General features: G+C 69.0%; 50 protein-coding genes and 2 pseudogenes. 31 read left to right on the forward strand and 21 right to left on the reverse strand.

Features of this window, described 5'->3' with window-relative positions:
- Positions 1-79: 79 nt before the first annotated feature.
- Positions 80-1,090 (reverse strand): HNH endonuclease, encoded by a 1,011-nt coding sequence (locus ACFYNS_RS07500; RefSeq protein WP_388601460.1) that lies wholly within the window; start codon positions 1,088-1,090, stop codon positions 80-82.
- 447 nt (positions 1,091-1,537) lie between these two features.
- On the opposite strand from ACFYNS_RS07500, the gene ACFYNS_RS07505 reads away from it, so the two are divergent.
- The 8 genes from ACFYNS_RS07505 (at position 1,538) to ACFYNS_RS07540 (ending at position 16,074) form a co-directional block, all read left to right on the forward strand.
- A complete protein-coding gene (locus tag ACFYNS_RS07505; protein WP_388601462.1) occupies positions 1,538-4,987 on the forward strand; it encodes a helicase-related protein in 3,450 nt (1,149 codons plus the stop codon).
- A complete protein-coding gene (locus tag ACFYNS_RS07510; protein WP_388601465.1) occupies positions 4,987-6,885 on the forward strand; it encodes a hypothetical protein in 1,899 nt (632 codons plus the stop codon). Before ACFYNS_RS07505 ends, ACFYNS_RS07510 begins: the two co-directional genes overlap by 1 nt.
- A 425-nt stretch (positions 6,886-7,310) precedes the next feature.
- On the forward strand, positions 7,311-8,789 hold the full coding sequence (locus ACFYNS_RS07515) for an ATP-binding protein (protein ID WP_388601466.1): 1,479 nt from the start codon (positions 7,311-7,313) through the stop codon (positions 8,787-8,789).
- Between the two features lie 62 nt (positions 8,790-8,851).
- Complete coding sequence (locus ACFYNS_RS07520) at positions 8,852-11,629, forward strand: Z1 domain-containing protein (protein ID WP_388601468.1); 2,778 nt, start codon at positions 8,852-8,854, stop codon at positions 11,627-11,629.
- Positions 11,626-12,645 carry a PD-(D/E)XK motif protein gene (locus ACFYNS_RS07525; RefSeq protein ID WP_388601469.1) on the forward strand — a complete coding sequence of 340 codons (1,020 nt, stop codon included), beginning with the start codon at positions 11,626-11,628 and terminating at the stop codon, positions 12,643-12,645. Before ACFYNS_RS07520 ends, ACFYNS_RS07525 begins: the two co-directional genes overlap by 4 nt.
- Entirely contained in the window at positions 12,638-14,647 is a 2,010-nt protein-coding gene (locus ACFYNS_RS07530) for an AIPR family protein (protein ID WP_388601472.1), read from the forward strand. Before ACFYNS_RS07525 ends, ACFYNS_RS07530 begins: the two co-directional genes overlap by 8 nt.
- Before the next feature lie 406 nt (positions 14,648-15,053).
- Positions 15,054-15,344 carry a hypothetical protein gene (locus ACFYNS_RS07535; protein WP_388601475.1) on the forward strand — a complete coding sequence of 97 codons (291 nt, stop codon included), beginning with the start codon at positions 15,054-15,056 and terminating at the stop codon, positions 15,342-15,344.
- Between the two features lie 100 nt (positions 15,345-15,444).
- The gene (locus ACFYNS_RS07540; protein ID WP_388601477.1) at positions 15,445-16,074 is read left to right on the forward strand and encodes a hypothetical protein; all 630 of its coding nucleotides are present in this window, start codon (positions 15,445-15,447) and stop codon (positions 16,072-16,074) included.
- Positions 16,075-16,079: 5 nt separating this feature from the next.
- Here the strand turns inward: ACFYNS_RS07540 and ACFYNS_RS07545 are convergent, their stop codons facing one another.
- The 3 genes from ACFYNS_RS07545 to ACFYNS_RS07555 all read right to left on the reverse strand — a co-directional run bounded on the left by ACFYNS_RS07545 (position 16,080) and on the right by ACFYNS_RS07555 (position 20,212).
- Complete coding sequence (locus tag ACFYNS_RS07545; protein ID WP_388601479.1) at positions 16,080-18,014, reverse strand: DNA cytosine methyltransferase; 1,935 nt, start codon at positions 18,012-18,014, stop codon at positions 16,080-16,082.
- 475 nt (positions 18,015-18,489) lie between these two features.
- A complete protein-coding gene (locus ACFYNS_RS07550) occupies positions 18,490-18,951 on the reverse strand; it encodes an NUDIX domain-containing protein (protein WP_388601836.1) in 462 nt (153 codons plus the stop codon).
- Between the two features lie 40 nt (positions 18,952-18,991).
- Positions 18,992-20,212, reverse strand: a complete 1,221-nt coding sequence (locus tag ACFYNS_RS07555; RefSeq protein WP_388601482.1) for a helix-turn-helix domain-containing protein — start codon at positions 20,210-20,212, stop codon at positions 18,992-18,994.
- Between the two features lie 286 nt (positions 20,213-20,498).
- Here ACFYNS_RS07555 and ACFYNS_RS07560 point away from each other — a divergent pair, with 286 nt between their 5' ends.
- The 6 genes from ACFYNS_RS07560 to ACFYNS_RS07585 all read left to right on the forward strand — a co-directional run bounded on the left by ACFYNS_RS07560 (position 20,499) and on the right by ACFYNS_RS07585 (position 23,904).
- Positions 20,499-20,942: an ATP-binding protein gene (locus ACFYNS_RS07560; protein ID WP_388601485.1), complete on the forward strand. Its 444-nt coding sequence runs from the start codon at positions 20,499-20,501 to the stop codon at positions 20,940-20,942.
- A gap of 45 nt (positions 20,943-20,987) precedes the next feature.
- Positions 20,988-21,224 (forward strand): hypothetical protein, encoded by a 237-nt coding sequence (locus tag ACFYNS_RS07565; RefSeq protein WP_388601488.1) that lies wholly within the window; start codon positions 20,988-20,990, stop codon positions 21,222-21,224.
- Between the two features lie 74 nt (positions 21,225-21,298).
- Positions 21,299-22,405: a radical SAM protein gene (locus ACFYNS_RS07570; RefSeq protein WP_388601490.1), complete on the forward strand. Its 1,107-nt coding sequence runs from the start codon at positions 21,299-21,301 to the stop codon at positions 22,403-22,405.
- A 15-nt stretch (positions 22,406-22,420) separates the two neighbouring features.
- Positions 22,421-22,549 carry a hypothetical protein gene (locus tag ACFYNS_RS07575; protein WP_388601492.1) on the forward strand — a complete coding sequence of 43 codons (129 nt, stop codon included), beginning with the start codon at positions 22,421-22,423 and terminating at the stop codon, positions 22,547-22,549.
- 98 nt (positions 22,550-22,647) lie between these two features.
- Positions 22,648-23,448: an aminoglycoside phosphotransferase gene (locus ACFYNS_RS07580; RefSeq protein ID WP_388601838.1), complete on the forward strand. Its 801-nt coding sequence runs from the start codon at positions 22,648-22,650 to the stop codon at positions 23,446-23,448.
- Between the two features lie 12 nt (positions 23,449-23,460).
- The gene (locus tag ACFYNS_RS07585) at positions 23,461-23,904 is read left to right on the forward strand and encodes a hypothetical protein (RefSeq protein ID WP_388601494.1); all 444 of its coding nucleotides are present in this window, start codon (positions 23,461-23,463) and stop codon (positions 23,902-23,904) included.
- A gap of 15 nt (positions 23,905-23,919) precedes the next feature.
- On the opposite strand, the gene ACFYNS_RS07590 is transcribed toward ACFYNS_RS07585, so the two are convergent.
- The 5 genes and pseudogenes from ACFYNS_RS07590 to ACFYNS_RS07610 form a co-directional block, all read right to left on the reverse strand.
- Positions 23,920-25,656: a mobilization protein gene (locus ACFYNS_RS07590; protein WP_388601495.1), complete on the reverse strand. Its 1,737-nt coding sequence runs from the start codon at positions 25,654-25,656 to the stop codon at positions 23,920-23,922.
- Positions 25,657-25,661: 5 nt separating this feature from the next.
- Positions 25,662-26,060, reverse strand: coding sequence for a MobC family plasmid mobilization relaxosome protein (locus ACFYNS_RS07595; RefSeq protein WP_388601498.1), 399 nt, complete (start codon positions 26,058-26,060; stop codon positions 25,662-25,664).
- A 496-nt stretch (positions 26,061-26,556) separates the two neighbouring features.
- Entirely contained in the window at positions 26,557-27,342 is a 786-nt protein-coding gene (locus tag ACFYNS_RS07600; RefSeq protein ID WP_388601500.1) for a DUF2637 domain-containing protein, read from the reverse strand.
- A 410-nt stretch (positions 27,343-27,752) separates the two neighbouring features.
- Positions 27,753-29,052: pseudogene (locus ACFYNS_RS07605) on the reverse strand (DUF3631 domain-containing protein).
- Positions 29,053-29,291: 239 nt separating this feature from the next.
- Complete coding sequence (locus ACFYNS_RS07610; RefSeq protein ID WP_388601503.1) at positions 29,292-29,522, reverse strand: hypothetical protein; 231 nt, start codon at positions 29,520-29,522, stop codon at positions 29,292-29,294.
- 94 nt (positions 29,523-29,616) lie between these two features.
- Between ACFYNS_RS07610 and ACFYNS_RS07615 the strand changes: the two genes are divergently transcribed.
- From ACFYNS_RS07615 to ACFYNS_RS07625, 3 genes are all read left to right on the forward strand, one after another.
- Positions 29,617-30,294 (forward strand): helix-turn-helix domain-containing protein, encoded by a 678-nt coding sequence (locus ACFYNS_RS07615; RefSeq protein ID WP_388601504.1) that lies wholly within the window; start codon positions 29,617-29,619, stop codon positions 30,292-30,294.
- Positions 30,291-31,904: a tyrosine-type recombinase/integrase gene (locus ACFYNS_RS07620; protein WP_388601506.1), complete on the forward strand. Its 1,614-nt coding sequence runs from the start codon at positions 30,291-30,293 to the stop codon at positions 31,902-31,904. Before ACFYNS_RS07615 ends, ACFYNS_RS07620 begins: the two co-directional genes overlap by 4 nt.
- A gap of 489 nt (positions 31,905-32,393) precedes the next feature.
- The gene (locus ACFYNS_RS07625) at positions 32,394-32,546 is read left to right on the forward strand and encodes a hypothetical protein (RefSeq protein WP_388547286.1); all 153 of its coding nucleotides are present in this window, start codon (positions 32,394-32,396) and stop codon (positions 32,544-32,546) included.
- 174 nt (positions 32,547-32,720) lie between these two features.
- Here ACFYNS_RS07625 and ACFYNS_RS07630 read toward each other — a convergent pair whose 3' ends face one another.
- The 5 genes from ACFYNS_RS07630 to ACFYNS_RS07650 all read right to left on the reverse strand — a co-directional run bounded on the left by ACFYNS_RS07630 (position 32,721) and on the right by ACFYNS_RS07650 (position 36,934).
- Positions 32,721-33,044, reverse strand: a complete 324-nt coding sequence (locus ACFYNS_RS07630; protein WP_239105456.1) for an anti-sigma factor — start codon at positions 33,042-33,044, stop codon at positions 32,721-32,723.
- Positions 33,041-33,598 (reverse strand): RNA polymerase sigma factor, encoded by a 558-nt coding sequence (locus ACFYNS_RS07635; RefSeq protein WP_164184062.1) that lies wholly within the window; start codon positions 33,596-33,598, stop codon positions 33,041-33,043. Before ACFYNS_RS07635 ends, ACFYNS_RS07630 begins: the two co-directional genes overlap by 4 nt.
- A gap of 510 nt (positions 33,599-34,108) precedes the next feature.
- Positions 34,109-35,182: a methyltransferase domain-containing protein gene (locus ACFYNS_RS07640; RefSeq protein WP_239105454.1), complete on the reverse strand. Its 1,074-nt coding sequence runs from the start codon at positions 35,180-35,182 to the stop codon at positions 34,109-34,111.
- A 199-nt stretch (positions 35,183-35,381) separates the two neighbouring features.
- Complete coding sequence (locus ACFYNS_RS07645; protein ID WP_164181925.1) at positions 35,382-36,131, reverse strand: TVP38/TMEM64 family protein; 750 nt, start codon at positions 36,129-36,131, stop codon at positions 35,382-35,384.
- A complete protein-coding gene (locus tag ACFYNS_RS07650) occupies positions 36,128-36,934 on the reverse strand; it encodes a class I SAM-dependent methyltransferase (RefSeq protein ID WP_203586176.1) in 807 nt (268 codons plus the stop codon). The genes ACFYNS_RS07645 and ACFYNS_RS07650 overlap by 4 nt, the downstream gene beginning before the upstream one ends.
- A 225-nt stretch (positions 36,935-37,159) precedes the next feature.
- On the opposite strand from ACFYNS_RS07650, the gene ACFYNS_RS07655 reads away from it, so the two are divergent.
- The 8 genes from ACFYNS_RS07655 to ACFYNS_RS07690 are packed head-to-tail and all read left to right on the forward strand — an operon-like array spanning position 37,160 to position 45,614.
- Positions 37,160-38,569 (forward strand): NAD(P)/FAD-dependent oxidoreductase, encoded by a 1,410-nt coding sequence (locus ACFYNS_RS07655; protein WP_164181921.1) that lies wholly within the window; start codon positions 37,160-37,162, stop codon positions 38,567-38,569.
- Entirely contained in the window at positions 38,566-39,024 is a 459-nt protein-coding gene (locus ACFYNS_RS07660) for a MauE/DoxX family redox-associated membrane protein (protein WP_164181911.1), read from the forward strand. Before ACFYNS_RS07655 ends, ACFYNS_RS07660 begins: the two co-directional genes overlap by 4 nt.
- Positions 39,024-40,451: a radical SAM domain-containing protein gene (locus ACFYNS_RS07665; protein ID WP_164181909.1), complete on the forward strand. Its 1,428-nt coding sequence runs from the start codon at positions 39,024-39,026 to the stop codon at positions 40,449-40,451. Before ACFYNS_RS07660 ends, ACFYNS_RS07665 begins: the two co-directional genes overlap by 1 nt.
- A 26-nt stretch (positions 40,452-40,477) precedes the next feature.
- Positions 40,478-41,266, forward strand: coding sequence for an MTAP family purine nucleoside phosphorylase (locus ACFYNS_RS07670; RefSeq protein ID WP_164181907.1), 789 nt, complete (start codon positions 40,478-40,480; stop codon positions 41,264-41,266).
- Complete coding sequence (locus ACFYNS_RS07675) at positions 41,263-41,937, forward strand: TIGR04282 family arsenosugar biosynthesis glycosyltransferase (RefSeq protein ID WP_164181905.1); 675 nt, start codon at positions 41,263-41,265, stop codon at positions 41,935-41,937. Before ACFYNS_RS07670 ends, ACFYNS_RS07675 begins: the two co-directional genes overlap by 4 nt.
- Positions 41,934-42,662 (forward strand): TIGR04283 family arsenosugar biosynthesis glycosyltransferase, encoded by a 729-nt coding sequence (locus ACFYNS_RS07680; RefSeq protein ID WP_164181903.1) that lies wholly within the window; start codon positions 41,934-41,936, stop codon positions 42,660-42,662. Before ACFYNS_RS07675 ends, ACFYNS_RS07680 begins: the two co-directional genes overlap by 4 nt.
- A 47-nt stretch (positions 42,663-42,709) precedes the next feature.
- Positions 42,710-44,386, forward strand: coding sequence for a radical SAM protein (locus ACFYNS_RS07685; RefSeq protein ID WP_164181901.1), 1,677 nt, complete (start codon positions 42,710-42,712; stop codon positions 44,384-44,386).
- 22 nt (positions 44,387-44,408) lie between these two features.
- On the forward strand, positions 44,409-45,614 hold the full coding sequence (locus ACFYNS_RS07690) for an NAD(P)-binding domain-containing protein (RefSeq protein WP_164181896.1): 1,206 nt from the start codon (positions 44,409-44,411) through the stop codon (positions 45,612-45,614).
- Positions 45,615-46,330: 716 nt separating this feature from the next.
- Here ACFYNS_RS07690 and trxB read toward each other — a convergent pair.
- Genes trxB through ACFYNS_RS07705 form a run of 3 tightly spaced genes read right to left on the reverse strand, consistent with a single transcriptional unit; the run spans position 46,331 to position 48,414 of the window.
- Positions 46,331-47,311 (reverse strand): thioredoxin-disulfide reductase, encoded by a 981-nt coding sequence (gene trxB, locus ACFYNS_RS07695; protein WP_164181895.1) that lies wholly within the window; start codon positions 47,309-47,311, stop codon positions 46,331-46,333.
- A complete protein-coding gene (locus tag ACFYNS_RS07700; protein WP_164181894.1) occupies positions 47,308-47,721 on the reverse strand; it encodes an arsenate reductase ArsC in 414 nt (137 codons plus the stop codon). The genes trxB and ACFYNS_RS07700 overlap by 4 nt, the downstream gene beginning before the upstream one ends.
- A 57-nt stretch (positions 47,722-47,778) precedes the next feature.
- The gene (locus tag ACFYNS_RS07705; protein ID WP_360379896.1) at positions 47,779-48,414 is read right to left on the reverse strand and encodes a three-helix bundle dimerization domain-containing protein; all 636 of its coding nucleotides are present in this window, start codon (positions 48,412-48,414) and stop codon (positions 47,779-47,781) included.
- 75 nt (positions 48,415-48,489) lie between these two features.
- On the opposite strand from ACFYNS_RS07705, the gene ACFYNS_RS07710 reads away from it, so the two are divergent.
- The 3 genes and pseudogenes from ACFYNS_RS07710 to ACFYNS_RS07720 all read left to right on the forward strand — a co-directional run bounded on the left by ACFYNS_RS07710 (position 48,490) and on the right by ACFYNS_RS07720 (position 50,967).
- Entirely contained in the window at positions 48,490-48,798 is a 309-nt protein-coding gene (locus ACFYNS_RS07710) for a helix-turn-helix transcriptional regulator (RefSeq protein ID WP_164181890.1), read from the forward strand.
- The gene (gene arsB / locus ACFYNS_RS07715; protein ID WP_164181888.1) at positions 48,795-49,913 is read left to right on the forward strand and encodes an ACR3 family arsenite efflux transporter; all 1,119 of its coding nucleotides are present in this window, start codon (positions 48,795-48,797) and stop codon (positions 49,911-49,913) included. The genes ACFYNS_RS07710 and arsB overlap by 4 nt, the downstream gene beginning before the upstream one ends.
- Positions 49,910-50,967 (forward strand): annotated as a pseudogene (locus ACFYNS_RS07720) (ArsO family NAD(P)H-dependent flavin-containing monooxygenase). The gene arsB and the pseudogene ACFYNS_RS07720 overlap by 4 nt, the downstream one beginning before the upstream one ends.
- A 3-nt stretch (positions 50,968-50,970) precedes the next feature.
- Here ACFYNS_RS07720 and ACFYNS_RS07725 read toward each other — a convergent pair.
- The 3 genes from ACFYNS_RS07725 to ACFYNS_RS07735 are packed head-to-tail and all read right to left on the reverse strand — an operon-like array spanning position 50,971 to position 52,982.
- Positions 50,971-51,450 carry a GNAT family N-acetyltransferase gene (locus ACFYNS_RS07725; RefSeq protein WP_164181884.1) on the reverse strand — a complete coding sequence of 160 codons (480 nt, stop codon included), beginning with the start codon at positions 51,448-51,450 and terminating at the stop codon, positions 50,971-50,973.
- A 53-nt stretch (positions 51,451-51,503) separates the two neighbouring features.
- A complete protein-coding gene (locus ACFYNS_RS07730; protein WP_164181882.1) occupies positions 51,504-51,878 on the reverse strand; it encodes a helix-turn-helix transcriptional regulator in 375 nt (124 codons plus the stop codon).
- A 42-nt stretch (positions 51,879-51,920) separates the two neighbouring features.
- Positions 51,921-52,982, reverse strand: coding sequence for an NAD(P)/FAD-dependent oxidoreductase (locus ACFYNS_RS07735; protein WP_164184060.1), 1,062 nt, complete (start codon positions 52,980-52,982; stop codon positions 51,921-51,923).
- Positions 52,983-53,091: 109 nt separating this feature from the next.
- Here ACFYNS_RS07735 and ACFYNS_RS07740 point away from each other — a divergent pair, with 109 nt between their 5' ends.
- The 3 genes from ACFYNS_RS07740 to ACFYNS_RS07750 are packed head-to-tail and all read left to right on the forward strand — an operon-like array spanning position 53,092 to position 56,761.
- Complete coding sequence (locus ACFYNS_RS07740; protein ID WP_164181880.1) at positions 53,092-54,495, forward strand: NAD(P)-binding domain-containing protein; 1,404 nt, start codon at positions 53,092-53,094, stop codon at positions 54,493-54,495.
- A complete protein-coding gene (locus ACFYNS_RS07745; RefSeq protein WP_164181878.1) occupies positions 54,492-55,772 on the forward strand; it encodes an MFS transporter in 1,281 nt (426 codons plus the stop codon). Before ACFYNS_RS07740 ends, ACFYNS_RS07745 begins: the two co-directional genes overlap by 4 nt.
- Positions 55,773-55,825: 53 nt before the next feature.
- A complete protein-coding gene (locus ACFYNS_RS07750) occupies positions 55,826-56,761 on the forward strand; it encodes a DUF5655 domain-containing protein (RefSeq protein ID WP_360379906.1) in 936 nt (311 codons plus the stop codon).
- A 99-nt stretch (positions 56,762-56,860) separates the two neighbouring features.
- On the opposite strand, the gene ACFYNS_RS07755 is transcribed toward ACFYNS_RS07750, so the two are convergent.
- On the reverse strand, positions 56,861-57,607 hold the full coding sequence (locus ACFYNS_RS07755) for a site-specific DNA-methyltransferase (protein WP_047471334.1): 747 nt from the start codon (positions 57,605-57,607) through the stop codon (positions 56,861-56,863).
- Positions 57,608-57,671 lie beyond the last annotated feature (64 nt).

Raw genomic sequence — 57,671 nt, forward strand, 5'->3', positions numbered from 1 at the left:
GACGCGAGAGCCGGGCCTCCGACCTGCCCACCATCAGCACCGAACGCAAGAACGGTCTGCCGACTCCGTCGGCAGACCGTCACGAAAGTTCGAGGCTAAGCCAATGGATATCGAGCCAGACCTCGTGTTCCGGTCGTAGTCGTACCGCCAGAGGCCGACCATGAAGCTGCGCGTAGTACGGAAAGTGGTCAAGGCTCGAGGTGACATCTAGCCTTCCGGAGGCCGTGTCCACTGCTATGTGGCCAAGGTCGAAGAGCCTGTGGACGTCACGGCGCAGCAGCAGTCCACCGTAGTCATGGTGCTCGCCGCTTTCGGCATAGCTGTAGAGGTGAGCCGCTTCCAGGACAGCAGCCGGCGTGGGGCCCGTGAAAGCGCATACTTCGCCCTGCTCTCGCAGCAGCCGTTCACGGAATGCCTCTTGGCCAACGCGTATTCGAAGAATCGACTCCCTATGGCCGCCTGCCATGGCCAAGCGAGCAGCTGCGGCTATGTCCTTGACGGTGCTGGCCTGATCAGTGGCATCAAGAAGCGCCAGCCGCATCCGCTCCCATCTGACAGAGCGCATGCTCAGCTGCGACTTCGGAGCATCACAGAGAGCCCGAAGCTCGGAGCCCGAGAGCAGACCGCGACCGTTCATCCATCGCTTGCCATGCGCAGACCGGTAGGTGGTCACTGGCCTGGTCTTCTGACGCGGAACTGAAAAGATGTGCTCGCATTTACCACAGCGGTAAGAGGGCTTCTCCCGCTGACGCCGCTTGATGTCAGCCCTCCCGCACCGAGGACAGGAATACAGCGTCTTCTCGGCGAGCGTGGTGTCGATCACCTCGATCACCGAGACGCCGATGAGCTCCTTTCTATCCCAGAGGGCTATCACATCCCCCACCGCCACGCGGGCGTGATTCTGAACTGTGCTGTCCCAGCTGTAGTGCTGAGACGCGCTGTCGTCATAGCCGTCGTTCCCGGCATGCTCCCGCCTATTGCCTAGCGCCAGCATCAACCACGCAGTGGACACCTTCCTGTTGATCAGATCGCTCCGAAGCTGGGCCAGTTGGTCGTGGCGGCTGATCTCTGGTTCGCTTTCGGGAATCACGGACCAATCATGTCGGAGAGGCCAGCGACGCAGGGCCCCTCCGTCGTCTCGGCGGTAGCGCCCGCCTCTGTCGCACCCCAACCTCGCGCTACCCCGTTCAGCAGAGCAGCGCCTGATAAACGTCAGATCCAGACATGGACAGACTGAATCCAGACAGATTCCATCAGTCCGATGTATCCGCTTGCGGCTTCACAGCGATGCGTTCGATGCTGCTGAGGCTCGAAGCAGCAGAAGATGTCCGGCTATGGCGCCGTGCTATGGCGGCTTCTGACTCGCGAGCCTAGGAGACCCCGTGGACACCCATGTCCCGCGGGCCAGTTCGGCATGTCCGCCCGAACTGGTGCGCCTTTCTGAGCCCTCTCGGCTCTCACCCCACCCCGCATGTGCGGGCACGCGCCCCCTTCCCCTGGTCTTGACGCAGTCTGCGGGACCCGACGGGGAGGCGCGGTGACCAACCCCTTCGAGCCGAGCGTCGCGCAGCAGACCGCGCTCGTCGATCACCTCGTCAAAGCGGTGGTCAGTGACGCTACCGGCGAGGCCCAGGGTGACTTCTGCCTCGGTGAGCCCCCGAGCGCCCGCTACTTCATGGAGACCCTTGGTCCGCACGCCGTGGAGCCTGGCGGTGCCGCGCCGCGAAACGGCCGCACCACTCCGGACAGCCTCGGATTCGAGCTTGAGGCCGAGAACTCCAGTTCCATCACCGTGAAGGCTCGGGCGTCGTTCTACTACGCGGCCCTACCTACCCGCACGCAACAGCTCGAGTGGGCCGGTATACGCGAGGAGCCCTACCGGCTCGCGCCGTTGTTCCGGCGCCTTGACGTGTCGGTCGGGCCGGTTGAAGTCGTGTTGGGGAACGCAGCCGGTCTACAGAAGGCCCTGCAACGTGAGTTCCAGCACGAGTTCGACAAGGCCATCAGAGCGGCAGTCCGTGATTCCCGGATCGACCGCCGTGTCGGGAGCGACCGCAGGGAACGTCTGGTTCCCCCTGCAGCCATGGCGGACAACGACGCCTTCGAGGGCTGGCTGGCCCAGGAGGTCGGCGGGACCCCCGTCGCGCCAGCCCCGGCCGCCCACGTTGTCGTCACGTCCAGGCCCGTGGCGCCCGATCGGCTACGCGTGACTGTGACACTGCAGAACCTCGCGAGCGATCCCGTCGTGACCGTCCAAGGGCGCGGCCCCAACGCCGGCCGCACTCGTCGGGACGAGGCCAGGGACCACACGCTGTTCCGGGCGGGCTTGGAGGTCGGGGGTGACCGTCTCCTGCCAATCACGATGGACCTCGGGGCCGACGCCTACCGGTACCAGGGTGAGCTGGGGGCGTACGCGAACAACTGCGGTGTCAAGGTCGACACACACCAGGGACAGCTCGTGACGGTGTACAGCGTGGCGGCTCCGGAGCACGACACCCACCGCTCCGTGGCCCGGGCCGACGAGCGCTGGGGCTACGCGGTACTCGCCTCCGATCCTCTGCCGGTCCTGGACGATCTCGCCAACGAGATGGAGGCATACTTGGAGAACCCCGTCTGGGGTACGGCGAATCTCCAAGACCAACCCGAGCTGGCCCGCCGCAAGGAAGCTGACCGCAAGGCCGCCGCGCTGGAGGTCGCCCGCTTCCGCGACGGCATCGCGTGGCTGCGCCGGGACAGGCGTCTGCTGACGGCCTTCCAGCTCGCGAACGAGTCCATGGTCGAGCTCAACCGGCCACGGACGCGGCCGAGCAAGGGCTGGCGCCTGTTCCAGCTCGTGGCCATCGTGAGCCAGCTGGGTGCCCTGGCGTGGCGGGAACACCCGCCAGAACTCTTCGCCCCCGGGCTCTGGGGCGACGACGAGAGCGTGGACCCGACCGAGGCGGCAACCGTCGTCTGGTACCCGACCGGGGGCGGGAAGACCGAGGCGTATCTCGGCCTGGTGTTGGTGTGCATGTTCTACGACCGGGCGCGGGGAAAAAAGATCGGGGTCTCCGCTTGGTGCCGCTTCCCGCTGAGGCTGCTGACTCTCCAGCAGACGCAGCGCCAGCTCAACGTCGTCGCCGCTGCAGAGACGGTTCGTGATCGGAACGCCGACCGGCTCCGGGAGGTCGGTGGTGATCCTGGCTGGCCCTTCTTCATCGGCTTCTACGCCGGTGGCGGCAACACGCCCAACTCACTCACGGCCGACCTGCTCGACCGTCTTCGGTCGAGCGAGGAGGAGCGGAACGCGTACCGGCTCGTCCACGACTGTCCGTACTGCGGCGAGCGGTCGGTAGGCATCCCGGCGCCCGACCCGCAGCAGCTCAGGCTGAAACACGTGTGCGGTAACGAGCAGTGCGGGAAGGTCCTGCCGATCGTCGTCGTGGATACGGAGATCTACCGATACCTGCCGACGGTCGTGGTCGGGACCCTGGACAAGCTCGCCAACATCGGTCTGTCGGACAAGTTCGGCGCGCTATTCGGTGATGTCGACTGCCGGTGCCCGCACCACGGCTTCGGCCGAGGCAGGAAGTGCCACGAACGTCACGCACCGGGCCACCCGAAGACACCTCCCCAGCCCCTGGGCACGCCTCTCTACGACCCCTCTCCCTCTCTGGAGATCATCGACGAGCTCCACATGGTCAACGAGGAGCTCGGGGCCTTCTCGGGCCACTACGAGGGCCTCTTGGCCGAGGTGCAGCGCACCCTGTCTTCCAGGCAGCGGGCGGACGGACGGGGAGTCCGCATGAAGGTGGTCGCCACCACCGCAACCATCCGCGGCGAGGACCGCCAGAGCGAGCATCTCTTCGGACTGAGGTCGGTGGTGGTGCCGCTGCCCGGACCCAGCCTCGAGGAGAGTTTCTACTGGCGCCTCGATCGAGACCTTCCTATGCGGCGCTTCGTCGGGGTCATGCCGACACGCGGAACGGCGGAGATGACACTGGTCAGGATCCTGACGTCCGCGCACCGCGCCCTGTGGAAGCTCGACTGGCGACAGGACCTGCCCCCCGCCCTCGCGGCCTGGCCGGAGGAGGAGCTCAGCGCTCTTGTCAACCTGTACCGCACGAGCCTCACGTACACCGGCTCACTCGTCGACTTCGGCCGCATCCGCCGCTCGCTGGACACCCAGGTCAACGAGACTCTCCGGAGGGAGGGTTTCCCCGACCTCGGAGTTGCCGAGCTCAAGGGCTCGACGCGGCTGGACGAGGTACGCGGTGTCCTAGACGACCTGGACAACGCCCACGGCGACACCGGCATGGTCGTCGCAACGAGCATGGTCAGCCACGGGGTCGACGTGGACCGGCTGAACCTCATGCTGTTCTACGGGATGCCCCGGTCCATGGCCGAGTACATCCAGGCGTCGTCGCGGGTCGGCCGTACGTATCACGGCCTCGTTTTCATGCTCTTCAACCCCGTCAGGGAACGGGACCGGTCGCACTACCGGTACCACGGAAAGTTCCACGAGTACCTGGACCGCATGGTCGAACCGGTGGCCATCAACCGGTGGAGCCGCTTCGCCGTACGCAGGACCCTCCCCGGGATACTGATGGGCCACCTCCTCCAGATCACCAACCACGACTGGTGGCGGGCAGGTAATGCCCCGGGCCATCTACACGACCTCTCGAAGATGCAGACGGCCATGCGTAACCCCTCGGGCGGAGGGCTCGAAGGAGTCCAGCTCACCCGCCTTCTCGAGGCCCTCCACACCGTCTTCCAGTCGCAGCGGTCCGAGGGGGAGGAACTGCGCAGCGACCTCGAGAACATGGTGGAACACGCCCTCGCCAGCCTCCGTTCCGCCGGCGCCTCCGCTGGCCTGGCCAGCGGGAACAGCCGGGGATACCGCGCCACCGGGGACTACCTGGGGCTTGAGTACCGTCCCATGACGAGCCTCCGTGACGTCTCCGAAGGCATCCCGTTCCACATCGTCGCGGACGGCAGGAGGTCGTGATGGCGTTCAACCCCAGGGACGACAGCATGAACCGGGCCCGGGGCCAGGTTCTCTACCGGTACCGCCCGGGACAGACCTTCGACCACGACGGCGGGTACACGGTCCAGGTCCTCCAGTTCGGACGTGACGACGAGTTCGACGGCCCCACCCTCGACCGCTCACATCTGGTCCAGGAGGCCACGCGGTTCGTACGCAGGTGGCGAGCCACCGGACGCGCGTACTCCGCCGGGGCCGACCGGGCACCGGAGTTCCCCGCAGACGAGGACCGGCTTGCCGACCGCCACTACGAGGTCGTGGTCCCCGGCAAGGTCTTCTGCCGAGTCTGGCCCCGGGTCGTACGGTGCGCCAGCGGCAGGTGTGGCCATGTCTGGACAGCGAGTGACCCACGGCCCGGAACCGACGACTGGCCGCCGAGGTGTCCCACCTGCGGTAACGGCGTCGGGAACCGGCAGCTCCAGTTCGTCTTCGCGCACAGGTGTGGGGAGATCTCGCCCATGTACCCGCCGAGCAAGTGCCCCAGGGGGCACACCCGGTTCCGGCTCGACGACCGCGCCAGCCGGTTCCGTGACTTCCGCTGGGAGTGCACGACCTGTGGCTTCCCTCTGCCCGTGCAGTGGAGCTGCGGCAGTTCCACCTGCGGCTACCCGGACAAGCTCATGAGCCCTCTGCTCCACTCCGCGGGCACCACGTACGTGGGTCAGGGCCTGACACTCGTGAACGTGACCACCACCGAGGAGGCCGCCAGGCAGAGCAATCCCCTCTACACCGCCGCAGTGCTCGGTCGGTGGCTCGGCGAGATCACCGAGGACGAGTTCCGGCGGATCACCGACGGGAACACTGTCAACGTCCCCGACGAGGTCGTGGACAGCATCCGCGTCATGGAGGAGGCCGGCCTTCACGACCAGGCACGGGCACTCCGGTCACGGTTCCTACCGGTCGAGGCGGACCACCTGCGCGACCGAGTGGGCAAGGCCCTCAGCCTCGATGTCGAGAGCGACGACGCTCGGGGGCTCGCGGCCGAGCTCCACACCTACCGCCGGGTCCTCAACCTGGACCGCCTCGGCATCCCCCGTCTCCAACGTGAGGCCCGCAACCCCGAGCGGCGAGCCCTGTACGAGCGGTATCCGAGCGTCCTCGCGTCCGCCGGGCTTGCTCAGGAGACCTGCCTGGTGAGTGATCTCCCGATCACCTACCTCGCGATCGGCTACAGCCGGGCTGGGTTCAGCCCAGAGGAAGCGGACCTGGTGCCCTACCGGGGACGTGCCGCACGCGGGGCCCCCGAGAAGACCCTCCTCTACGCACACCCCACCGAAGCGGAGGCCCTTCTCTTCCCGGTTGACCAAGAGCGGATCAGCCGGTGGCTGGTCCGTAACGAGCTCGTCAGCCGGAGCACCCTTAAGGAGGTCGGCGGCGTCGCGCGGTGGCTGGTGCACCAGGTGGGTGCGAGTGACAGCAAGGCCCTCTCGCACGAGTCCCGGCCGGAGCCCGGAGATCCCGATCTCCCCGTCCACGAGCTGTTCGGCTTGCTCCACTCCCTGTCCCACCAGATGCTCCGGGCGCTGGCGGTCGACAGCGGCTACAGCGAGACGAGCCTGTCCGAGTACCTCTTCCCGTACGACCTGGCGTTCGCCGTCTACCCCAACGCGGGCAGCGACTTCAGCCTCGGAGCCCTGCGGACGGTGCTCGAACAGAACTTGGACGCAGTCGTCACCCGCGCCGTCGACAACGACGCCTGCCTGTACGACCCGAACTGCATGATCACCAACGAGGGCGCGGACCACGGCTGTCTCCAGCTTCCCGAGACCGCCTGTCAGACCTGGAACAGGAACCTTTCCCGTTGGCACCTCTTCGGATCTCCCGACGGTTCCAGGGTGGGGTACTGGGATCCGACCTTGTGAACCACCGGTGGCGGGGGCGGGAGCTGAACCAAGGACCCGCCCCCACCACGCTCCGAGTGTGCGCGAAATCCCCACCCAATCTTCGACCAGTGATGATCCCAATTTTCCGCGGAGCCCGAGCTGAACCTCTTGGACACAGTCTCCGATGCGCGTACCCGCATACGTGCGTGCTCAGCTTGGCAACCCGGGCCGGAGAGCCGACACGATCTCGGCCCCACCGCGGCTGTCGAAACCACGGCCCGGTCGAACTCCGGCCAGCATGCAGTGCTGCTCCCGTAGCATCGATTGGTGGTGGGGTGCGTCGCCCTGAGCGAACGAACGCAGTGGCCCCTCATGGTCGAGGGTCGCCCCGCCCGGTTTCACCGAGTCTCCGGGATGGTCACCCTCCGGAGAACAACGTCACGGGGAAGCAGAGCCGGGCACATATGAAGTACGACATCGCCGCCCCCGAGCCGGCGGGCATGGTGGCTTCGCTCAGCTCGCTGGGTTACTCGCTGCCAGCTGCCGTCGCCGATCTCGTGGACAACAGCATCTCCGTCGAGGCCCGGACCATCAATGTGGAGTTCACCTGGGCCGGCGCCGACTCCTGGATCGCGGTTGTCGACGACGGCTGGGGCATGACCGCCGAGGAACTCGTCACGGCCATGACGGTGGCCGCCCGCGGTCCCGCGACGCCACGTTCGGCCACCGATCTCGGCCGGTTCGGCGTCGGCCTCAAGTCCGCCTCGTTCTCCCAGGCCGGGCAGCTCACCGTGAGCGCGGCCAAGGCCAGGGGGCAGTGGCACACCCGGACCTGGGACCTTGACGTCGTCGAACAGTCCGGCCAGTGGCGGCTGCTCCACGACGCAGACACCGACACCATGGCCGTACTGCACAGGCTCCGGGGAGATTCCGACCACGGCACCATCGTTCTCTGGCGGCGGCTGAACGGATACCACGCCGATGAAGTGAGCACCGGTGACGAGGGCACCCAGAAGCAGTTCTACGCCGAGGCGACGCGAACCGAGTCACACCTCGGCATGGTCTTCGCTCGGTTCCTCACCGGTACTCGGCGCCGTGACCTGCGGGTACGCGGAACCACGGTGGAAGCCTGGGATCCCTTCCTGCGCAACCATCCCTCGGTACAGCCCCTGCAGCCGGAGGAGCTGCCACTGGGTGACAGCTCGGTTCGAGTCGAGGCGTTCATCCTGCCCGGCTCCCACCGGCTCAGCTCAGAGGAGTACGCCCAGGCAGCCGGCCCTGAAGGCTGGCTCGACCAGCAGGGCTTCTACGTGTACCGCCGGGACCGGCTGATCCTTGCCGGTGACTGGCTGGGGCAACGGGGGATGCGCCGTGAGGAGAAGTACAACCTGGCGCGCATCGCCGTGGACATCCCCGCCGAGACGGATGCCGAGTGGAGCGTCGACGTGAGGAAGTCGAGCGTCGTCCCGCCCGTCGCCCTCCGGCCGCATCTCAACCGCATCGCGCGCAAGGCCCGGTCGACCGCAGCGGACGTACTCCGGTACCGGGGGCAGGTCGCCGCCCGCACTCACGGCGACCCGCTTTCGTACGCGTGGCTCGTACGCCGCCCCGAAGGCCGAGTCACCTGCAAGATCAACCGCAGCCACCCGCTGGTCCAGTCCGCTCTGCGTCCGGGCGGCAACGCCAGCGCCGACGTACGCGCGTTGATCCGTCTCCTTGAGGAGACGATCCCCGTCGCGGCGCTGCGCGTGATGCACGAGACCGACAGCAGTGACGACCCAGAACCGTTCGGCGGTCCAGGCCCGGCTGACGACGCGGCCGTCGAGGTCGCACTGCGCATCTACGAGTCCCTGGTCTCGGGTGGCCGTTCTCCGTCCGCTGCTAAAGATCGGCTGCGGACCATGCCGCCCTTCGACCAGCTGCAGGGTTTCTGGAGCAGATGACGCATTGTCAGTGGCCGCCCCTACGCTCCCAGACATCGACTTCGTCCGACCGGAGGTTCCACGTGAGCGGCGTTCCCGACGACCCCATGGCCAAGGCCCGGCGCTTGGTGCTCAGTTTCCTGCCTCAGGACCGGCAGCCGAAGTCCGACGAGGTGTACAACGCGGTCAACGTCATCTTCGGCATGATGGCCGCGCAGGGTGCGGCAGTCGACCGGGACGTGCTGATCAAGGAGATTGAGGCCCTGACCGCCGTCTTCCAGGAGCGATCCCTCGCCCTCACCGAGGGCGAGGGCCACGAACCATGGCTGCCCGAGGCTAAGAACGACCGCGACTGGGACTTCTGGGAGCGCTACCGCAGGTACCTCGAGGATGTCGTCAACCTCCCCCCATGGGTCGTGCGCCGACTGGACCAGAGCTCGGACGACGTACTGAGCCAGCTGGAAGACCCCCGCCGTCCGGGTCTGTGGCGCCGCAGGGGCCTGGTGATCGGCCAGGTGCAATCGGGGAAGACCGGCCAGTACATCGGCCTCACGACGAAGGCCGTAGACGCCGGCTACCGCTTCATCGTGGTGCTCGCAGGCATCCACAACGACCTTCGCAGTCAGACCCAACTCCGGATCGATGAGGGGCTCCTGGGCTTCGACACCCAGAACCAGAGCCGCTCGGACGAGAACGGGCGTTCCCGCGCCATAGGTGTGGGCAAGATGCCGCTGGTGAAGAAGCTCAAGATCGCCTCACCGACCAACAGCGGCGAGAAGGGGGACTTCGGTCTCGCGACGGCGAAGGCGATCAACTTCCCTCTGGGTGACTTCCCCGTCGTCCTCGTCGTCAAGAAGCACTACAAGATCCTCGAGTACGTACGTAAGTGGGTACTGGACGTACACGGCGTCGAGGACGAGAACGGTGACAAGGTCATCAGGGATCTCCCTCTGTTCGTCATCGACGACGAGGCCGACAACGCCTCCATCAACACGGTGCGGGACCCGGAAGCGGATCCGACCAAGACCAACGCGGCCATTCGTAAGCTCATGAAGAGCTTCGACAAGTCCGCGTACGTGGGCTACACGGCCACGCCGTTCGCCAACATCTACATCGACCCGGAGGCGGACAACTCCGATGCTGGCGAGGACCTGTTCCCTGCCAGCTTCATCCGCAGCCTGCCGTCCCCGTCGAACTACCTCGGTCCCGAAAGGGTCTTCGGCCTCCAAGTGGAGGACGAGGATGAGGACGACGTGCAGGCCCTGCCGCTCGTCCGGCACGTGGACGACAGCGACGCCTGGCTCCCCTCCGGCCACAAGTCGGGGGACGTCCCCTCCGGGGACCTCCCGAAGTCCCTGCGTGAGGCGGTCCTCTCGTTCGTGCTCTCCTGCGCCGCTCGTCGGGCCCGCGGACAGGCGAAGGTCCACAACTCGATGCTGGTGCACGTCACCCGTTTCACCGCTGTGCAGACCCTGGTGCACGAGCAGGTCCAGGACCACCTGCACCTCGTCGTGGACATGATGCGGGACCGCTACGGAAAGGGCCCCGAGATCCGTGCCGAGTTCCGTGCCCTGTGGGAGAGGGACTTCGCCCCGACCACCGAGTGCTTCGAGGCCGAGCAAGCCGAACGCCTGACTTGGGATCAGGTCTCCGACCAGCTCCTTCCGGCCCTCCGGAAGATTCAGGTCAAGACTGTGAACGGCTCCTCCAAGGATGCCCTCGACTACTACGACAACCGCAGGAACGGCCTCTCGGTGATCGCCATCGGAGGGCAGAAGCTCTCCCGCGGCCTCACCCTCGAGGGCCTGACGGTCAGCTACTACCTTCGGCCGTCGAAGACATACGACACGCTGCTGCAGATGGGCCGGTGGTTCGGGTACCGCCCCGGATACGAAGACCTGTGCCGCCTCTACACCATGCCGGCCCTCGAGGACGCCTATGTGGAGGTCACTGCCGCCACCGACGAACTGCGCAGAGAGGTCGAGGAGATGGCGACCCTCGGCCTCACCCCGAAGCAGTTCGGTCTCAAGGTGCGGGCATCCTCGCTGGGCCTCACCGTGACGGCAGCCAACAAGATGAGGCAGAGCACGAAGATCATGCTCAGCTACTCCGGCGAGGGGCCGGAGACCGTGATCTTCAATCTCTCGAAGGGCGCCGTCGAACGCAACTACCAGGCCCTGGAAACGCTCGTCCGTCGAATGGACGCGATCACCAAGCCGGCCCCTGCCAAAGCGCCGAACGGCAAGGTCCGGTGGAACAACGTGCCCGCGGAGATCGTCTCCGAGTTCCTGACCGCCTACGAGACCGACCGCATGGCACAGCGTGTCCGCCCGAGGCTCATCGCGAAGTACGTGGATCAGTGCACGAGGGTGGGTGAGCTCGGCAGCTGGACGGTCTGTCTGGTCGGGAGCACGACGTCGGGCACGCCCAAGGAGATCGCCGGGCACAAGGTCGGCCTCGTGACCCGTAAGGCGCTTAACCCCAGGTTCGGAGACGAGGGTCGATACACGATTCGCAGGGTGCTCAGCCCGCCGGACGAGATGATCGACCTCGACGACGACCAGAAGAAGGCGGCGCGAGAAGCCGCCGAGAAGGCCGCGAAGCTGCAGGACAAGGCGTCAGCCCCCAAGACTCCGGCTGGCCCGCACATCCGGCGACAGCGGAGGACCGATCAGGGGCTGCTGCTCGTCTACCCCCTCACGGTGTCGGACGCATCCGAAGCCGGTCAGACGACCCCCGTCGTGGGGTTCCAAGCGAGCTTCCCGCACTCCGAGTACCAGACCAAGACCGAATACGAGGCCAACGCCATCTGGCTGCAGGAGGACATCTACACCAAGGACGAGGAGGATGACGAGGCGTGACGGTCACCGACGTCACCGAGGACGAGTGGCAGGCGCTGGAGAGTCCGCAGGACACCCCGGGGCGCTCCAGTATCCGCATTTACCCGGAATCCCCGCTCGACATCTTCCTCTCCGTCTCCCACCCCGATCGGCAGCGCATGCTGGTCTTCCGTACGGACGCCCGCTCCGCTGACCCGGTCGTACGGTCGGTCGGCCGTCTGCCGAGGGCCGCCGGAATCGAGATGAACCTGAGCGCGGTGTCCCGCCTTGAGTACGAGCTGCAGGTGATCCTGACCGAGAACGCACTCCGGGAGGTGTTCAACCCGCTCGTTGCGGACGTGGCCGCCACCGCGCAGGCGGCTTCGGGAGCCGCCGACGCCATGGCCGCCGCTGTGGTGCGGTTCGGTCGGTGGCAGGACCTGCTACGTGCCGTCAGCACGGACGGACTCAGCACCGAGGCGCGGCGTGGGTTGTACGGCGAGCTCCTGTTGCTGGGAGACACCCTGATCGCAGAGCTCTCCCAGTCCGAGGCAGTCGACGCCTGGACCGGCCCCACTGGGACCAACCAGGACTTCCAGCTGCCAGACGTGGCCATCGAAACCAAGGTCAGCACCGCCAAGCGGCCCCGGAACATCCGGATCGCGAGCGAGAGGCAGCTGGACAGCACCGGCACCCCCGCCCTCCTCCTCGCCTTCGCGCAGCTGGACGAGCGTCGCGGAGGCTCTGGCGAGAGCCTGAACAGGCGAGTCGACCGCATTCGGCAGCAGCTCACCAACCCCGCCGCCCGAGCCCGATTCGACGGCCTGCTCATTCAGGCGGGCTACCTGCCAGCGCACCGAGACTGCTACGACGAGCCTCGGTACACCGTGCGGGACCTGCGCTGCTGGCACGTGCGAGACGACTTTCCGAGGCTGACCGAGTCCGACCTTCCCGAAGGGGTCGGAGACTGCTCGTACCAGGTGAGCACCTCGGGTCTGGACGCCTTCCGCGCACAGATCGACGAGGTGCGGGAGATGATCGGGGGACCCAATGGCTGAGTCGGACCTGGACGAGTTCTCCCGTGGCTTGGTCGCCGATGTCCAGGCGACGGCCGACGCCGAGGGGACGACCACCCCGGAAGCGTTCACCAGGCGGGTCTTCGAAGACCTCGAACAGGCCGGCATCGTCTCCAACACCTTCACCGCCTATCACAAGGCGCACGGGCACGAGGTCCACGGCTACGGGATCGGGGAGTCGGGCGAGTCCCTGGACCTGTTCGTCACGGACTTCCATCTGGCGCCGCTGGGGACCAAGCTCAGCAAGGCACAGACCGAGACGTTCTTCAGACGGCTCCTGACCTTCGCTGCCCGTTGCCGTGACGGGCTGCAGCAGCACATCGACGAGTCCTTCGACGTGTACGACATGTGCGCGGCAGTCGAGAAGGCCCTCACTGAGGTGCAGCGGATCAGGCTTTTCCTACTCAGCAACCGCGTCGGCACCTTCACCGAGGTACCGGCGTCCGGCCTCGACGGCCTGCCGGTGACCCACGAGGTATGGGACCTGGCCCGTCTGCACCGTCACGCGACATCGGGTTCGCTCGGCGAGCCCATCGTGGTGCCCTTCTCCCCGCCGCTCCCCTGCGTCGCCGCGCCTTCCTCGGAGGAGGACCACTCCGTCGCCTTGGCGGTGATACCCGGGCAGATGCTCGCGGAGCTGTACGCCGAGTACGGCACGCGACTCCTGGAACTGAACGTCCGTTCCTTCCTCCAGACTCGCGGCTCGGTCAACCGTGGAATTCGGGAGACCCTGCTGCACGCGCCGGGCCGTTTCCTGGCCTACAACAACGGGATCACCGCGACGGCGTCGCAGGTCGACTTCGTGAAGGGCCCGGACGGCGAGCCCACCCACATCTCCGGGATCCACGGCCTGCAGATCGTGAACGGGGGGCAGACGACCGCCTCGCTCCACTACGCGCTCACCCGTGACAAGGCAGACCTGTCCGACGCGCGGGTGCAAATGAAGCTGACGGAGGTGGCGCCCGACCGGCTCGCCGAGATCGTTCCGAAGATCTCGGAGTACTCCAACACGCAAAACCGGGTGACCCAGGTTGACTTCAGTTCCAATCACGACTACCACGTGGAGATCCAGCGGATCACCCGCTCTCTGTGGGCCCCCGCTGAGGAGGGCAGCAGCCAGGAGACGCACTGGTTCTATGAACGCGCTCGCGGCCAATACACGGACGAGCTGGCCAAAGCCCGGACGCCCGCAAGGCAGCGGCAGTTCAAGAAGCTCAATCCGACGAAGAAGAAATTCACGAAGGCGGACCTAGCCAAGTTCGTCCAATCCTGGCACCGGCTCCCTTACCTGGTCAGCCGAGGCGCCCAGAAGAACTTCGTCGAGTTCATGCTGCGCATCGAGGAGGCTCCGCCTCGGGTGGACCTCCAGTACTGCCAGCGGGTGATCGCCATGGCGATCCTGTTCAAGACCGTTGACCGCATTGCCGCCATCCACGGCGCAGGCAGCCACAAGAGCATGATCACCACCTACACCGTGGCGCGTCTCTCCCTGGCCACGGACCGTCGGATCGATCTCGACCGGATCTGGCGGGACCAGTCCCTGACACCGGTCCTGGAATCCGCTATCCACGACCTTTGCCCACGAGTCATGAGCGCGGTGACCACACCGCTGGAAGGCAATCACGTCGGGGAATGGGCCAAGAAGGTGGCCTGCTGGGACGCGGTGTCCACAGTCCCCTGGACGATGCCGCGCGCTCTGTCCACCGAACTGCTCGACTATCCGTTGGACGAGGCCGCACTCTCCGGTGGTACCGGAGCCGAGTCCGGAGCCGCCGAGGAGGCAGCGCTGATCCCCGCCGAGGAGTGGTACGCGATCGAACGCTGGGCCAAGGAGACACGCGCCCTCGAACCGTGGCAGCGGCAGCTGGCGCAGTTCGTCGGCAGGAGGCTCGAACTGGAACAGGAGGTCCCCGAGGTCCAGGCCGTCCAAGCGCTGCACGCCCGCAACGAAGCGCTACGTCTGGGGTTCAACCCCGCCCCGTAGAAGCCGGGTTCGGGCGATGACGACAACCCGGACCCGGACCCTGAACGCCGCGGTTCAGAGCATCCTCTTCCCGGCCCAGTCCCTGACCGTTTCCTCGGGGTATGACGCAGCACGATGCGACCTCGTGCGATCGCTGACTACAGAGGCCTCGAGGAACACGAGGGGAGTGCGGCGCTCTCCTCCCAAAAGAACGTCAAAAGGCTGGGGCTGAGATCGTGGCCAGAGCGAGTGGAGGACCATCGGCGGGACAGTGGGTCTCCACCACGAAGAGCGAACACCTTCGTGGTCGACGCACGATGGACACGAAGCCCGAAGTGACCCTCAGGAAGGCCGTGCGTCGGCTGGGCCTGATGTTCCGCCTCCAGCGACGGGTCGCGCGGCGCTGCAGCGCTGCACTGCCGACTTCGTGCTCCCTCGGTACCGAATCGCCGTCTTCGTCGACGGCTGTTTCTGGCACGGCTGCCCGGAGCACTGCCCCGCCGAGTTCCAGGGCCCCAACTCCCTTCTCTGGCAGGAGAAGATCACAGCGAACAGAAAGCGGGACCAGCGCAACACCATGGAGGCCAGGGAAGCCCCGGTTGGACCGTGGTGCGGATCTGGGAATGCGAGATCCGCCGTGACACCGCGGGCGCCGCTCAGCGAGTGGCGCCCGCGGCCCGTGAACAGGGCGGCAGCATCCGCTCGCGTAACGCTGTGAATCAATGTACGCGGGCCCGTGCCCGAAATTCGGTTCTGGGGGATGGGCGCGAATCCCGGCGACTCTCCACCAACGACACGCTGTCCGTCATCATTGGCACATGATTCCCGAGTTCGATATAACGATCGGCCACAATCATCAACTGGCCGGTCTGAGCGGTGGATTGACGGCCGAGGAGGTGGCCAACGGTTTCACCGAGCATCACGAATACCACTGCCTCGGCCTGCCCAGCTGGGCAGAAGCAGAGGAGTGTCTCGAGAGGGAAGCTGAGGTCCTTGAGAGGGCAGCCTTATCGGACGCGCCTGACGGCGTGGAGGAGTTCCTCGATGAGACCCGGGAGACTGACGACCTGGGGTACTTCGACCTCATGTGCGTCCTTCAGGGCAACGACGTCGGAGTCGCCGGCCTCAGTCTCGCTCTCAGCGCAGCCCGGACAGCCACCTTCTATTCATGCTCTGGCGGGATCGACCACCGCCATCACGCTGACCATCCGTTGGTGGGGGTCGCCCCTGACCCGGAGCGCGGCGCGTTGATCATCGAACTCGCGAAACTCGCGGGCTGTGGTGTCGACCAGCGTGGAGGGCGCTGGTACCTGTACGGCCGATCAGTGACCGATCTCCATGCCCTGGGTCGGGCGATCGTCGAGCATCGAGAAGCTTTCGGCGCCCTGCCAGCCCCGGCATGGGTCGAAGGACTCACCGAGGAACTCGAGCGGGCCGACGACTACTGAGGGGGTCATTCCCCTGTGACGGCCAGAGTCAGCAGGTCGTCGGACAGCTCCCCACGGCGAGCACAGTGAGCGACGAGTGGGCAGTCCGAGCATACAGGTTGCGTGTCCCGGCACAGGTCCGCACCGATGAGACGGACCGCCGCCATGCGGAGCGGTGCGTCGTTCCCCGCGCCCACGAGCTTCACCAGGTTGACGCGCCCGTCGCTGAGCCGGTTCGCGTGGTCCTCGTCGACACCGTTGGCCCTCGCAGCCACGCGAAGGTTCCCCGTGCCGACCAGCATGAGGTCTTCGCCGATCAGCAGCTTGTAGAGAGCCTCTTCAGCTGGCTTCATGGACAGCTTGGCCGGAATCTTGAGTCGCTGACCCACCCTCCAGGCGTTCGGCTTGTCGACCAGTGGCGTCAGACGATCCACTCGCGCGCGGGCTGGCTTCGTGGGCGCCGCGTCGACCAGCTTCTTGAACAGCGTCGAGGTCAGCGTTCTCGACTTCCTGACGATGTCCATGATCTCCGCCATGGCGTCCGGCCTGACCTTGGCACCGGACAGTATGGCCACGACAGCGGCATGGAGTGGCACGGGCTCTTCGCTCGGAAGCTGGTACCAGTCGCTTCCGGCGCGTCGTCGTTCCGCCCAGTCGGTGAGCGCGTTCCGGACCTCCCGCCATCGGGGCTGGAGTCCGGACGTGGCGTCGAGACCGTCCACGGGCTTCAGTACCTCGGCGGCGGCCTCGCCCAGCAGCGGAGGTACGGCGTTACCGATCTGTCGGAAGGCGTCACTCCGGGTGCCGGCGAAGCGGAACCGGTCCGGGAAAGTCTGCACACGTGCAGCCTCACGTACAGTCAAGGTCCGCAGCTGCTCGGGGTGGATGTACCAGTAGCCGTCCTTGGCAATGTGCGCCGTGATCGTACGGCTGAGTTTGTCCCAGGCTAGCTTCTTGTACTTGTCCGTGTACTTGTCCGGGCTGTACCGCTGATACTCCCTCTCATCCTCATCCAGCTTCTCCTGTAGCTGGGAGTACTTGGTGGTGGAGTCCATGACCTGGAAGATCCGGTAGTCGTCTGCTCGGACCCTTCGGGTCATGTGATCCCAGATCACGCCGCGGGTCGCGCCCTTGCGCATCTCGTCCGCGAAATCCGAGATCTTGCGCGGCTTGCGGTAGTCGATCTTCCGCTCACCGACTCGCTCAGCGGCGACGACCTCCAGCTCCGGGAGATCCCCGATCGCGTCACGCAGCGTGGTGCGTTCCGGATCAGGATCGCGCCAGGTGAAGTCATCGACGTCCCTCCGGGCGTGCAGGATGAGGCGCTTCCGGTGCTGCGGGACGCCGTAGTTCCACGCGTCGACAAGCCGCACCTGCGTGGCGTAACCGAGTTCCTCGAGTTCCTCCTCGATTGTCCGGATAACGAAGAAGTCGTCATGGAGCCCCATATCGGGAACGTTCTCCATGAGAACCGCCCGTGGCCTGATGCGCTTGACCATGTCCAGATAGGCGCTCCACAGCTCCTTCCGGCGATCCTCCGGATCCCGTCCGTGCTTCTTCACGAGATGGCGGATCTTGTTGCGCCCGGCCCTACTGAAGGGCTGGCACGGAGGCCCCCCCGCGACGAGATCGATCTCTGCAGGCGCGAGGATCGCCTCCAACCTGTCCCGCTCCTCGGGGTCACCCAGATCTATCCGCAGGCTCAAGCCAGGGAAGTTCGCTCTGTGGGTCTCAAGTGCGCGCTCGTCCGTATCCACGGCGGCAGCGGTGGTCCACCCGGCACGCTCGACGCCTGCGCTCAGCCCACCGGCACCGGAGAAGAGGTCGACGGCCAGGCGACGCCCCTTACCGAAACCTTCCAGCCAGTCCTGGAAAGACTCCGGAGTACAGCTGTGAAGGTGAGACGGCAGTTCAAGGCAGTCACTGCGTTCAAGAGGTACGCCGTAGTGCCCCTTACTCACAGCACAATCCTCCGTAACGCGTGACATGAACGAGCACCAGGAGAACACAGACGCGCTGGTGGAAGCAAGGTTTTCGACAGACCTCCCAACCGATCAGAGCTGGTGGTCCGTGTCCCTCTGACATCAACCACAGCTACCGGAGGTCCTGCACTCTGCAGCTTCGAACCACTGTTTCGTGCCCCAAGATGATCGATCATAGTGGACCAATGTCAGCGCGCGCGATCTGAGCGGGTGTGAGGTGTCACCGCCTCCACGCCACCCTGACAAACGACGCAAGGCAGGTGAAGGCACGTTCGAATCACATATCCGCTCTGGCAGGATCTCGTGGCCGACGGGGCCTCAGAGAGGGCGGCTCTCTCGGGTCACACCTGATTCCCTCCCCTTACCAGAGGCCACGGCAGAGCGGGGCTCGTGGGAACGGCGCACTCCAGCTCGGAGCCAGTGCAGGTATCAGCGACCAGGCACTCGATCGCCCCTACCACGGGGCAGCTTCCGGCGCCGCTGCTCCCTGCTCCAGGTAGACAGTCACGCCATCAGCTCGAGCCTCGATAGCAGCGGTGACACGGCGTACCAGCCGGGGGATGGTGAGCTGCGGCAGCTCTCCTGCGTCGTGGAAAGCGTAGCCACGAAGCTCATCGGCCTGCAGCACGATGCGCCGGCACTCCTCCGCGCCGAGACGCCCCCCGTCGAAGAGGTAGAGGACCTTGTCCCCCTCACTCGGGCTCGGTGCCCAGTCCACGACGAGTAGGCGCCCGATCGCGGGCCTGATGCCCAGCTCCTCATGGACCTCGCGCACGCAGGCTTGCCGGGGCGACTCCCCCGTCTCGACGTACCCGCCAGGGATATCCCGGTAATCCTTGTACGAGGGCTCGACAAGCAGCACCCGGTCGGCGTCGTCGAAGAAGAGGGCGCCGGCTGCCATACGGGGGCGGGCCATCTTCGCCTCGTGCTCGTTCTCCTCGCTCACGCGACGGACTCTAGCCGCCGACGACCCCGAGCCTGCGGGCCAGGTCTGCTACGGGCTGGGACGGGCGACCTCGGGTGCCGCGGATCCAGCCGATGACCAGCTCCCGGCTCAGGTAGTGGTGACGTACCTGTTCAGGGGCGATCAGCTCGGCGTCCAGCAGGGTGGCCAGGGCTTCGTCGGTCCGGTTCCAGGCGCTGAGCGCTCGTGCGAGTTCCAGGCTGTGCCGCACGCGCCGTTCCACCGGCAAGCCACTGGTGTCGATGCGTTGTCCGAGATCCGCAGCGATCTGAATGTCGCCGATTTCACTGGCGGCGGCGACGCGGTGGATGGCCACGTTGGTCGGGCCGAAGGCCGTCCACAGGTGATTCGCATCGGCGCCCACCCGTTGCGCGGCGTCGTCGGCTTCGCGGAGGAAGGTCTGTGTAGTGGCCCGGTCCTCCGCTCTCGCGGCTGCCATGGCGCCGACGAGGAAGAGCGTGCCGTAGACCGAGAGGTACTCGTCGTTCGCGGCCCCCAAGCCGGGCTGCATGACGGCCGCCGCGTCGTTCACCAGCTGGATCGCCGCGGTGAAACGGCCGGTGGCCATCAGGCAGTGCGCGACCGCACGGAAGAGCGAGCCCGTCACCGTGCTCTCGCCGCTCTGTTGCGCTGCCGCCAAGCCGCGGTCGGCGGCGATCCACGCCAGCTCCGACTCACCGACCTTGCCCAGCACCATGGCCGCACCGTGGTAGGCCAGAGCGAGCCCGGCAGCGGCCTCCTCACCTTCGCGCCCCGAGCACGAGCGGGACGCCGCGAGGGCGTCGGCCAGGACGAAGGGAAGGCGTCGAGTCGCCAGGCCGTACTGAGAAACCTGGTAGGCGTCGAGGACCTCCTTCACCTCGGCCCTCAGGTCCTCCAGGGGCGGTGGTTCGTCATCGGGCGGGGGTCCCAGCAAGGGTGTGAGCTGCTTGTAGTCCATGAGGGCATCGCGCAGTGCGGGCACCGAGCGGCGGCCACTGCTGTCGGACCACTCCATCAGGGTCGGTTCAGCGAGCAGGTCGCCACGGGAGACATCGAGGGCTTCGGCGAGTGCGGTGATCACCGAAAGGCGGTCGAGCTCGATCCGGTTGTTCTCCGCTTTGCTCAGCCAGTCCGTGGTGCGCCCGACGAGGCCGGCCAGAACCTCCTGGGAAAGGCCACGCCGACGCCGATACCAGGCGACGCGCTCGCCGATGGTCAGGTGCTCTGTCATCCCTCGCATGTCCTGAGCATCACCTCGTAGCCGAAAGGGACCCCGGAAGGATTTTCCGGGGTGCTCCGGGGCTCATTGCCTACTGTCGCAGGAGACCGAGAAAGTCGCCGGACGGTGGGGTCAACTTCCCCACATTTCGACTGGCCAAGGGATCGGCGCTGCTCCTGATGCGGGGCGGAGTGTGACCTCCTGGAGCACTCCGCGTTGGAGACAACCCGCCTGATGAAGCACCACCGAGCCACCCAACTCGGCTGCTGTCTACAAACCTTGCTGCAAGGGGGCTTGCGTGATCGAGAGGAATCGGGAGGGTCCAGCCAGGTGTTGCTCGCCCCCCGAGGCGCTGCCCTCGGTGCTGGTGCTGGTGGGCGAGCCGCAGTCCGCTGGACACGCTCGGGCCTACGCCCGCGACTACCTGGCGCACCACGCACCTACGAGGTCCGACGACCATGTCGCCGAGGTGGCCCTGGTCGTGTGTGAACTGGTCACCAACGCGATCCGGTACGGCACCGAGCCGGGCGACTCCCTGGCCCTCACCCTCGACGTCGAGGACCACCGGACGCGGGTCGAGGTCCGCGACCCCGTACGGCGAAGGCCCCGCCCCCGGCCGGAGTCCAGCGAGCGCGACCGAGGCCGGGGCCTGGTCATCCTCGACGCCATCTGCCCCGGAGCCTGGGGAGTGCATGACGTCCGGTTCGGCAAAGCTGTCTGGGCCGAGGTGAAGGCCACATGAACTCCCGAACGGCCAGAACGCCGCACACTCCCCTCCCAGCCGCAGATGATCCACGTTCCCGGGGATCGCCTCCGTCCCGGTGACGTGATCTACATCGGCGGGACACCGCACGCCATCACCGACATCCGTGAAATCCACGACTTCTGTAAGCGGCTCCAGTCCGACGACGGCAATGCCTGCGTACTCGCCCGTTCAGCCCTGGTCGAGGTCACCCGCACCTACCGACCTCGCCGGGCCCGCAGCCCGGCCACTCTGCCGGACACGACATGCCGCTTCGCGTAGCCCGCTCCAGCCGATGACACTCCGGCGCGCGCTCCTGCCGTCGGTGCCCGAGCCCGCCTGGGGGACCCATGCCAGTGCACGAACTGATTGCAGCACCGTTCCTGGAAGACTTCCTACTCCTGCGCCCAGGCCACGCGTCCGGGGTCAAGATCAGAGGCCACCACTACCTGGAGCTGCGCAGCCTCGCAGCCGAGGAGGGGCCCCTACCCGGCTGGCTGTGCAGAGCCGCGCACCGCCGCTGGGGTCTCGACCTCGACGCCCACGGGTCGACGCGAGAGGTGGTGCTGGTCCGCGAGCCCTCACCGTACGGGCACGGGCGCGCCTCGTACGAGGTCAACAACGGCTGCAACTGGGCCTGCCCGCACTGCGTGTACGGCGACAAGCGGCACGAGGGGCTGCCCTGGCCCCAGCGCGCGAAGCTGCTGCACACCCTGCGCGACGCAGGGGTGGTGTGGCTCGAACTGGGCGGCGGCGAGTGCACCATCGACCCGCACTTCGCCGACACGTACGCCTACGCCCACGACCTCGGGATGATGGTCGAGATCCTCACCAACGGTTCGACCCTCGACCGCCCGCAACTGCTGGGTCTGTTCACCGGCCGCCGCCCCTACCGCATCACCCTCAGCGTCTACGGCGCCACGGAGACCACCTTCGACGGCTTCACCCAGCGTCGTGGCGCCTATCGGAAGTTCCGACGCGGTCTGGCGGCAGCCCGAGAGGCCGGGCTGCCGCTGTCACTGAGCGTCGTCGTCACCGAGGCCAACGCGCACGAAGCGCCTGCCATGCGCGCCCTCGCCGAGCGGTACGCCGACCGGGTCCGCGAGTACACCCACATGTCACCGACCTTCACCGGCGGGTCCGATCCGCTCGCCCAGCAGGCCCCCGACTACCTGCACCACCGCACCCCCTTCACCGGATGCGACGCCGGGCACACCTCGCTGAACGTGAACCCATTCGGTCTGGCCACCGTCTGCAAGATCTCCCGCGATCACCCCATACCGCTCCTGCGCGAGGGCGTCGCGGGACTCACGCGGCTCGGAGGCATCGCCGACCAGGCGCTGCGACGTCACAGCGGCTGCACCGACTGCGCACTGCAGCAGTCGTGCACCACCTGCATGCCGCTGGTGACGCTCTATCGCAAGGCCGGCGCACCCCTTGACCGCTACTGCCAACACGCCTGAAGGGAGGTGGAACCCATGACAGCTCTCACCGTGGAGCTCACCCCGCGCGATGAGATCGACGACGACATCGAGTACGTCGACGATCTCGACCATGTCGCCGGCAACGAGGTCATGCGCGGCTGCGGCGAAGACAACCCCTACTGAGCCGCCCCGGGTGCCTCCTCGTAAGAGGAGGCACCCCCATCGGCACCGCATTACCGCTGGCAGCCCAATCCAACTCCTACACTCCCGCCGTGGTGACCATGAAACTCGACTGGCATGACCTCCCCGCAACCACTCGCGCCGCCGTTGCCGACCGCACCGGCCCCATTTACGCCGCGAGCACCATCGACAAGGGCCTGAACAACGCGCTCGCCACCACCCTCCGCACCAGTGCCGGCCACGTCTTCGTCAAGGGCATGCGCAGCGATCACCCCCGCGTCTGGACCCAGGGACGCGAAGCCGCCATCAACCCTTACGTCACCCCCCTCGCGCCCCGGCTTCTGTGGACCCTGGACGACGGCACCTGGAACCTCCTGGGATACGAACACCTCGACGGCCAGCCCGCCGACTACCGTCCCGGCTCTCCGGACATCCCCCTCATCACCGACGCGATCACTGCCCTCTCCCAGGTCCGAGCCCCCGCCGACGTCGAACTGAAGCAGATCGAACAGCGCCTCGCTGACTACACCGACAGCCCCGGCGACGCTGCCCTGCTGCGTGGCGAGGCCGTACTGCACACCGACTGGACCCCCGACAATGTCCTGATCACCGGCCGCACCGCGCGCATCGTCGACTGGGCCTGGCCCACTCGCGGCGCCGCGTGGATCGACGCCGCCTGCTGGACTCTTTGGCTGATCTCCGCCGGACACAACCCCGACGAAGCCGAAGGCTGGGCCGCCAAGACCGCTGGCTGGGCCTCCGCCCCGGCTCGCGGACTCGATGTGTTCGTCCGCGCCCAGCAGCGACTGTGGGAGGGCATCGCCGCCGACGCCCCCGACCTCGCCTGGAAGCAACAGCTCGCCGACGCCGCGACCCGCTGGGCCGCCTACCGCCATCACTGACAGGCAGAACCCATGCCAACCGCCCCCGCCGTCCACCCGTACGAGACGCTCACCACCCCGACCGGTCAACGCGTGCAGATCGACACGGCGATGGTCTCCATCATCCGCCGCCTCTGGAACCTCGGCTACGCCACCACCGGCTGCTGCCAGGACGTCGGCGAAGCGACCGCAGGCGCACGCGCCACACGCGCCAGGCCACTCGGCTACGGCGCCGACTCCTTCATCGACTACCACCGCGGCTGGGCACTGCTGAAGCTGCCGCTCCCCGACGCCATGCGCCTCGTCGCGGCACTCACCGATACTCCCGCCTTCGCGGAACGCGTCCGCCGCCGCTGGCAGCCCGGTTCCTGGCGCATGAACATCCCCCTGGAGATCGACGGTCTCGCCCCCGACGCGCTGCTCCACTTCCCCGGGATACAGATTCCGCAGCTCGCGGAAGTCCTGCAGCGCACCTGACACACAGGTGCGCGCCTACCGGCCGTGCCGGTGGCGTTGGGACGGCCCAGGGGCTATGCCCGCAACACCTGTCGGGCTCTCGTGCGGAGGCGTCATGCGCGGAGAAGCCGTCTGCGTCGAACGCCGACGGGCCGCTTCGGCTCGCGGATTGGCGGCGGGGTTGCGGCTGGTGTGCTGGATGCGGGTGATCAGGACGCGGGCGGGTTGGCGGGCTGTGGTCAGTTCGCGTCGCGCGGCGGCCTCCTTGAGCAGTTGGTGGGGCTTGTGGCCGCCGGCCTCGGCGTCAGCGAGGACCGTGGCGAGGGCGGGCCAGGCGGAGTCGGCGAGGATCCGCTCGGCGTGGTCGGGTACGGCTGTGCGGAGGTCGCTGGCCAGGGTGCGGCGGGCGTCTTGCTTCGGCTGACGGTGCTCCAGCGCGGTGAGGGTGGGGGCGAGGGCCTGGTCGGCGGCGGTCTGGAGATGCTGGAGGCTCCGGCGGGCTGCGTCGGCCTGGTGGGCGTGGTGCTTCGCCTCGTGCCATCGCTCGGCGAGGATGGTCGCCCAGACCAGGGCAGCGAGCAGGGAGGCGAGGGCGCCGCCGTCGGGGCCGGTGGCGGTGTTGATGATGTCGCGGGCTGCGACGCGTACAGCGTCGGCAGCTCGGTCTTCGGCACGGATCTGGGATCGCTGGGCGCGGGCGAATGCCTTCGACGCGGCTTGCAGTTCGGCGCCCAGGTCCGGGGGCACTTGCTGTGCGGTGGCCTCAATCAGTTCTCCGAGCGCTGTGATGTGCGCCTGAGCCCGCGCGTCCACGCCGTCACCGCCAGTACCAGTCAGCTCGACGTGAAGGGCGTCGAGGGCGTCGGTGGCCTGCTGCCAGGGGGTGGTGGGCCGGTCGCGGCGGGCGGTGGGGGATTCCTCGGGGCTGCCGGATTCGAAGCGGGCGCTGAGTTTGGGAAGGGAGAGGTCAGGGGCGATCTTCCCTCCGGGGTGGAAGACCTGTGCGCCGTCCTTGTTGAGATCGTCGGGGCGGCCCACCGCGTAACCGAGGAGATCTCCGGACGGTCCACGGCGAGGTTTGACAGCGATGCCGTCGACTTCGAGGTAGGCGAGGAACTCCTCGGCGCTCTTGACGTGCGGGATGGCGGCTCGGATGCGGTCCTCAAGCCATTCCTTGCTGGTCTGTTCCCAGCCGAGGCGGTCAGCCTTGTGCATCTCTGCCTGGGCTGGGCGGTGGGTACCGGTGCGGTCGCCCTTCTTCAACTCCCGCAGGCCGTAGCCCTTCTCGATCTCGCGGCACTCGTCGCCGACGCGGATGCCGCTGTCGTGGAGCTTGGGACGGCGGCCGTCCTCGCGGACGGTAGTGGCGAGGATGTGGAGGTGGTCGTCCGCGTGGCGGACGGCGATCCAGCGGCAGGCCAGGTCGTCGCCTTCGGGTGCGATGCCGGCGGCGGCCACGATGCGGCGGGCGATCTCGCCCCACTCGGCGTCGGAGAGGTAGCGGTCCTCGGGAGCGGCACGGACGGGGCAGTGCCAGACGTGGTCGGTCACCGGTTTTCCGAACTCGCTGTTTCGCAGTCGTACGGGTTCGTCGAGGTAGCGGGCGAGTTCGGTCAGGGTGGCGCTTTCGTCGCGGCCGGGGTCGGGCATGCCGAACATCGCGAAGGCAGCGACGATGTGCGGGTCGTGGTGTTCGTCGTGCCTGCCGGGGCCGTAGAGGTAGGCGAGCAGTCCTCGGGTGCGGGACCCGGCGGGTTTGATGGGGGCGATCATCGCGGTCAGTTCTCCGTCGGATCAGCGGGCTGGCGCAGGGCCTCGGCGATCAGGGACAGCAGACGTTGGAGTTCGTCGAGCCGCAGGCGTATGTCGGGCGGGGTGAGGTCGCTGTTGAGGACGCGGGCGATCTGGTTGATGTTGAGGCCGATCCGGTTGAGCTGACGCAGGACCTGAGCGCGGAAGATGTGCGTGCGGCGTCGGTCCTCGGATAGGGGAAGGTTGGCGGTGAACCTGCCGGTGACGAAGGCGAGGACGACGTCGGCGGCGAAACCGGATGCTCCCTTGTAGCCGTGCTCGGCGGCGGTCTCCTGGAGCTGGCTGTGCTGGTGGCTGGTGAAGCGCAGAGGGCCGACGCGGGTCACGCGCTTGTCGCCGGTGAAGCGGCGGATCGTGGGCCGCACGCTCTGCACAACGGGTTCGACGGCGGCGGCCTCAGCGGCGTGAGCGGAACGCAGGGTCTCCCGCTGAACGGTGTGGAGTTCGTCCTGGCCAGGGCCGCCCTCGGCCCCAGCCTCCCGGTCCGGCGCCCCCTGGCGCAGGGCCTTCTCCGCCTCCCCCGGGGCGGAGACCCCCGAAGGCCGGCCGTGAGTCGGACTCGGGGTACTACTGGCTCCGCCCGGGGCACTCCGTCCGAACGCGCGTCGTAGCCGTTCCATCAGCGTAGGGAACTCCGGCGGCGGCAGCGGATCGTTGGGGGCGTCCTCGGGCTGGTACAGGTCAGGCGACACGGGCTGTTCTCCAAATGGTGCGGAGCAAGGGGGGTGGACGGGAGGGATCTCGGATTCGAGCGGCAGCTTTCATCGCCCCCAGAACTGCGGACGAACGGGCGACGCGAGGGAGCGGTGTCCGGGTAATCGGGTGGCCGGAAGAGGTTCCGGCCACCCGGTGGAGCGGAGGTCAGCCGCTGGCTGGTTCGGTGTCGGCGGCGGTTTCGCGTTCGGCCCGGAGGATGTTCATCACCTCGCTCTGGCGGGCGCTGCCGATCGTCAGCCCCCTCTCCGCGACGGTCTCGCGGAGGATGGCCCGGGTGAGCTTGCCGTTCTCCGTGGCGGCGGTTCGGCCGATCTGGACCAGCTCCTCCAGCGTGGCGCCGGGCGGTCGACCGCCACGCGGCCTGCTCTCCGGAACCCGGTCGCGCGGTTCCGGAGACTCACCGGAAGCGGCAGCCGGGGGCTCGGGCAGTCGGGCGAGCACGGTTGCCGGTGGTTCCGACGGCTGACCGGAATCCCGTCCCGGGTGATCGACCAGCTGATGGATCTGCCGCATCAGCACACCGAAGGCCAGCAGCGCGGCGGTCGGGGGAACCCCGGCGACCACGTAGTCGAGGAGTGGTACGGCACCGACTTTGCCCGTACCGCTGACCCCCGCCACGTTGAGCGCGATGGAACCGACCGACCCAGTAGCAGTGAGCCCGATAGCCCATCCATCGGTGACGCGGCGCAGGCTCGCGCGGAGCATCAACAGCTCGCCCGCGACGATGAACGCGTCCAGCGTTGCGGGCCAGGCCCAGCGGCGAGCGGGAGAGCTGTCGAGCCCGTGTGCTCCCGCGACATCGGCGAGATGCGCGTATGAGAGCCAGAATCCGCCGACTGTGAGGGCGACGATGACGACTCCGGCCGCGGCGAGCGCGTACCGCTCGGGTGTCGGCTGGCGGTGGTGCGTGGGCGTGGGGTGGGAGGTCAAGCGGGGGTGCTCCTGTGGTGGTGAAGGGCGTCTCTGCCGTCTTGGCCGTTGCAAACGCAGGTCAGGGCGGGTACGGCAGCACCTTTGACGTTCCGTCTTGGTGGGAATTGCCGACGTCTGCGCACCGGCGGACGACGGCGCGGGCCGTGCGACGCGCCTGCGTCCGGCACCCACCCCGCCGAGACGGTGGCGTTGGGCCTCCCGTCCCGGCCAGCGGGGCTGTGGGCTGCGGCGATACGGCTGGGACGGGCAGGACGGCACGAGACGGATCGGGGCGGCATCTTGGCGGTCAGCGCCGTCGTTCGTGACCGCGTTGCCGTCTTGGCCCGGGCTGCCGTCTTGATCCGTACGCCGTTGACCTGCGTGATCACGGCACGGACGGCAAGGACGGCAGCCCGGGCGCTGGAGAGTCAGCCGTTGCCGGGGGTGGTCTCGACCGGGTGGACGGTGGGGCAGTAGCGCCGCCATGCGTCAAGGAACTTGTTGCGCATATAGCCCTTGCGCTGGGTTCCGTCGGCCACGCGGACGTTGCCGGACTTGATGTCGAACTCGCGCAGCATTGCGCCAAGGTCCCGGGCTGTCAGGCCGTTGCGTCCCCACTCCGCCCAGGGGCTCTCGGGGTCCTGACGGAGGTGGTGGAGGACTTCCTCGGTGCTGAGGCTGTCCACCTCACGCTGGGCGAAGAAGATCCGGCGGATGTCGGCGAGGACTCGGGCCCCGCTGGGGTGGTCCTCCTCGGCCGCCGCTTCGGCGGCGACCATGTGTGTGCAGGCCATCCGCGCCCGTCGGGGCCAGCTGCCGCCCGCCAGGTCGGCGACGATCACCAGGGGCTCCCACGTGTCCGCTGCTCGGTCTTCGACCAGCATCTCCGGTTCCAGATTCGCTGCCGCGTCCAGCAGCGGCCTGGCCCAGCCCGCGATGCGGCTCCGCAGCTCGTGCAGGGCGGGGGTGTCGCGGCGGGAGCGGAAGGGCTTGACGCTCTCACCCTCGGCCCGGCGGCGCATCCGGGTCACCACCGCCCGATCCATGATCGTGTCGGGCAGGTCACCGATCCCCGCGAGCGCCGCCATGGCGAAGGTGGCGAACCGGTGGGGTGTGTGGTCGTTCCCGACGACGCGGGTGACCCAGCGGTTGCGCTGGTGACCGGCGTTGAGCAGGCCGCGCATCTCCTCGTTCTTCTCCGCCTGCTTCGGCGTGCCGAAGATGGTGTCCGCCTCGTCCACCAGGAGCGTGGGCGGCTCCTCGGTGATCGAGCGGAAGACCGCAGCGGGGGTGGTGTTGATGGTGAGCATCGGCTCGTGGACCGTCTCGGTGAGCACGTCCAGGAGCCGCGACTTGCCGCACCGCTTCGCGGGGCCCCACCACGGCCAGGCGCGGGGCATGCTGCCATGCGGGCTGAAGGTGCGTCGCCGCCACCCAGAGGGTGACCGCGTCCAGTGCCTGTTCGGACGGGAGAACGACGAACTGGGCAAGCCGGGACCGAAGTTCGTCCAGCAGGTCGGCGCCTGCGGTCGGTTCTGTGTCGGGTAGCGCCTCGGGTCCGCTCGGGACGGTTGATGCTTCCTCGGCAGGAGCCTGCTCCGCGTCGGCGACAGGCACGTTCTCGGTCTCTCCGTCGCGCGGGTGCGCACCAGGCTGGCCTGGTACGGCCACCGGCGGCCATGACGTCCTGCCGGGTGCGGAATGAGGCTCGGGTGTGGCAGGTTGCATGAAGCAGCTCCTCGTCTGGCGGTGGCGGGCTTGCACGCCCGTGCCGCCGGGTTTGGTCACTTGAAGCCGTGCAGGGGAGTTGCGGGAGCCTCCGGCGTTGCACCGCCGGGGGCTCCGCTCCTTTGTCTCGCGGGCGCTCCGGCTCGGCGAGCGACCACGGACGGTACGTCCACGCCCTGCCACAGTCCAGCTGTTGTGTGTCAGCTCAGCGCAGAACAGCCCGGCATACCGGCGGACCCTCACGCCGCCAGACCCAACAGGTCCAGCAGATCGGCGGTCACGACCCGGTAGGCGTTGCCCAGACGCAGCACCTTGCAGGGGTACGCGCCACGCTTGGCCAACTCGTACCCCTTGCTCCGCCCCAGCCCGAGTGCCCGGTTGCCGGTCTCCAGGTCAACAGCTGCTGGCAGGGCCAGAAGCTCGTCCCGGCTCATGCCCTTCGCCCGCTGGGCGAGTTCGTTGCCGCGCATGCGTACTCCATCCATGCCTGGGCCCTCGGCGAACGCGGGTATCACGTCCGGCTCCAGGCCGCTGCATCCAGGATGGCCAAGTTAATGTGTCTGCATGACACAACGCCGTACCGATGATGAGAGAGACAGAGACGACGACCTGCCCGAGTGGGCGGACCAGGTCATGGCCACCGTCGCCGCCGAAGTGCGGCGCCTCAGAAAGGAACTCGGGATGAGCGCGCAGGATCTGGCCGACGCCTGCGCAGACCTGGGCCACCCCATCCCCCGCAACGTCATCGCCAACATGGAGTCCGGCCGCCGCTCCACCCTGCCCTTGGTCGACGTGCTCGTCCTCGCAGCAGCCCTGGACGCTCCGCCGGTCCTCCTGCTCTACCCCCTCGGCTACGTCAGCCACGTACAGAAACTCCCGCTGGCCGACCCGATCGGGACCTGGGACGCACTGCGTTGGTTCACCGGCGAGAAGGGTGACTCCTTCGCCATGCACAACCCGATGCTGCGCAACTTCCGAGCTCACGAGCACCACGAGGCTGCGGCTCTCACCGCTGAACGCGACGCCGAGTACGCCCGCTGGCAGGCCCGAACCGCCAACACACCGGAGAAACGTGAGGACGCGCAACGTGAAGCCGAGTACTACGCCGACAAGGGCGTCCACCACCGAGATCGGCTCCGCACAGCCCGTGCCCTCATCGAAGAAGACGGCGGCACCCCGCCCCCGCTCACCCGCCAACTCCATGGCGACCTGGACACCGCACAATCCGAGGAGCGCCCTTGAAGGGATCCACCCACCGCCGCTGCTACTGCCGCGACCCGAAGACCGGCAAGCCGCTCGGCAAGAAGTGCCCCAAACTCTCCAGCCGCAAGCACGGCTCCTACTCCATACGTCAGGAACTCCCACCCCGCGAGGACGGTACGCGCCGCTCCTTCAGCCGGGCCGGGTACGAGACCCTCAAGGCGGCGCAGGCTGACCTCGATCATGTCCGCGCACTGATCGGCCTGACCGACGCCGATGACCCGGAAGGCACTGCCCTCATCGCGGACATGCTCGAAGAAGTCGGCGACGAGAAGGCGCCGCTCCCCGACGTGGAGGAGACCCGGCGGCGCCTCAAGTCCGGCCAGGACCTCATCGGACGCCTGACGGTCGGCGACTGGCTCGACCAGTGGCTCGACGGCAAGCGAATCCGCAAATCCGGGGTCACCCGCTACGAGACCGACATCCGCATGCACCTCAAGCCGCGCATCGGACACCATCGCCTCGACCGCCTACGGGTCAGCCACCTCACCGAGATGTTCACCGCCATCTCGGACGCCAACGCCGAGATCCTGGAACAGAACGCCCAGCATCGAGAAGCCCTTGACGAGCTGGCCACGGTTCCGTGGAAGGGCTTGGCGAACCGTGCCCGCCGCAAGTCGATGAAGGCGGCGATCGACGCCATGCCGCCCTTCCGCCGCGTCACCGGACCGGCCACCCGCCAGCGCGTCAAGGCCACCCTGCGGGCGGCACTGAACGACGCCATCGCCCAACAGGTCATCACCTTCAACCCGGCCACTCACGTCGAGATCGACGCCGTCCGCAAACCCAAGGCCCTGGTGTGGACCGACGAACGGGTCGCGAAATGGCGAGAGACCGGCGAGAAGCCCTCCCCCGTCATGGTCTGGACACCGAAACAGACCGGCGCCTTCCTCGACTTCGTCGCGGGCGACCGGCTGTACGCCATGTGGCACCTGATCGCCTTCCGTGGCCTGCGACGCGGCGAGGCGTGCGGGCAGCCGTGGTCGGAGACCAACCTGGACACCCACTTCCTCACCGTCTCCGCCCAACTCGTCCAAGACGGTTGGGACGTCGAGACGTCCGAGCCGAAAACGGACAGCGGTTACCGCGTCATCGCTCTCGACGACGACACGGTCGGGGTGCTGAAACGGCATCGCGAGCACCAGGAGGCGGACCGCGCGGAGTGGGGCTCGGCCTGGGTGGAGACCGGTCTCGTCTTCACTCAGGAGGACGGCTCGTGGCTGCACCCCGGCAAGGTCAGCGATCTCTTCGAACGGCTCGTCGTCGCGTCACGCCTTCCGCCCATCCGGCTGCACGACCTGCGCCACGGAGCCGCCACCTTCATGCTGGCCGCCGGCGTCGACGTGAAGGTCGTCTCCGACACCCTCGGACACAGCGACACCCGGATCACGCGCGACATCTACCAGAGTGTCCTCCCCCAGGTCGGCAAGAACGCCGCCGAGGCAACGGCCAAGCTGGTCCCGCTCCAGCGCAAGACGGAGGCGGAGCAGGCCGCCCGCGAGGCGGCGAAGGCCGCCGGGAAAGCCAAGAAGAAGGCGAAAGCCAAGGGCAAGGGCAAGAAGAAGGGCAAGCAGAAGAAGCCCAAGGAGTAGGTCGCTACGGCCCTGTACGCCGCTCCGCTCACGCATCGCTCACGCAAGCCACCCCACGGCATCCCAGCCGTGTGACGCGTCATGCCCCGAAAATGAGAAAAGGCCAGGTCACGGGCCATGTGACCTGGCCTTTTTCGGAGCCGCCTAGGGGAGTCGAACCCCTGACCTACGCATTACGAGACCGAGAGCGTTCATGCCGGGTGGTGCCACGCGGTGCTGTTGGGTGACGTTCTTCCTGATCAGACCACGTGCGGCAGCCTCCCCCGTGCGGCCTCGTACTGGCTCGTCCAAAGGCGTCTGTCCACCGGCTGTCCACCGGAGCGCGTCTCCGTGTGGCTGTCAGCGACCATCTGCTTGCGCGGGTGGAGCAGCCGCTACCGATCGGTGCGCTTCCCGACGCTCTTGTAAGGGTCCCACAACCGCCGCACACGCTTCAGACGATGGTCGATCGTGCGGCTGGCGTGGGCACCAGTGGGTCACTCCACATCTATGCCCAGTTCGCTGTCGGTACGGCATCGCGGGCGTGGGGCCGTGGTGGCCACGCTGCTGCTCGACTCGGAAGCCCACTCGCGGCTGCGGAGCAGCCACAAGAGGCGGGAGGTGGCCGCCTCCTTCACTGGGCGTCGCGACGGCTGGGCCTGAGGCCGCCGCTCGGCTCGGACGAGGGCTTTCAAAAATGCCCCAGCAGGACCCGGAGCCGAGGCAGGTCAGAAGGTAGGTCGGGCACGGCAAGCACCGTGCAGAGCTGCCCAGCCTGCTGACCGATGCCCGTGCCGATGCGGCCGAGGTCGAGCGGGGCTGTCCAGCGTCATCGAGCTAGGCGCCTGACGGGGGCGTGGTGCCGTGTTCGGCGTCGCCGTCCCCGATCTGCGGATCGCTCAGGAGCGACGCGCCGAAGGCGTGCAAGCGCTCCACCGCCCGGCTTTCGGGCTCTGCCCGGCGCGCGAGAGCGTCGTGGATCTCTTGGTAGACGGACGCTTCGAGGCCGCAGCGGCGGCAGTCCTCCAGGTGCGCGGCGACCCGGCGCGTGGTGACCTCGTTCGTTTCGCCGTCGAGGTAGGACTGCAGCACTCGCGCGACCTGCAGGCAGTTCATTCGGCGCTCGGCCGCTGGACGCCGCCACCATGGACGCTTGCTCACATCACACCTCGCTTCGGTGCCAGTCCTGCTGTGGCCAGTCGCGCCCGTATCCGATTGCGCGCCCGGTGCAGCCGGCTCATCACGGTGCCTTCGGGCACGTCCAGCAGGTGCGCGGCCTCTGCATAGGTGAGGCCGTCGATGTCCACCAACTGCACCACCTGGCGGTGTTTGTCCGGCAGCGCGCCCAGGGCCTCGTCCACCACCTCGTCGAACGCCTCACCCACCACGATCTCTTCCGCCGATCCGCTCGGGCCCGTGGAGCTGAGGCGGTCCAGATCGGTGTCCGGATCGTCCAGGAGGTGCGGACGCCGACGGCGGTGCCGGTTGATCTCCGCCCGCCGCATGATGGTCAGCAGCCACGCGCGCGGATGTTTCCCGTCGAAGCCGTCGATGGCCCGGTAGGCGCGCAGCAAGGTGTCCTGCACGAGGTCCTCGGCGTCCGCCGGCTGCGCGGTCAGCGTCATCGCCACCCGCAGCAGCACCTCCACCTCCGGCAGCACATGGGCGGCGAACGCCTGGCCCTGCGGGTCCGCAGGATCCGGTGGCGCTGTCACTTGGTCTTCCACACGGCGGAAACCCCTTCGGCCTGGACCCGCATTCCATCTTCTTCCTTCTTCTTGTGTCCTTCGGTCACACCGACGCCGTTGTGGACCGAAGGGGCCGGGCGAGGAGCCCAGCGCAAGCTGGAATGCCGCGTACGACTGGAGGGGTTTCCGCTGCATGACAAGGCAGCGTGTTCCTGGGCCAGGGCGAGTGTGGGCCGAGTGCCGGGAGAGGGTCCGGCATGTGCGGCTGCGCGGCGAGGTGGAGGCGTACGCCGACGGGGAGCTCACCGGTGCGAACCGTATGCAGGTGGCCGCCCACGTCGCCTGCTGCTGGGCCTGCAGTGGGAGTCTGCAGCTTCTGCGACTGATCAAGGCGTCGCTCCGGCACAGTCCCCAGCGGACGCCCCCTTCCCTCGCGTCGGCCCGTGTGAGGCGCTTAGCGCAGGACCTCAGCGCGCCGACGGGCCGGAACCGGCCCAGCGGTTGACGGCCGCCGGTCCCGGCCCGCGGGCAGGCTGATCAGCAACAGCCTCGCGCGGCGCCCGGGCCCGGCGCGGCTGCTCCCTCCGCGGGGGCGCAGGGGAACAGGCCGAAGTGCCGGCTCTTGTCACCGGTGACGGTGAAGTGAGCGGCGTAGCGGGTGGCGGCAAGCATGTCGGCGGTGTTGCCGCAGACGAGCGCCGGTTTGCCGGTCTGGAAGCGGTGATGGTCGTCGAGGTCGAAGGCGTGCGGGTACTCGGCGATGGTGCCGTGGTAGACGGCGACCTGGCCGTAGTCCTCGCAGCGGTCCTCCAAGGGAAGTTTGAAAGCACGGACGGTACGGGAGGTGAAGGCGGCGAAGCCGATCTTCCGCTCGATGTCCGGGTCACTGATCGTCACCGGGGAGGCAGCCGAGGTACGGGCGTCAGGGCAGCCGACGCGTTCCAGGGCACGGCGGAAGTCCTCCGTGTACAGGGCGCCGGCGAGGCATTCGCCGACCAGGACCGGGTCGCCGAGCAGTGAGGCGGGCAGGCGCCGGTCGGAGAAGATGTCGGAGAAGTACAGCTCTCCGCCGGGTTTGAGGACGCGGAAGCTCTCGGACAGGACGCGCTGTTTGTCCGGGGAGAGGTTCACCACGCAGTTGGAGACCACGACGTCCACGGAGGCGTCCGGGATTCCGGCCCCGGCCAGGTCCTCGATGTAGCCGTGCCGGAATTCGGTGTTGGCGTGGCCGAACCGTTCGGCGTGCCAGTCCTGGTGGCGGCGGGCGACGGCGAGTTGTTCCTCGGTCATGTCGACGCCGATCACCCGGCCTGTCGGGCCGACCAGTTGGGAGAGCACGTAGGCGTCCCGGCCGCTGCCACAGCCCAGGTCGAGCACGGTGGCTCCTTCCAGGGCGGGCGGGATGGGCGAGCCGCAGCCGTAGAAGCGCTCCATGACCTCGTCGTGGACCTCGGCGAGCGCCGCGGCGATATGGGGTGGCGGTGCCACGTCCGTGCAGCAGGCCGTTGTCTTCAGGTCCGCGGAGGAGGCGAGGACCCTGCCGTAGTAGTCCCTGACCGATTGCGCGACGGAGGCCTCGGCTGCCTGCTGGTCTGTGGATACGTCGGTCATCGCCATGTCTCTCCCTGATGAGTGAGCTGCCGTGCGCCAGCCGGCGCTTCGCCGGGCCGCGACGGAAACCCGCTGCGCGGCCGTCGCCATTCCCTCTCTGTCAGAGGACGACGGAAAGCTCGGCTGGTTCCGCTGTGCCTGCTGCCCGGCTTCGCCCACACCATCGCCTGGGTCCGGGCCGCGGTGGTCACTGTCGTCGTCACCGGCTATCGGCAGCTGCGCTGCCCCCTGCGCCGCGGGAGCGGATCACCCGTGCCGCCCACCAGCCGCCCGCGCTCAGCACCAGCAGAGCGCCCAGCGCGATCCACAGCCCGGGAGAGCCGGGGTCGCCCAGAGATCCGCCGAGCCCGGTGTAGACGAGGGTGCCCGGGATGATTCCCAGGGCGGTGGCCGCGACGTAGGAGGAGAAACGGACACCGGCCACCCCGGCCCCGTAATTGATCACCGAGAAGGGAAACAGCGGCACCAGCCGCACGAGCAGGACGGCCACGAAGCCCCGGCGCGTCAGAAAGGCATCCAGCCGCGCCAGCCGGCCCGAGCCCGCGTACCGGGCGACCACCGGACGCCCCAGCCAACGCGCCAGTCCGAAGGAGAGGGCCGCCCCCGCCGTCGCGCCCACGAGCACCGCGCCGGCCCCCACCGCAAGTCCGAACAGCGCACCGGCGGAGGCGGTGAGCACAGAGCCGGGCAGGAGAGCCGTCACAGCCAGGGCGTAGACGACCGCGAAGACGACCGGCCCCCACATCCCGAGCGAGTCAACCCACTGGCGCACGTCCCGCAACAGGTCTCCGCCCCCCAGCGCCACCCAGGAGCCGAGCGCCAGGAGCAGAGCCACAAGGAAGGCCAGCCGTATCCACGCCGCACGCGCCGGCCGCCGCCTCTCCTCGTCCGGGTCCGTGGAGGGCGGCGGGAGCTCGGTCGCGGAGGAGCTGGCTGCCGGGCGGTTCATGTCGTCTCCTGTGACTGCTGTTCGATCGGAAGTTCGGCCACGACGCGACGCAGTGGCAGTTCCAGACGCCGCCCCGGGGTCGCCCATCTCGCGAGGGAGCGCTTGGCGGCCTGAGCCCGGTGGGTGGTGAGGCCGGGCAGGTAGAGGGCATCTGCCAGCAGGGCCGCCGCGCCGGCCGAGTCGATGGCGAGGGTGAAGACGTGTCGCTCGTCGCGGCGGACGCGGAACCCCGCTGTGCGCAGCAGTGCGGGAAGTCCGTCGCGGGCCTGCGGGTTGGGCCACGGCTGCCGCACGGCGCGCAGGGCCGCCATCACCCGGACCCAGTCGAGCATGCCCGACGGGGAGAGCCCGGACTGGGAGGGCACCAGCGCGGCGAGCACGCCTCCGGGCCGCAGGACCCGCCGGATCTCCCCCAGCGTCTGCGGCAGGGGCGTGACCACCGGCAGGCACATGGCCGCGCAGACCGCCCCGACGCTCGCCGAAGCAGCCGGGAGCGCGTCCGCTGCGGCCCGCAGCAGCGGCCCGCGACCCTGCCGGGCCGCCTCGGCGAGTTCCGCGGCCGAAAGGTCGACCCCGACCCAGTCGGCGTCCGGCAACTCCTGTCGGGTGGGTGCCGAACCGCAGGCCAGGTCGAGGACCGTGCCCTCGACAGCCCGCAGCGGTTCGGCCAGCCAGGCGTAGGGGGAGGTGTCGGCCAGGGAGAACAGTTGCTCAGTGATGCCGGCGTGCTCCTGGTGGTATGCGGTGATGAAGCGCCGCCAGTCCGGTTCGTCCATCCAGCCCTCGCCCCTCCTGTGGCTCATGGAGGCGGCTCGCGCCCCTGTGCTTCCCTCGGGAACCCTGCCGGGCTGTTCACGCATTCCGTTTCGGACACGCCGCGGGCGCGTGGATGAAGCGGGAGGGCCATCGTGACCGTGATCGTGGGGGCGGGGAAGGGAAGGAACCGACTGCGTCAACGGGTTCCCTTCACGTCCCACGCCCGCGCGCCGGCCGTCCCACGACGGCGCACCGACAGAGAGTTCCGCGCCATGAAGAGGTTCGACCTGGTGGTCATCGGCGGCGGCAGTGCCGGTCTGACCGCGGCCCGCACCGCCGGACGCCTCGGCGCCCGCACGCTGCTCGTCGAACGCGACCGGCTGGGCGGGGACTGCCTGTGGACAGGGTGTGTGCCGAGCAAGGCACTGCTGCATGTCGCCGCCGACGTCCAGGCTGCCCGCCGCGCTGCTGCCTACGGGCTCCCGCCGGTGTCCGGCCCGGCCGACCTCACAGCGGCCATGGCGGAGGTGAAGCAGGCGATCGGCGCGATCGAACCCCACGACTCGGCCGACGCACTGGCCCCGTACGGGGTCCACGTCACCCACGGCGCGGCGTCCTTCACCGGCCCGGGCACCCTGACCGCGGGCGAGCGGGAGGTCTCCTTCCGGTACGCGCTGATCGCCACGGGCTCCTCGCCGGCCCTGGTGCCGATCCCCGGCCTGGTCGAGAGCGGGCCGTTGACCAGCGACACGGTCTGGGAGCTGTCCGAACTCCCGCGCCGCCTGGTGGTGCTCGGTGGCGGGCCGATCGGCTGCGAGCTGGGGCAGGCGTTCGCCCGGCTCGGCTCGCAGGTCACTCTCGTGGAGGCGATGGACCGCCTGGTGCCGCGCGAAGAACCCCGGGCCTCCCAAGTCCTGCGCGAACGGCTGCGGTCCGAGGGCGTCACCGTACTGACCGGCTACCGCGCCGAGCGAGTCGGCACCGACGCCGTCCACGGACCTGGTGGTCCTCTGCCCTACGACTCGCTTCTGGCCGCCACGGGCCGCCACGCCGACACCGTAGGGCTCGGTCTGGAGGCTGCCGGTGTAGAGCTGACCGAGACCGGTCACGTCCGGACCGACGCCCGGCTGCGCACCGCTAACCACCGCATCTACGCCGCCGGAGATGTCACCGGCCGCTCGGCCTTCACCCACCTGGGCGGCACACAGGGCGGAGCAGCCGCCGTCGACGCTCTGCTGGGGGTGCGCCGCCCCATCGACTACCGGGCGGTGCCCCGGGTGACGTACACCGATCCCGAGATCGCCCGCGTCGGCCTCACCTCCGACGAGGCACACGCGAAGTACGGAGACCGCGCGCGCGTCCACACCCTGGACAACGACCGGGTGGACCGGGCGGTGGCCGACGGCCGCACCGAGGGCTTCACCACCCTGGTCCTGGGCCCGCGCGGGAAGATCGTCGGAGCCACGGTCGTGTCACCGAGGGCCGGCGAGACCATCGCCCATCTCGCGGCGGCAGTGCGACTGGGCTGGACTCCCTCCGACTACGCCCGCACCGTGCACCCCTACCCCACCTACGCCGACGGACCCTGGCACACCGCGCTCACCGACGTCTACGCCCGTCTCGCCCGGGGCAGCGGCCCCATCGGCGCGCTGCTGAAACTCCGCAGAGGAGTGATCAGGTGATCCTTCGTCCCGTCCTAGGCCTGCTCCTGGCGGCGATGGCGCTCGGCCAGGCCGCTTCGTTCGACGCGATGCCCGCCATCCTGACCACCTACGGTCTGACATCCGGTGCGGCCTCGACCGCCCTGGCCGTGGCGTTGATCAGCGCCCAGGCCGTAACGGCCCTCTGGTTCCTCGCCCGGCCCCGCTCCCGCGCCACCACACCCGTATGGCTCTACACCGCTGTCGCGGTGGCGTGGTCGGCCCTCGCCTCCCAGGCGTTCGCCCGCGGGCTCGTCCTGGACAACTGCGGCTGCTTCGGCACCTACCTCGCCCAGCCGCTGCGCTGGTACGTCCTCGTCGAGGATGCCCTGATGCTGTTGTACGCCGGGCTGCTGTGGCGCGGCCTGCGCCGGGCCGGGCCCACCTCGTCGCCCGCCACGGCTCGTACAGCTCGAACCCCGCAGGAGAACCCCTGATGCGGATCACCGCGAAACTGCGCGCCCTCGAACGTGCCACCCGCCCCTACGACACCGAGTTCGCCGCGGCGATGGAGCGCCGCTGGGCGGAACTCCCCGACGCGGCCCGGACCCCCGGCCAGATCCTCGGCCGGCACGGCGTCGGCTGTGAGGGCACCCACGGCGTCTTCCCCAAGTGCAACCTCAAGTGCACCCCCTGCTACCACTCCAGAGACGCCAACCAGGTACGCGTCGACGGCCCCCACACCCACGAACAGATCGCCGCGCAGATGCGCCTGCTGCGCAAGCTGCGGGGCCCACGTGCCCACACCCAGCTCATCGGCGGCGAGGTCAGCCTGCTCACCCCCGACGACCACGCCGCCGCCCTCGCGATCATGCGGGACCACGGCCGGGAACCGATGAGCTTCACCCACGGCGACTTCGACTACGACTACCTCACCCGCCTCGCACTCGGACCGGACGGCACACAGCGCCTCGGACGACTGTCCTTCGCCGCGCACTTCGACAAGTTCATGTACGGCCGGCGCGGCATCGAGCGCCCGCCGGATGAGAAGTCGCTCAATCCCTACCGCGCCCGGTTCGCCGCCATGTTCCGCCGCCTCCGGCGCGAGCACGGTGTGCGGTTCTTCCTCGCCCACAACATGACCGTCACCCCCGGCAACCTCGACGAGGTCGCGAGCATGATCCGCGACTGCCACGCCATGGGCTTTGGCATGTTCTCCTTCCAGCCCGCCGCCTTCCTCGGCGACGAGCGCCGCTGGAAGGAGAAGTTCCGCGAGGCGACCCCGGACGCGGTGTGGGCGGAGATCGAGCGCGGTGCCGGAGCCCGGCTGGACTACCGAGTCTTCGAGAACGGCGACGTGCGCTGCAACCGCACCGCCTACGGCTTCTACGTCGGCAGCCGCTGGTATCCGTTCCTCGACGGCGACGACCCGCGCGACCTCGCCGTGCGCGACGCGTTCTTCCGCTACTTCGGGAAGGTGACCTTCACCGGCACCCCGCCCGCCCTCCTCGCGGCAAGGATCGTGCGGGTGGCGGTCCGCCATCCGTCCACCGTGGTGACAAGTTTTCGCTGGCTGGGCCGCACCGCCCGCCGCGTCGGGCTGCTGCGGCTGGTCCGCCACCGGATGCGAGTGCGTACGGTCACCTTCGTCATGCACCAGTTCATGGACGCCGACGTCGTCGCCCCGGCCTGGGAAATGATGCAGCGCGGCGAACAGGCCGAGGAGCCCCGGCTGCGCGAGACCCAGGAGCGGCTGGCCGCCTGCCACTACGCCATGGCCCACCCCGAGAACGGAACCCTCGTCCCCGCCTGCGTCCAGCACGCCGTCCTCGACCCCGCCGAGAACGCCGCTCTGCGCACCCTGCTGCCGATCGTCGAGGTCCGCACCCCCACACGCCGCTCGCCCGGCACGTCCGACATGTAACCGAAGAACCGAAGGAGAAGCAGTCCATGCGCATAGGTGTCATCACCGGCTCCGGCAGCTACGACTGGCCCCACCTGGAGGGTGCGGCCGAGCGGACCGTCGTCACCGAACACGGCGCGGTCACCGTCACCGAGGGGCGCCTCGGGGGCGCGGAGATCGTGCAGCTGCCCCGGCACGGCACTGGCCACCACCGCCTGTCCAGCCAGGTCGACCACAAGGCGAACCTCGCCGCTCTGCTGGCCGTCGAGGCGGAGGCCGTGGTGTCCTTCACCGTCTGCGGCTCCCTCGACCCGGACCTGCGGCCGGGCTCGCTGGTGGTCTTCGACGACCTGTACTTCCCCGCCAACCGGCTGCCCGACGGCACCCCCTGCACCTGGTACGACACCCCCGGCGGGACCGGACGCGGCCACTGGATCTTCGACCGGCCCTTCAGCGAGCCCCTGCGCCAGGCGCTGATCACCGCCGCCGACCAGACCGGGGTACCCGTCGCCACACAGGGCGTGTACGGACACGTCGACGGTCCCCGGTTCAACTCGCGCTCGGAGGTGGCCGCGCTGGCCGCAGCCGGGATCAGCGCGATCAGCCAGACCGCGGGCCCGGAGGCCGTCCTGGCCGGTGAGGCCGAACTGCCCATGGCCCTGGTCGGTTTCATCACCGACTACGCCAACGGCGTCGCCCCCGAGCCGGAACCTGTACAGGCACTCCTGGACCGCATGGCGGCCAGCAAGGAGGTCTTCGCCACGCTGGCCGGGCACGCACTGCCATCCCTGGACAGCGTGAGCGCGGCAGGCTTCGTCTACCGGTTCGACACGTGAACGCCACCGCTCACCGGGGCACCCCCGCGATCCTGATCATGGCCAAGGAGCCCCGCCCCGGCACCGTCAAGACCCGGCTGCATCCCCTGCTCGGCCCGCAGCGCTGCGCCGAACTCCAGGCCGGGCTCATCCGCCACACCCTGGAACTGACCACCGTCCACGCTCCGCGGACTTACCTCGCCTACGCCCCGGCCGACGGCGGCGACGCGATCGGCACCACGACGCCGGCAGGCGTCCGGCTGCGCCTCCAGCGCGGCGAAGACCTCGGACAGCGCCTGGCTGCCGCCGTCACCGACGCCTTCACCGACGGCGCGGGCCCGCTCCTGGTCATCGGCACCGACGCGCCGACCCTCACCGGCGACCACCTGACCGCCGCCTTCACCGCCCTGGAAAGCCACGACGTGGTGCTGGGCCCCGCGCTCGACGGCGGCTACTACCTGATCGGCCTGCGCGCCCCCCACACCTCGCTCTTCGCCCTCGACGCGGATGTCTGGAGCACAGACCGGGTACGGACGGCGACCCTCGGCGTCGCCCGGCGCGAAGGGCTGAGCGTGAAACTGCTGTGCCCACTGCGGGACCTGGACACCCCCGAAGACGCATCCGCCCTCCTCGCCGATCCGGCGCTGCCCGCGCCGATCGCCGCTCTGATCCAGCCGGTGGAGGGCCCATGACACAGGTGTCGATCATCGTCCCGGCACTCAACGAGGAAGCCGCGATCGACCGTGCGGCCAGCCGCCTGTGCCGGGACTTCCCCGACTGCGAGCTGATCGTCGTGGACGGCGGTTCCACCGACGCCACCGCCGAACTCGCCGCCGCCCACGCCACCGTGATCACCAGTGAGCGAGGACGAGCCCGGCAGATGAATGAGGGCGCACGGCACGCGTCCGGCGACATCCTGTGGTTCGTCCACGCCGACACCGACATCGCCCCCGAGGCGCTGGACCAGATCCGGGCCGCACTCACCGACCCGGCCGTGGTCGGAGGCGGCCTCACCCTCCGCTTCGACCGCAGAACACCCGCCCTGAACTACCTCGCGTGGACGTCCAACGCCCGCGCCCGCCGCCTCCACCACATCTTCGGCGACCAGGCCATGTTCATCCGCCGCAGCGCCTTCGACGAACTCGGAGGCTTCCCCGACCTGGCCATCATGGAGGACCTGGAGATGTCACGGCGCCTGCACCGCCGCGGCCCGCTGCGCCTGCTGCCCGCCACCTCGACGGCCTCCTCACGCCGCCTGACCGCCCACGGCACCTGGCGCATGATCGCCTTCATGCAGTACCTGAAACTGCTGTACTTCGCCGGCGCAGACCCCGAAGCCATCCGCGCCCGCTACGCCGCCGGCCCCCGCCTCTTCCCGAAGAGAACCCCGGCCGTGCCACGCACCAGCCGTCCCTGAGCCCTCTCGTCCCGCACGATCTATACGACTCCTTGGAGACCGACCTCATGCGCATCGCAGTCTGCGGAGGGCCCTACGGAAACCCCTACGCCCTCCAGGCATTCGTCGACGACGCCCGCGCCCGGGGCGCAGAACGGCTCTTCTGCCTGGGCGACCTCGGCGGCTTCGGCGCCGACGTCAACGCTCTGTGGCCCATCCTCACCGACAACACCGTCGAGTGCGTCGCCGGAAACTACGACGTGGCCATCGCCCGCGGCGACACCGACTGCGGCTGCGGCTACCGCGACCCGAAAGACAACGAGTACGCCCAGCTGATCTACGACCACACCCTCGCCACCACCAGCCGCGACTTCGCCGCCTGGATGGACACCCTGCCCACCGAACGCCGGGAAACCATCGACGGCGTCGACGTCCACATGGTCCACGGCTCGACCCTGGCGCTGAACGACTTCTGGTGGGAGTCACTGCCCGAGGAGCAGCACCGCCTGCGCACCGACGCGTCCGGCGCCGCTGTCGTCCTGTGCACCCACAGCGGCCTGCCCTGGCAGCGGCGCATCGGCGACACCCTCGCCGTCAACGTCGGCGTGCTCGGGAAACCCGCCAACGACGGCCGACGCGACGTCTGGTACGCGATCCTCGACCTGTCCGACGGGCACGTCACCGCCGAGCTGATCCCCCTCGCGTACGACTGGCGGGCACAGGCCGCCTCGATGCGCGCCGCCGGGCTGCCCGAGATCTTCGCCGAGACCATCGAGACCGGCTGGTGGACCACCTGCCTGGAAATCCTGCCGCCACGCGAACGATCCCGGGGCCGCTACCACCTCTACCGCTCCACCCTGCCCTCCGGCTTCCGCCCCGCGAACGACGGCTGGGGAGAGACCACGCCCCAGGCCCTTCGGAGCGACCGGCCGGTGGTCCCGCTGTTCGGCACCCCGTACTTCCCCTCCCGGTTGTGGATCTACACCAACTTCCACTGCAACCTGGCCTGCGACTACTGCGCGGTCGCCTCCTCACCGAAAGCACTCGCCCGCACCCTGCCCACCGATGCCTTCCGTGCCCTGGTCGACGAGGCCGCACAGGCCGGGTTCACCGAGCTGTACCTCACCGGAGGTGAGCCCTTCCTGCACCCTGACATCGTCAGCCTCCTCGACTACGCCTCCGCCGTACTGCCCACCGTCGTGATGACCAACGCGATGCTGCTCCGCGGCCGCCGCGCCGACGGCCTCGCGGACCTGGCCGACCGCAAACTCACCGTCCAGACCTCCCTGGACGGCGCCACCGCCCACACTCATGATCTTCATCGCGGCTCGGGCTCATGGCAGCGCACCATCGACGGCATCCGCCACCTGATCGACCTCGGCCTGCCCCCGCGCGTCGCCCTCACCGAGACACCGGACAACACGCACGAGGTCCCCGCGGTCGCCGAGCTGCTGGCCGAACTCGGTCTGCCTGCCGACCACTTCGCGGTACGCCCGCTGCTGCGACGCGGCCTGTCCGACACCGGCGTCGAGATCGGCGAGGACTCCAGCATCCCCGAACTGACCGCCACCGCCGACGGACTGCACTGGCACCCCGCCGGAGCCGACCTCACCACCAGCCCCGACATGCACCTCGCACCCGCCGGCACCGCGCTCGCCGTGGGTCAACAGCTCGTCACCGAACGGTTCTTCACCGCCCGCCTCACCGACGGCACCCTGCCCCGCCCCGTCCACTGCGCCATCTGACCTCTTTGGAAGGAAGTCCACCATGCAACAACACGTCGCGATCCTCGGCGCCGGACCCGTCGGTCTCGACGCAGCACTTGCCTGCGCCGACGCCGGATGGACCTTCACCGTCTACGAAGCCGCGGACACCACCGCCGCGCACGTGCGGGCCTGGGGCCATGTCCGGCTCTTCACCCCATGGGACCTCAACGTCTCCCGCAGGATGCGGGCCCACCTGTCGTCCGCCCCGACCGGCGACGACTGCCCCACGGGCACCGACCTGGCCAGCCAGCTCCTCGGCCCGGTCGCCGCGCTCCCCGCTCTCGAAGGCCGCATTCGGTACAGCAGCCGCGTCGCAGCCATCGCCCGCACCGGCCTCCTCAAACATGAAGAGATCGGCACCAGCACCCGCGCCGCCGCCCCCTTCACCCTCCTGCTCGACACCCCCGGCGGCGAGGACACGGCGGAGGCCGACCTCGTCCTGGACTGCACCGGCACCTACTCCCACCCCAACACCCTCGGACCCGGCGGCATCCCCGCCCCCGGCGAACGCGCCCTCGCCGACCACATCACCCGTACTCTCCCGGACACCGAAGACCCCGACCGCTGGGCCGGAACCGTCCTCCTCGTCGGCGCCGGAAAATCCGCCCAGACCGCAGCCCGCGACCTGGCCGCCCTGCCCGGCACCCGCGTCGAGTGGGCGGTGCGCAAACCAACACCCGACTGGGGCGCCGTACCCGACGACACCCTGCCCGGCCGCCAGCACCTCGTCGACACCTCCCAGGCCTTCGCCAACGGTGTCAACGACCGCGTCACCGTCCACACCGGTGCCCATGTCCGGGCCCTGCACCCCGCCGACGACCGGGTACGCGCCATACTCGCCACCGACGACGGCCCTCGCACGGTCGTCTGCGACCACGTCGTAGCGCTGACCGGGTACACCGGCGACACCTCCCTCTACCGGCAGTTGCAGGTCCACGAGTGCTACGCCACCGGCGCCCCCATGAACCTCTCCGCCGCCCTCCTCGGCTCCGCGGGCGGCGACTGCCTCACCCAGCCGTCCGCCGGGATCGAGGCCCTGCGCAACCCCGAACCCCACTTCTACATCCTGGGCGCCAAGTCCCACGGCCGCCTCAACACCTTCCTGCTGCGCACCGGATACCGGCAGATCGACCAGTTCGCCGCTGCGTACGCCGACGCCCCGAAACCCACTACGGCTGTCGGGACGGCACAAGGCCGGGACCGCTGATCGAAGCACTCGGACCGCCCGACCGGCACGAGAACCCGGGTACGGCGAGAGGTTTCCTGACCGCCCATCACGCACAGCTGTCCACGGGCTGTCCACCGAAGACGTCGAGATCTTGCCGGACTCCGTGGTTCGGCTGAGCAAAGCAGCAGCTCACAGGCCTGCGGCAGTTTATCGACGGCAGCACGTGAAACTGCGACCTATGCATTGCGCTGCGCAAGCCGCCAGCGCCCGTTTCACCCGAATTCCAAGGTCACTCCATACAAGAAACCCCCGTTTCAAAGGCCTGACCTGAGGTTCTTCAGAGAGCCGCCTTCGGCATTCGAACCCGAGACTACGCTTTACGAGACCGAGAGCGTTCATGCCGGGTGCTGCCGCACGGTGCTACCCGATCACGTTTTACCTGATCAGGGCATGCGCGGTGGTCTCCCCCGTGCAGTCTGGTGCTGGCTCGTCCAAAGGCGTCTGCCCACCGGCTGTCCGCCGGAGCGCCTCTCCGTGCGGCTGTCAGTGGCCTTCTGCCTGCTCCGATGGAGTGGCAGATACCGATTTCGTCGGCACGCCGAGGCACTTGTCAGGATGCGACAATCCCACACGCGCTTCAGGTGACGTCGATGCTGTGGGCACCATGGTCAACCCGCTTGCCAGGGCCTGTGACTGGAGCGAGTCATCGGTGCCGTGCCTGAGAGCCATGGCGGTCGATCCTGAGGACTCGGTGTTCAGGCTGCGGCGGGTGTCTTGTCCGGTTCCGTAGTCTGCGAGGTTTCGCTAAGGGCTGCAAGGTAGCGCTCGGCGTCCAGAGCTGCTGCGGCTCCGGTACCGGCGGCGGTGATGGCCTGACGGTAGGTGTGGTCGACGACATCGCCAGCGGCAAACACCCCGGGCAGGTTGGTACGCGTCGTCGGAGCGGCGACGGTGACGTAGCCCTCGGCATCAAGGTCGAGCTGGTCCGCGAACAGCTCGGTGCGCGGGTCGTGGCCAATCGCGATGAACAGCCCCGTCACATCCAGATCGCGGGTGGCACCAGTGAAGACTTCACGCAGGACGACGCCGCCGAGCATGCCGTTCGTCTCCTTGATCTCGGCGATCTCGCTGTCGAACGCGAAGGAGATCTTGTCGTCGGCGAACGCCCGGTCCTGCATGACCTTGGAGGCGCGCAGGGTGGAGCGGCGGTGGACGACTGTGACGGAACGGGCGAAGCGGGTGAGGAAGGTAGCTTCCTCCATGGCGGTGTCGCCGCCGCCGACCACGATGATGTCGCGGTCGCGGAAGAAGAACCCGTCGCATGTGGCGCACCAGGACACCCCGCGGCCGGACAGCGCCTCCTCGCGTGGGAGGCCGAGTTTGCGGTAGCCGGAGCCGGTGGCGATGATCACCGTCCTCGCGCGGTGGACGGCGCCAGCGGAGTCGATGAGGAGCTTGATGTCGCCGGTGAGGTCGACGGAGACGATGTCGTCGTCGACCATCTCAGCGCCGAACTTCTCGGCCTGGGCCCGCATGTTCTCCATCAGGACGGGGCCATCGACGCCGTCGGGGAAGCCGGGAAAGTTCTCGACCTCGGTCGTGGTCGTCAGCGAGCCGCCGACGAAGATGCTGCTGCCGAAGAGCAACGGCTTCAACTGGGCGCGCGCGGTGTAGAGGGCGGCGGTGTATCCGGCGGGTCCGGAGCCGATGATGACGACCTCGTGTATCTCGCTCACGCCGTCTTCTCCGGGGCGATCTCGGCGATGAGACCCTCGACGAGGGTCTTGATCTCGTCGCGGATGGGGCGCACGGCCTCGACGCCCTGGCCGGCCGGGTCTTCGAGCTTCCAGTCCAGGTAGCGCTTGCCGGGGAAGACGGGGCAGGTGTCGCCGCAGCCCATCGTGATGCAGACGTCGGACTCGCGGACCGCGTCGACGGTGAGGATCTTCGGGGTCTCGGCGGAGATGTCGATGCCGACCTCGGCCATGGCCTCGACGGCGGCCGGGTTCACGGCCGTGCCCGGGTTGGAGCCAGCGGAGCGGACCTCGACGCGGTCTCCGGCCAGGTGGGTCAGCCAGGCGGCGGCCATCTGCGAGCGGCCGGCGTTGTGGACGCAGACGAACAGAACGGAGGGCTTGTCGGACATCGTTGTTCCCTTGGTGAAGTGGTGAGGTGGATCAGCAGGTGGGGCGGACGGGATCGGTCAGGCGTCCGGCAGGACGGCCAGGAGGTCGGTGATGCGGGCGTCGATGTCGCCGAGGATGGTGCGTACGACGCCGATCGGAGCACCGTCAGGGTCGGCGACAGACCAGTCGAGGTAGTGCCGGCCGGGGGCCACGGGGCAGGCGTCGCCGCAGCCCATCGTGATGACGTAGTCGGCGGCCTCGACGACCTCGCTGGTCAGGGGCTTGGGGTAGGCGTCCGTGACGGCCAGGCCCGCCTCCAGGAGCGCCTGAGCGACGTGGGGCTCGACCTCGGCGGCCGGGTCGGTCCCGGCGGAGGAGACGACCACGCGCTCGCCCGCACGGTGGGCCAGCAGGGCGGCGGCCATCTGCGAGCGGCCGGCGTTGTGCCCGCACACGAACAGCACGCGGACCGCACCCCCGGCACCCGGCGTCTGGGTATGAGCGAGGGCATCGAGGCGCTCTGCGGTCAGGCGCTCGGCCAACACCACCAGGTGCGTGCGGACCCGGGCGTTCTCGGCGAGGAGCCGGTAGGAGTCGGTGAGCAGCTGCTGCACGGTCTCCGCCGAGAAGTGCCCTTGGTGGCGGGAGGCGAGGCGTGCGGCCCCGGCGCTGAGCCGCTCGTCGGGCCAGGTGGGAGATGGTGGGACGGACATGGGAACCCCTTCGACAGGCCCAGCAAGTTCAGTACGGACTGGTGTCAGTGCCGAATGATGTGACAGTATCAGTCCATGATGACGTCAGTCGACACTGATCTGATCCGGGTTCTGGCCGACCCGCTCAGGCTCAAGATCGTGACCCTGCTCGCCCGCGAGACCCTGTGCACCACGCACCTGGTCGAGGAGACCGGCGCCAAGCAGACCAACCTCTCCAACCACATGAAGGTCCTGCGCGAGGCCGGCGTGGTGGACACCGAACCCTGCGGCCGGTTCATCTACTACAAGCTGCGCCCCGAGGTCCTGGCCGGGCTCTCCGAGCAGTTCGCCGCGCTCGCCGACTCCGCCCGCACCGCTTCCGAGAACAAGAGGGCCTGCCCGTGACCTCCACCGAGCCCACCACCACCCCGACCCCGGGTGCCAGCCCGGCCGGGGACGACTCGATCGTCAAGAAGCTCTCCACCCTCGACCGCTACCTCGCGGTGTGGATCCTGCTCGCCATGGCCGTCGGCCTGGGCCTGGGCCGCCTCATCCCGGGGATGAACGACGCGCTCGCGAAGATCGAGATCGGCGGGATCTCCCTGCCGATCGCGCTCGGCCTGCTCGTCATGATGTACCCGGTCCTCGCCAAGGTCCGCTACGACCGGCTCGACCGCGTCACCAGCGACCGCAAGCTGCTCATCTCCTCGCTGGTCATCAACTGGGTCGTCGGCCCCGCCGTCATGTTCGCCCTGGCGTGGATCTTCCTGCCGGACCTTCCCGAGTACCGCACCGGCCTGATCATCGTCGGCCTCGCCCGCTGCATCGCCATGGTCATCATCTGGAACGACCTCGCCTGCGGCGACCGCGAAGCCGCCGCCGTCCTCGTCGCACTGAACTCGGTCTTCCAGGTCATCGCGTTCGGCCTGCTGGGCTGGTTCTACCTCGACCTGCTACCGCGCTGGCTGAACCTGGGCGACGGCCAGGGTCTGGACGTATCCGTCTGGCACATTGCGCTGAACGTCGTCATCTTCCTCGGTATCCCGCTGCTGGCTGGCTTCCTCACCCGACGCATCGGCGAGCAGAGGATGGGCCGCGAGGGCTACGAGGCGAGATTCCTGCCGAGGATCGGCCCGTGGGCCCTGTACGGGCTGCTGTTCACGATCGTCATTCTCTTCGCCCTGCAGGGGAAGACCATCACCTCGCAGCCGCTGGACGTCGTGCGGATCGCGCTGCCGCTGCTGGTGTACTTCGCGATCATGTTCTTCGGCACCTTCCTCCTCGGCAAGGGTCTGGGCCTGGCCTACGACCGCACCACGACCCTGGCGTTCACCGCGGCGGGCAACAACTTCGAGCTGGCCATCGCGGTCGCCATCGCCACCTTCGGCGTCACCTCCGGTCAAGCCCTGTCCGGCGTCGTCGGACCGCTCATCGAGGTCCCGGTACTGATCGGCCTGGTCTACGTCGCGCTCGCCTGGCGAAAGAAGTTCGCCGCCGACGCGGTGACGACGGCCCCATGACGCACCGGGTCGACGTGGTGGTGGTCGGCGGCGGCCAGGCCGGGCTCGCCGCCGGCTACCACCTGCGCCGCCAGAACCTGGACTTCACCGTCCTGGACGCCGGTCCGGCTCCGGGCGGGGCCTGGCAGCACATGTGGGACTCCCTGCACCTGTTCTCCCCCGCAGAGCACTCCTCGCTGCCGGGGAGGCTCATGCCCGCCCAGGCGGGCGAGATCTACCCGGACGCCGGGCACGTGGTGGACTACCTGGCCGACTACGAGAAGCGCTACGACCTGCCCGTGCAGCACGGCACCCGCGTGAATGCCGTACGCCGGGAGGGCGAATCGCTGCTGGTCGAGGCGGACACCGGTCTGTGGCGGGCCCGCGCGGTCATCAGCGCGACCGGCACCTGGTCGCGGCCCTTCCTCCCTGCCGTTCCCGGCCGCAGCGCCTTCACCGGTCGGCAGCTGCACACGGTGAACTACCGCTCGCCGGCCGACTTCACCGGTCAGCGGGTCGTCGTGGTCGGCGGCGGGAATTCCGGCGCACAGACCGCCGCCGACCTCGCCCTGGACGGCCAGGTCGAGGTGACGTGGGTGACCCAGCGCCCGCCGCAGTTCCTGGCCGACGACATCGACGGCCGGACCCTGTTCGACGTGGCCACCGCCCGCCGCCGCGCCCTCGAAGAGGGCCGCAGGGACACCGGCGGGTCGCCTCGCTCGGTGACATCGTCGCCGTGCCGCCCGTCCGTGCCGCCCGCGACGCAGGGCTCTTGGTCGCGAAGCCTATGTTCGCCCGCCTCGCCGCCGACGGTGCCCGGTGGGCCGACGGCAGTCATTCGGGCGCTGACGCGGTCATCTGGTGCACCGGCTTCCGCCCGGCGCTCGCCCATCTCGCCCCGCTGAACCTGCGCAGCGCGCGGGGGCACATCCCCACCGACGGCACGCGGGCGCTCGGCGAACCGCGGCTGCACCTGCTCGGCTACGGCGACTGGACCGGCCCCGCCTCAGCCACGCTCATCGGTGTCGGCCGCCCGGCCCGTGACGCTGCACAGGCGATCGCTCAGCTTCTCTGACGGTCAGGTGGCGGCGGGGCTGCGGCGTTCGATGAGGACGACGTCGCGCCAGATGCCGTGATGGCGTCCGATCCGCTCCCGGGTGCCGATGACGCGGAAGCCGGTCCGCTGGTGAACGGCGAGGCTGGCGGCGTTCTCGGGGAAGATCCCGGACTGGATGGTCCAGATCCCGGCCTGCTCGGTGGAGTCGATCAGGGCCTTCAGCAAGGAGGAGGCGACGCCGCGACCGCGGGCGGCGGGGTGAACGTAGACGGAGTGCTCGACCACACCCGCGTACGCGCACCGGTCCGAGACCCGGCTCGCGGCGACCCAGCCCAGCACCGCTCCGTGCTCGTCGAGAGCGGCAAAGCGGTGCTCGGGCAGCTTCGTGGCGTCGAACGCCTCCCACGACGGTGGGGTGGTCTCGAAGGTGGCATTGCCCTCGTCGATGCCGGCCTGGTAGATGGCCAGCACCTGCTCGGCATGCTCCGCCGTCAGCGGCATGACCGCCACACTCAGCGCCCGACTCACTGCTTCCCCCTCTGTCCTGTCCAGTGTCAGGCCGCGGCCGGCACGGCCAGCAGCTTGCCCATCGCGGCGAGCACCGACGGCTCGACCCGGTAGTAGACCCAGGTGCCGCGCCGCTCGGAGGTGAGCAGCCCGGCCTCCTTCAGCTTCTTCAGGTGATGGGACACCGTGGGCTGGGAGACGCCGACATCGGAGATGTCGCATACGCACGCCTCCCCGCCCTCGTGCGAGGCCACGGCGGAGAACAGCCGCAGCCGGACTGGGTCGCCCAGCGCCTTGAACATCCGCGAAGCCGTCTCGGCCTCCTCTGCGGTCATGGGGCGCTCGGTCAGCGGCGGGCAGCACGGCGCGACACCCTGGCCGCCGGTGAGGTCGAGCAGCGGCAGTACCTTCGCATTCGACATACGTCTATGTTGACACACGTCGAACCAGCGCCGCGAGAGTCGTCACCGGCGGGCAAGGCAGTCAGCCAGGCGCCGGGCGATCCGCTCCGCGTCCCGTCCGACCCCGCGCAGCGAGTTCGACGACAGGCTGCGCTGCCACTCAAGCCCCACGAACGCCAGCCCCGGCACCCCGATGGCGAGCCCCTCGCGGTGCTGCGGCTTCCGTTCGGAATCGAGGGCGTCGCCGAGGTCGCTGAGGTAGGGCAGGTCGGGGCGGTAGCCCGTGGCGAGCACGATCACGTCGACCTCCTCCCGCTCTCCGTCCGGCCAGAGGAGCTTGGCCCCGTCGGAGCCGGTGAACAGTGATCGCCGGTCAGGTTGCCCGGCGGCCAGGGCTGCGCGGTAACGGCCGTCATCGAGGACCGGCTGTGCCGGCGGGCGCGGCAAGAGCCGGCCGAGAGGTGCGATGTCCACGCCGGTGCGGGCCGTCCAGAAGTGCAGGTCTCGGCCGAGGATGCGCTGCGCCGCGAACTTCACCGGTCCGCGGGTGGCGAGCGTGACGTGCGCGGTGCTTGCAAGCTCGGCGGCGATCTGCACTGCGGAGTTGCCGGCCCCGACCACGACCACCCGGCGGCCGGCGAACGGCGACGGGCTGCGGTAGTCGGCGGCGTGCAGCACCCGGCCGGTGAACTCCCGAAGGCCCGGCAGTGCTGGCCGGTGCGGTCGCCCGAAGGTTCCGGAGGCCGCGACGACGGCGCGGGCCGTGAGCCGGCCGCCAGCGTCGAGGGTCAACTCGAATTCGGATCCGGCCCGGCGTACGCAGGTGACGCGCTGGCCGGTGCGGATGTCGGCGTCCAGGCGGTCGGCGTAGGCAGTGAGGTAGGCGACGACCTCGTCACGGTGCGGGTAGCGGTCCCGGTCAGCTCCGGGAAACGGCATCCCGGGCAAGGAGCTGTACCGGGCGGGCGAGAACAGCGTGAGGCTGTCGTAGTAGCGCGGCCACGACCCGGCCGTACCGCCGGATGCCTCCAGCACCACCGGCCGCAGCCCACGGCGGAGCAAGGTGTGGGCGGCGGCGAGCCCGGACTGACCGCCGCCGATCACGGCGACGTCGATGCGCTGCATCAGGAATCCCCCTGGTTTCGATGAATGTCTATGTTGACGCTCATCAATACAGGTGCGATGCTGGGCCGCGCAAGCCATCGACAGATGTCGAAACACGCAAGGAGTCGCCGTGAACGCGCCCGCCACCACCGAGCTGCCCGTCGTCGTGATCGGAGCCGGACCCGCCGGTCTGGCCGCCGCCGCCCACCTCATCGACCAGGGCATCGAGCCCCTGGTCCTGGAAGCCGGCCCAAGCGCCGGCGCTGCGGTGCGCGAGTGGTCGCACGTGCGCCTGTTCTCCACCTGGGCCGAGGTCGTCGACCCCGCCGCCGAGAAGCTGCTGGCCCCCACCGGCTGGACACGGCCCGACCCGGCCACCTACCCCTCCGGCGGCGACTGGGCCGACCTCTACCTCCAGCCGCTCGCCGACGCCCTCGGTAACCGCGTCCGTCTCGGCGCCACCGTCATCGGCGTCTCGCGCAGCGGCCGGGACCGCATCGTCGACGCCGACCGCGAGCAGCAGCCCTTCGTCGTGCACCTCGCCCACGCAGACGGCCGTGAGGAGCGCCTCTTCGCCCGCGCCGTCATCGACGCCTCCGGCACCTGGGACACGCCCAGCCCCGCCGGCGGCAGCGGCCTCGCCGCCCTCGGCGAGAAGGCCGCAGCCGACCGGATCACCTACCGCGTCCCGGACCTGAAGAACCCGGCCGTGCGCGCGCGGTACGCGGGCAAGCGCACCGCTGTGATCGGCTCCGGCGCCTCCGCCTTCACCGCTCTCGCCTACCTCGCCGACCTCGCCAAGTCCAAGGACGGCGCAGGCACGAAGGGCGTATGGATCCTGCGCCGGGGTATCTCGGGTTCCACCTTCGGCGGGGGCGAGGCCGACCAGCTCCCGGCCCGCGGAGCCCTGGGCCTGGCGGCGAAGGCCGCAGTCGACGAGGGCCACGCGGACGCGGTCACCGGCTTCCGCACCGACGCCTTCGAGCGCGACGCAGACGGCGCCCTGGTCCTGATCGGCGAGGACGGGCGCCGCCTGGACCCGGTCGACGAGGTCATCGTCCTCACCGGTTTCCGCCCCGACCTGTCCTTCCTGGACGAGCTGCGCCTGGGCCTCGACGAGCGCCTCCAGGCGCCCGTCGAGCTGGCTCCGCTGATCGACCCCAACCAGCACTCCTGCGGGACTGTCTACCCGCACGGCCACCGCGAGCTCTCCCACCCGGAGACGGGGGTCTACCTGGTCGGGATGAAGTCCTACGGCCGCGCTCCGACGTTCCTCGCGATGACGGGATACGAGCAGGTGCGCTCCGTGGCCGCCGCGATCGCCGGCGACATCGAGTCCGCCGACCGCGTGGAACTCACCCTGCCCGAGACCGGAGTCTGCGGCGGTGCCGGCCTGTTCGACACCCCCGACACCCAGCAGGCCGACGGCGGCGGCTGCTGCGCGCCCACCCCGCAGCTCGTCCAGCTCGGTGCCCCCGCCACGATCGGAGCAGCTGCCGAAGAAGCCCCCGCAGGTGGCTGCTGCGGCTCGTGACCGACCTAGGCACCCCCACGCGCGGGGCCGCGACCGGAATAGGGGGCCGGTCGCGGCCCCGCGCCGCCCTGCCCGCCCTGTGCATCACGCAGATCGTGAGCTGGGGCATCGTCTACTACGCCTTCCCCGTCCTCAACCCCCAGATCAACGCCGCGACCGGCTGGCCGGCCGGGGCAACCACCGCGGCGTTCTCACTCGGCCTCGTCGTCTCCGCCCTCGCCGGGATCCGCGTCGGGCGCATCCTCGACCGACGCGGACCGCGCACCGTCATGACCGTCGGCTCCGTGCTCGGCGTGGTCAGCCTGCTGATCGTGGCCGCAGCCCCGAACATCCCGGTATTCATCGTCGGTTGGGCGCTCGCCGGACTCGCGATGGCGGCCACGTTCTATCAGCCCGCGTTCGCCGCTCTCACCCGCTGGTGGGGCCCCGACCACGTGCGGGCCCTGACTGTCGTCACCCTTGCCGGCGGGCTCGCGTCAACCGTCTTCGCACCCCTGACTGCAGCACTCGCCGACCATCTGTCCTGGCGCCACACCTACCTCGTGCTCGCTGGCATCCTCGCCGCCATCACCATCCCCGCCCACGCCCTGGCCCTGCGCGCGCCCTGGCCCGACGCCCCAACCGGCCCTGCCCACACGGCCGCAAACACTGCCGAAGTCGCTCGCAGCCGACCGTTCCTCCTGCTCGCCGCCGCCTTCACCCTGTCCAGCTTCGCGATGTACGCCGTCGTCGTCGCCCTCGTTCCCCTCCTCCTGGAACGCGGATACACCACCAGCCAGGCCGCCTGGGCACTCGGCATCGGCGGCGCCGGACAAACCCTCGGCCGCACCCTGTACGCCACCCTCTCCCGGCGGACCACCGTCACGGCCCGCACGACGATCCTCATCGCCCTCGGTGGACTGACCACCGCCGCCTTTGCAGCCGTCCCCGGTCCGTACGTACTGCTAATCGCTGTGTCGATCCTGGCCGGAGCGGTCCGCGGCAACCTCACACTCCTACAGGCAACCGCCATCACCGACCGATGGGGCGCAACCCACTACGGCCGCCTCTCCGGACTCCTCGCAGCGCCAGCAACTACCGCCGCCGCGCTCGCACCCTTCGCAGGCGCAGCCCTCGCCGCGCCCCTCGGTGGCTATGGACCACTCTTCGCTCTCCTGGCCGGGCTCCCTCTCATCGCAGTCCTCTTCACGGCATGGACCAATCCTGTCGAGCGATCGAACCTCGCTGACAAAAGGACCCGTACAGTTCTGCCCTCGGACCGCCCGCGAGCGGAATAGCCAGGGCGTTCGTTCGATTGGTTTCCTTGTAGAGATCGCGGGAGGGGGCGCTGGTGGCCGAGCTGATGATGTTCCGGCAGGGCGCGGACGGACGGGATGTCGAGCTGGCCGGCTCGACGGTGGCGCTGGAGGTGGAGCTGCAGCGGCGGGTCGAGGCCGGCCTGGATCAGATGCTGGGCGTCCGTTTCCTGGCCTCGGAGTATCCGACCGGGCCTTGGCACCGGGGGCGGATCGACACCCTGGGGCTCGATGAGAACGGCAGCCCGGTGGTGATCGAGTTCAAGAAGGGCTCGGACAGCGGGGTGGTGTCCCAGGCGGTCTCCTACCTGTCCTGGCTGGAGTCGGCGCACCACGAGTTCGAGGCGCTCGTGCGGAAGGTGCTGGGGGCGGAGGTGGCCGAGTCCGTCGACTGGTGTCGTCCGCGGATGATCTGCATCGCGGCGGGCTTCTCGCATCACGACCGGGTGGCGGTGCAGAGGTTGCCCGAGCGGATCGACCTGGTGCGCTACCGGATCTTCGACGGTGGCCTGCTGGGGCTGCTGCTCGTGGACTCCGCGACCGGCTTCCCGAGCGCTGCCTCTTCTCGCCGGGGCCGGGAGCGGGCACCCGTGGCGGACAGCGTGCCGACGTCTTCGGCGATCTCTGCGCCTGCGGGTGGAGGAGCGGTGCCGGAGTGCCTGCGGGACCTGTACGCGGAACTGGACGCGGCGCTCACGGCCTGGGGCGAGGTGGAGGTGGCGCCGTTGCGGCACTACATCGCCTACCGGCGGTTGGTGAACGTGGCGTCGGTGATCTTCCGTCCGAAGCACGAGGCGATCCTGGTGTACCTCAGACTCGAACCGGACACGGTCGAGTTGGAGGAGGGCTTCACCCGGGACATGCGCGGTATCGGACACCTCGGGACCGGCGACCTGGAGGTCCGCGTCGTCTCGGCAGCCGACTTGGAGAAGGCGGCGCCGCTGATCCGGCGGGCGTTCGAGGCGGCCTGACGTAACAGGAGGGGCGGCTGGTGCATCGGTTAGTCGATGCTCCAGCCGCCCCTTTGGCGTCTGTGGGCCGCCGGCCCTGGCCTCTCTCCGCTCTCACGATCATGCCTCCGGTCCGGCCAGCTCGAAGTCGTCCTTCGTCAGTTCTGCCCGCAGCCGCTCCTCGGCGACGTCCGCGTAGTGCGCGGACAGCTCGACGCCCACGAAGCGGCGTCCCTCGCGCAGGGCCGCGACCCCGGTGGAGCCGCTGCCGGTGAACGGGTCAAGGACGGTGCCGCCCTCGGGGCAGACCTGGACGAGCTGCTGCATGACCTCGACCGGCTTCTGGGTGATGTGAACCCGGCCCTTGCGGGGCTGGGAGGCGATGTAGTGCCCCGGCAGGTAGAGGTCGCGGGTGTTGTCGAGGGAGCCCTTGACGCCCCAGATGATGAACTCCGAGTCCTGCTTCGGCCCGCCCTTGCGGGGCCGGCTGGACGGCTTGATCCACGGGATCGTGCCGCTCCAGGTCCATCCCGCCATCTGAAGGGCGTCGGAGGTGGTCGGCTCCTGGCGCCAGTCGGTGAAGACCATGGCGACCGCGTGCTCGGTCGAGGCCCGGTAGGCCTCGGTGAGCAGTTCGGTGAGCCAGGAGCGGTAGGAGCGCTGGTCGCGGTTCTCGCCGGGGAAGTTGGCGAGGTCGTGCGCCGAGTTGCTCGTGACGTACTTGGCACGTGCGGTACGGCCGGTCCGGTCGGAGCTGGTGCGGCCCCCGGAGTTGTACGGCGGATCGGTGATCACCGCCTGGACGCTCTCGTCCGGGAGGGACTTCAGGACGGTCAGGGCGTCGCCTCGGTGCAGCGTGTAGCTCATGGGGAGGGCCTCTCTTCGGGCGCGGCGGAGTCTGGACCTGCTCCGGGCAGCGCTCAACGGCGTG

Source organism: Streptomyces sp. NPDC006925 (assembly GCF_042869575.1).
Lineage (GTDB): Bacteria > Actinomycetota > Actinomycetes > Streptomycetales > Streptomycetaceae > Streptomyces.

Excerpts from the sequence above, each read along its gene's own strand:
- ACFYNS_RS07655 (WP_164181921.1), top strand. The coding sequence starts at position 37,160 with ATGAAGAGGTTCGACCTGGTGGTCATCGGCGGCGGCAGTGCCGGTCTG.
- ACFYNS_RS07680 (WP_164181903.1), top strand. The coding sequence starts at position 41,934 with ATGACACAGGTGTCGATCATCGTCCCGGCACTCAACGAGGAAGCCGCG.
- ACFYNS_RS07565 (WP_388601488.1), top strand. The coding sequence starts at position 20,988 with ATGATCCACGTTCCCGGGGATCGCCTCCGTCCCGGTGACGTGATCTAC.
- ACFYNS_RS07510 (WP_388601465.1), top strand. The coding sequence starts at position 4,987 with ATGGCGTTCAACCCCAGGGACGACAGCATGAACCGGGCCCGGGGCCAG.
- ACFYNS_RS07585 (WP_388601494.1), top strand. The coding sequence starts at position 23,461 with ATGCCAACCGCCCCCGCCGTCCACCCGTACGAGACGCTCACCACCCCG.
- ACFYNS_RS07640 (WP_239105454.1), bottom strand. The coding sequence starts at position 35,182 with ATGACCGACGTATCCACAGACCAGCAGGCAGCCGAGGCCTCCGTCGCG.
- ACFYNS_RS07555 (WP_388601482.1), bottom strand. The coding sequence starts at position 20,212 with ATGACAGAGCACCTGACCATCGGCGAGCGCGTCGCCTGGTATCGGCGT.
- ACFYNS_RS07700 (WP_164181894.1), bottom strand. The coding sequence starts at position 47,721 with ATGTCCGACAAGCCCTCCGTTCTGTTCGTCTGCGTCCACAACGCCGGC.
- ACFYNS_RS07650 (WP_203586176.1), bottom strand. The coding sequence starts at position 36,934 with ATGAGCCACAGGAGGGGCGAGGGCTGGATGGACGAACCGGACTGGCGG.
- ACFYNS_RS07615 (WP_388601504.1), top strand. The coding sequence starts at position 29,617 with ATGACACAACGCCGTACCGATGATGAGAGAGACAGAGACGACGACCTG.
- ACFYNS_RS07550 (WP_388601836.1), bottom strand. The coding sequence starts at position 18,951 with ATGGCCCGCCCCCGTATGGCAGCCGGCGCCCTCTTCTTCGACGACGCC.
- ACFYNS_RS07705 (WP_360379896.1), bottom strand. The coding sequence starts at position 48,414 with ATGTCCGTCCCACCATCTCCCACCTGGCCCGACGAGCGGCTCAGCGCC.
- ACFYNS_RS07575 (WP_388601492.1), top strand. The coding sequence starts at position 22,421 with ATGACAGCTCTCACCGTGGAGCTCACCCCGCGCGATGAGATCGACGAC.
- ACFYNS_RS07670 (WP_164181907.1), top strand. The coding sequence starts at position 40,478 with ATGCGCATAGGTGTCATCACCGGCTCCGGCAGCTACGACTGGCCCCAC.
- ACFYNS_RS07540 (WP_388601477.1), top strand. The coding sequence starts at position 15,445 with ATGATTCCCGAGTTCGATATAACGATCGGCCACAATCATCAACTGGCC.
- ACFYNS_RS07580 (WP_388601838.1), top strand. The coding sequence starts at position 22,648 with ATGAAACTCGACTGGCATGACCTCCCCGCAACCACTCGCGCCGCCGTT.
- ACFYNS_RS07645 (WP_164181925.1), bottom strand. The coding sequence starts at position 36,131 with ATGAACCGCCCGGCAGCCAGCTCCTCCGCGACCGAGCTCCCGCCGCCC.
- ACFYNS_RS07690 (WP_164181896.1), top strand. The coding sequence starts at position 44,409 with ATGCAACAACACGTCGCGATCCTCGGCGCCGGACCCGTCGGTCTCGAC.
- ACFYNS_RS07530 (WP_388601472.1), top strand. The coding sequence starts at position 12,638 with ATGGCTGAGTCGGACCTGGACGAGTTCTCCCGTGGCTTGGTCGCCGAT.
- ACFYNS_RS07610 (WP_388601503.1), bottom strand. The coding sequence starts at position 29,522 with ATGCGCGGCAACGAACTCGCCCAGCGGGCGAAGGGCATGAGCCGGGAC.
- ACFYNS_RS07735 (WP_164184060.1), bottom strand. The coding sequence starts at position 52,982 with ATGCAGCGCATCGACGTCGCCGTGATCGGCGGCGGTCAGTCCGGGCTC.
- ACFYNS_RS07625 (WP_388547286.1), top strand. The coding sequence starts at position 32,394 with ATGCCCAGTTCGCTGTCGGTACGGCATCGCGGGCGTGGGGCCGTGGTG.
- ACFYNS_RS07725 (WP_164181884.1), bottom strand. The coding sequence starts at position 51,450 with ATGCCGCTGACGGCGGAGCATGCCGAGCAGGTGCTGGCCATCTACCAG.
- ACFYNS_RS07755 (WP_047471334.1), bottom strand. The coding sequence starts at position 57,607 with ATGAGCTACACGCTGCACCGAGGCGACGCCCTGACCGTCCTGAAGTCC.
- ACFYNS_RS07685 (WP_164181901.1), top strand. The coding sequence starts at position 42,710 with ATGCGCATCGCAGTCTGCGGAGGGCCCTACGGAAACCCCTACGCCCTC.
- ACFYNS_RS07710 (WP_164181890.1), top strand. The coding sequence starts at position 48,490 with ATGATGACGTCAGTCGACACTGATCTGATCCGGGTTCTGGCCGACCCG.
- ACFYNS_RS07665 (WP_164181909.1), top strand. The coding sequence starts at position 39,024 with ATGCGGATCACCGCGAAACTGCGCGCCCTCGAACGTGCCACCCGCCCC.
- ACFYNS_RS07515 (WP_388601466.1), top strand. The coding sequence starts at position 7,311 with ATGAAGTACGACATCGCCGCCCCCGAGCCGGCGGGCATGGTGGCTTCG.
- ACFYNS_RS07730 (WP_164181882.1), bottom strand. The coding sequence starts at position 51,878 with ATGTCGAATGCGAAGGTACTGCCGCTGCTCGACCTCACCGGCGGCCAG.
- ACFYNS_RS07590 (WP_388601495.1), bottom strand. The coding sequence starts at position 25,656 with ATGATCGCCCCCATCAAACCCGCCGGGTCCCGCACCCGAGGACTGCTC.